This is a genomic window from Pseudomonas ulcerans, from assembly GCF_036324125.1.
GTDB lineage: Bacteria > Pseudomonadota > Gammaproteobacteria > Pseudomonadales > Pseudomonadaceae > Aquipseudomonas > Aquipseudomonas ulcerans.
Genome location: NZ_JAZDQN010000002.1, coordinates 55,291 through 112,961, shown reverse-complemented (window position 1 = coordinate 112,961; position 57,671 = coordinate 55,291). Strand labels below are relative to the sequence as shown.

Below are 57,671 nucleotides of genomic sequence, written 5' to 3'. Positions count from 1 at the left end.
GAACCGCAGCGATGACGTCGGTGAATTCACTAACGTAATCGCTGGCAAGCCAGCTCCCACAGGGTCCGCGTCGCTCTCTCGACCTCTGTTCTCTACTTCGCCGAGATGTGTAGATCCCCGTGCAGCAATGGGGCTTCCAGGCTCAAAGCACCAGGTTGCTCCGCTCCCCCTCGGTCAACCGGGCCCGCGCCTGCTCATCCAGCGCCCCGGTGCCCAGCACTTGCACCGAGCTCTGCCGGTCATCCAGCGGCGCGCGACCGGCCCCCGCCTCGCCACCCGGCAAACGCTCGTCGCCAAAGCCCAGCACTCGCACCGAGAAGATCGACGGCGCACGCTGGCGCGCCGCGTCCTGCTGCTGGCGACCGACCTGCTCGGCAGCCTGGGTCGCCGAGTTGGCGGCGGCACTGGCCGAGGCCATGGCATTGGTGTTGACCACCGCCGCCACCGGCAGGCCGGTGGACTTGCCCTGGGTCTGGATGTTGGCCGCGTTGACCACCTGCAAGGCGGCGATGTTGACGTTGCCCGACACACGGATCCCCGCCTCGCCGGCATCGATGGTGCCCTGTGGGGCAATCAGGTCGATGTCGCCCGGCGGCACCTCGGCGATCGGGTTGAGGGTGGCGATACCGGCACCGGTGGCCGGCACCTGCGGCGACAGGGTGACGTTGCCCCAAGTGTCGTAGACCCGCTTGGGCGGGGTGTACACCAGGGTGGTCTTGGTACCTCGGCCAGCGTTGATGTCGCCCTCCGCCGACCAGGCCTGGATCGACCCGCCGAAGGTGGTCATGATCCGGCTCTGGCCGAGCAGGATGCTGCCCTGGGAATAGGACTGGATATTGCCCGCGCCCAGGGTCACCACGCCCGCCGTGGAGGGCGGTGCCGCGCCCTCGACGCCGAACACCTGCTGCCCGCCCGGGCTGAGCAGCTGGATATCGCCACCGAAGTTGGTGTGGATGCCGGCCCCGCCGAACAGGACGATGTCACCCTCGTAGCTGATCGGGTTGCCGGCCACATCGCGGCTGGGGAACAGCGCGGCGATGGCATTGCGCCCGCGCAGGTAGCTGCCGGTGCGCGGCCCCGAGGCATCGGTGTACTCGCGACCGGCGGCCTTGAGTTCCTCGAAGTAGACCTGGCGGGCAAAGATCCGCTGCTGCTCGGCCGGCAATGCGGCGAACCAGGTCCGTGCCGCCTCGCTGTCGCCGCTGAAGCCGAAGCGCTCGCCGAGCCAGGCCACCAGGTCCTCGTCGTACAGGCGCACCACCTTGCCCGGCTGATCGGCCAGCGGTGTGCCGCTCGCGGCCAGGTTGAGCGGGTCCAGGTAGCGGGCGAGGAAGGCGTTGTAGTCGGCACCGGCAGCACCGGCCTGCAGCACCACGCTGGCCCCCGGACGGCTGTCGCCCGGCAGGATCGCACCGAGGCTGTTGATCACCGCACGGTCTTCCATCAGCACGTTGCGCCCGGCGCTGATTTCCAGGGTGCCGGGGCCGGCGACGTTGAAGCTGCTGTAGAGGATGTCGCGGCCGGCCTGGACCAGGGAGATGTCGTTGGCGTTGTAGTGGATGAAGAGGTTGCCGGTGGATTGGCTGGTGCGGGCCTGAGGCGTGTTACCCACCGCCTGCGGGAGATTCCGGACGGTTCCCAGTTGCGAACCGGAAGCGACGATATCGCGGCCGGCAATCATCCGCACGGCACCGGTGCCTTCGTACCAGGTCTGTCCGGCAAGGCTGCCGGCAGATGCAGCACTCGCCGAGAACTGAACCAGCTCGCCACTGGAGAGCCCCACGATATCGCCACTCAACGCGTAGAACCGCGAAGGCTGCAGTTCGCCCGGCAGAATTCCGGCAGTGTCGGCACCGAAGTAGAACAGCGGGTTGGCGTTGAGCGTAATACCACGTCCGCCGACGTTGCCGTTGCTGATCACCGGCGCGATGGTATTCAGCCCATAGCCGGCAAAGGCCGGTTTCAAGATCGAGGCCAGGCTTTGCGAATCGGTGCCCGAGCGCTGGATCGAATAGCCGCCTGCAAAGATCGAGTCCCCTGCAAGCAATTGCAGATCACCGTTGGCCGACGGTGCCAGTAACAACGAATAGGGGCTCAGTGCAGACAGCTGATTCGGATTGCCAGTGGCCGAGACACCGAGATACAGGCTGCCCTGTGCAGCGACGGCACGCAGGATGGAGGGGTAGATAAAGCGCCCGTCGGTGGTCGAGCTGTTGCTGTTTTCCAGCGGGTTGACCTTCGAACCGCTGACGAAATCGCTGACCTGCGTGCTGGGCGTCAGGTTGCCCCCCGCCGAGAACAGATCGATTGCCGTGTTGTTGGTCCACAGGCTGAACCAACTGCTACCACCACCGGCGTACTGGCGACCATCGGCCGCAGTGAATGGCGTGGTATTGGGCACGGTGATCCGCCCCGGATCCCCTGCGCCCCCCACCACCAGATCGCCCCGGGTAGCGAGGCGCATGCCGGCATCGCCGGGCACCAGGACAAGACCACCCGTCGCAGCCCCCAGGCTGGAACGATAGAGGTCGTAGGGGCGCGTTTCGGCAGGATCCTGTTGAGGCGCCGTCAAACCGTAGCGCAGGTCGATGCCGCCAATGCTGCCGGCCAGCACGGACGTACTGCCCCTGATATTGGCCAGGACACCCTGCAGATCCAGGCGACTGCTACCTGTAGTGGAAAGGGTGCGGGCGGCAAGGTCGGGGTTTACCACACCGCCAATGCGGATATCCATATCGCCGCCACCGGTCAGGCGCAACTCGCCATCGGCACCCACGCGGCCACTACCCCCGACAGTCACTACCAGCCCCTGGCTGCGCAGGTTGGAATCCTGCACACCGACATGGTCACCACCACGCGCCCACTGGTTGCCCGCCTGGCCGCCAACACGCAGGTTGACATCACCACCGCCGAGCGTGCCGTATCCGCTGAAACCGACCAGGTACGGCGTCCCCCCGGCCGAGTCGGCCACATAGGTACCGAAGTTGATCCACCAGGCCGTCGGCTGGTCATCCTCGGTCACTCCACCGTTGCCCTGGCGCCACAGCCAGTTGCCGACCTGGGCGCTGCCGTACTGGGCATTACCGGTCGTGGCGCTGGAATCAACCCATTGATCGCCGGTGAGATCGCCTGCCACGCGTATATCGAGATTACCCCCATGCTCTGGGAACCAGGCCCGGTATTGGGCCTGGGTCAGGCTTTCGTAGGAGCTGCCACCAGTGCCCAGAAGCGAACCGTTGCGCAGCCCGCGCGCCTGCTGGTAGGCCGCCGTGACATCCTGCGCCTGTGTACCGGCGGTGTAGACGCCATAGGGCGAGTTCTGCAACAGCGAGCCACCGGCCGCTACGTCAAGGTCGCCGGTACCGGTACGCAGGACACTGTAGAGCTGACGCTGGACTGTGGCCGTACTGGTGGTGATGTGCTCGACGCACATGGTCGGGTCATAGTCGCAGACCCACATGTCGGCCTCGGCGATCGGCGAGCCGACCGGATAGCCATCCAGGTTGTCCGGCCCCCAGGTCCACTGCGGTTGGTCCATGCACATGATCGCATCGTAGTCACAGAGCCAGCTGTTGGAGTCGTCGACCAGCGTCCATGGGACCTCACCCATGCCCTCCGCTTCTTCGGTGAGTATCCTGCCAGCAGCACCGGCAACGATATTCGCCGCATAGTGGGTATCGGCCAGACGCAAGGTGCCCTTGCCATCGACCCGTGTCAGGCGGCTGTCCGCTGCCTCCAGGTCGGCGCCAGCCACCAGGCGCAGGGACCAGGACTGGCTGCCGGCGGGGAGCATGCTGGCGAGTGCCCAGTTGCGACCCTCCCCGGCGCGCAAGCTGACGAAGGACGTACCCTCGGGCAGCTTCACATTGGTTTCCGAAGGAATCAGTGCGCCGCGCTTCAGTACCAGGTCGCCATTGAGTACCAGGGTGTTCGGCTGGGAAGCGTCATTTCGGGCGATGCTCGGCAACGGCACACCCGCCGGCCAGCGCAAGTTGCCGACACTGGCACTGCTCGACAGCAGCGTACCGGCACCCAGGCGGGTGCCCGACGGCAGGGTCACGGACTGTTCCAGCAGACTGCCGGCGGCATACAGCAAGGCTCCCCCGGCATCGCGGATATCTGCACCGAGCACACTGCCGGCCGCCAGGGTATAGGGCGCGGTCAACCTGGCTTCGGTCGCCAGGCGGGTACCGGCGGCCAGGGTAGCGCCCTTGATCGGCAGCTCATAGTTCAGGGTGACGCCACCCTGGAACACCGTGCCATCAGCCAGGGTCACGCCCGGCCCCGGCACCACCAGATCCGCAGCGAAGGGCTGCACCCCGGGAACCAGCAACCAGCCATCATCATCCGGCGTGGTCGACGGCGGTGCGAAGCCGTCGTTGATGCTGCCGTACAGGGTCAGGTCGCCACCCGCGCGCAGCACCAGGCCGCCCACCTCGCCAGAGCCGTAGGCCGAGGTACGTGGCGTATTCGGATTGAGGCTGGCATAGCGATAGCCGGACAGGTCGATATCGCCTTGCACCACCAGGTCGCCGTCAGCGCTGGCGCTGGCGATCTCGACGCCGGGACGCAGGTGCAGCACGTCGGCATAACGCTCGTTGTTCAGCCCGCCGAGCTTGCCTTGCAACAATGCGGTGTTGGCAAGCGCAGCATTGATGAACAGCGTGCTCTGAGCGTGCTTGCCGTCCAAATAGGCCTGATCGATGACTTGATAGGGCTTGCCGCTGGTGGCCGGGTCGCTGCCCAGCGGCGCGTCGGTATAGCGCTGCATGCCATACACGGCGATGGACGCCGCGCCCTGGATGTCGTAGTTGCCGCTGGCATCGATGGCGATATCGCCCGCCGTCGCGCCCCCCAGGCGTGGTGCCTTGAGTTCGAGGGTGCCGAGGGCAGCGAGGTCATCGCGGCCGCTCGCCGTGCCATGGCGCAGGTCAATACGTGCGCCGTCCGCCAGCACCAGCGTGCCATTGCCGCTGGACAGCTCGACGATGGCCCGGTTGGGGCTGTCGATGATCTGCCCGTAGCTGTCCACCCGCAGCAGGCTGCCATGGGCATCGAGCACGGACTGGCTGCCCAGGGTCAGGCCATCGCGGGCGGCCAGGCGGATGCTGCCGACCTGCTCGCCGCTGGCGTCGACCAGCCCGCTGACGGTGAGCGCGCCGCCGTCGAGCGACAGCTCGATGCTGCTGGCCTTGAGGCCATCGCCGATAGTCAGGTCGCCTTCCTTGAGCTGGAAGCGGCGTGCGCCGAATACCTGGCCGTCGTTCAGGCGCTGGTTGAGCGCGGCGAAGTCGTCACTCAGTTCGCCATCGCCAAGGTGGCGGGCGCGGACTTCGACTTCGGCGCCGGCATAGGGGACCAGGCTCCCGGAAGCCTGGTAGACGCCGCTGCTGGAACCGAGGATGGAGCCTTGCAGGCCCACCGTCCCGGCGCTTTCACCCAGGGCAATCGCGCTGAGGCTGCCGCCCTGGTTGTTGCGTGCGGAAAGGTCAATGGTCGAACCGGCCACCTGGTGGATATCGCCGTTGTCGCTGCGCAGCAGCAGGTCGCCGCCCCAGCTGTATTTCTCGACATCGTTGAAAGTCGCGGTACGCCCGGCCAGGTCGATGTACGAGGCCGCGCCCAGGCGCAGGTCGCCGCTGGCGGTCAGGCTGAGCTTGCCGCTGGGCAGCTCGACCCGGGTATCGACCAGCAGGTTGGACGCGCTCATCGACCATTCGGCGCCGAGGGCCTCGGTGCCCTTGCCGGCCGCAGCCGGCGCGCCACCGACCGGCGCTTCCAGGCGCAGGTCGCCGCCGACGCTCAGGCGCGTGACCGAACCGGCCGTACCGGTGAGCAACGGCGTGCGCATCAGCAGTTCGCCGCCGCTGTAGGCAAAGCCCTTGCCGCTGACGTACTCGCCCTGGCTCTGGTACACCGCCAGGCTGCCGCGGTGGTTGGCACCGATCTGCTTGCTGGCATTCAACTCCACGCTGGAGAAGCCCAGGGCCAGACGCGCCTCGTCGGTTTGCCCGGACGGCTGGGTATTGGCCGCATAGCCCAGCTCGATGGTCTCGGCTTCGATCAGCAGGCGTCCGCTGCCAGTGCCCGGTCCGCCTTCGATGGCGGCTGCCGGGGCCTGGGTGGCCCCGCTCCAGATCAGCGAAGCGGTACGGATGCTGGCGACATCGTCGGCGTCGCCATAGCCCTGGATCGCCGGGCTGCCCAGCACCAGGTTGGCCAGGCTGGAACGGCCGGTGGCCGGGTCCAGGGTGTCGAGGCTGACGCTGCCGAAGAAGTTGATCGAGTCGCGTGCCGTGAGGATCAGGCTTTCCAGGGCTGGAGCACCCTGACTGGTGTCGCCTTGCAGCAGCCGGGCAAGAACCGACTGGTTGAGGTTCAGCCCTGTCGGCAGTACATGATTCGCGGCTGCGGCTTGCAAGGCGTCCACCTCGCCGACGTTCACCGCGCTGACTGCCAGGCTGAGGTTGCGGGTGCCATAGCGCACGCCGTCGCCGATGCTCACGTTGCCGTTGCTGACGATGCCGATGGTGCCTTCGGAGTAAAGTTGCGACGCACCGCAGGCCTGCTCGGCGCAGACACCCAGGTTGATCGTTCCGTTGCTCTGCGTACCCGGTGCCTGCAGGTTGAGCCAGCCGTTGGAAACCGCCAGCAAGGCCCCGGTGCCCACCCGGTAGCTGTAGCCATCGCTGGAGTCGAAGGCCGTATCGCCCTTGCCCAGCGTATCGATGCGCGCGCCCTGCTCCAAGGTGATATTGCCCACCAGCATCACCTCGGGACCGCTCAGGACACTGCCTTCGCGCAAGACGATGTCGCTATTGCCACCACCCAGCAAGGCGACCTCGCTGCCTTGCTGGCCATAGATCACGGCAGGAATCGCGCCCAGCACCATGCGGCTGGCGCCGAAGCGGCCGAGATCGGAAGCATGCAGGCTGGCGCCACTGAAACCGTCGGTGGCGCTGGCGCCATCGGCCAGCACTTCGGTATTGCCAAGGACCAGCAGCGAACCGCCGTAGCCATCCTTCGCCGGGGTGAAGTCGACGGTGCCGGCGACACTCAACGAACTGCCGCTGAGCCCTCTCAACAACAGGGACCGGGCATCCGCCGGCAGCATCGCGCGGGGAATGCCCTGGCGAATCGCATCGGCCAGGATGAAATCGGCGTAGCTGGTTTCGTTGTACTGCGAGTAGCGCCGCAGCACATCGGCGGACGACAGGATGACCTGACTGGGCAGCGCATCGCGAATCGTCGTGCCAGCGACGGACAGGTAGCCGGAGGTGCTCCAGGAGCCATTGCGCAAGGCCTGGCTGGACAGGTCGGTGCCCGCTGCGGCGAGCCCGTTGAGCTCGACGCGGAAGGCGCCCGGCAACAGCGCGTAGGTGGACGGCAACAGGGTGTAGGTGCCCGCTGGCAGCCCCGGCACGCCCGCGCCAATGGTGATCTGCTGGCCGATCAACGGCTGTACCGCGCCGGCTTCGCCTCCCGTCGGCGCGGCGACCGCCTGCACGCCAGGGACAATGGCATAGACCGGGTTGTCAGCCAGCCCCGGCAACACGAAACGCCCTTGTGCATCGATCTGCACCAGCGGGTTGTAGCGCGCATCGGTGGAGCCGCCTCGACCGGAGACGAAGCCGGCCCCGGTCAACTCGCCGCCACCACTGAGGTCCACCACCGCGCCCGACTGGATGTCGAGTTGCGATGCCGCGAAGGTAACGCCGATCTCCAGGCTGGTACCGACGGTGTTGGCACCGCCCGCGCCCTGCAACGTGACCTTGTTGCCGGCGAAACTGTAGTTGATGCCATCGGTGGTACCGCCGTATGGCATGACCAGTCCGGCGCCGCTCACCGACGTGAGGCTGCCAGGCAGCAGATGGACCTCCCTGAGTCCGATCGAGGCAATGCCGCTGAAGCTGATCGCCCCCAAGGGTGCACGCAGGACCCCGCCCTGCTCGATCGATCCGGCGCCCAGGTCCAACTGGCCGAATGCCGAGTACGGCATCGCCGGCGTGGCGTTACCCACCCGTCCGATGCGCAGCACGGATTCGGGGTCGATTTGCGGTTGACCCTCCATACGGCGATAACCCGCCATGACCGTGGCAATGGCGCCCGTAGCCGGATAGATCTGTGTTGCCAGCAGGTCGAGGTCGCCAGGCACCCAGAGTTGGGTACGGGCAGCGTTGCCATAGTGCGACAGGAAACGCAGCTCGCCATCGCTGTGCAGTTCGGTGTCGGCGAAGCCCGTCAGCTCCAGGGTGGAAGCGAATGGGCTGTTGTTCAGCAGCGAGGCCTGTGCGCCCAGGTAAACGCCGCCCGCCACGTCCAGCAACTGGCCTGCGTGCACATTCAGCGTTCCAGCCGGTGTCAGGGCTGAGGGTTGAATAGAGGACGGTAGCGGGTTCAACCGTGTGGGGCCAGCGAAGTACTGGCCCGTTCCGGACAGCAACACATAAGGCGCCCGCAGTTCCACAGGCAGTGGCTCGGTGGACGAAGCCAGCGCCTCGAATGTGGAGCCGTACAAGCGAAGTGCCTGGTTGAGCGCAAGGCTGGTACCGGCTTCCAGCGCCAGCACGCCATGGCTGAACAGGGTCAGGTCAGAGAAGCCGCCTGTCTGGATGTCATCGGCAGAGACCCGGGCCCGGCCATACACCAGGCCAGCGCTGGTCTCACCGGGCAGGGCATCGGCCAGGGCGTCTTCCCCGTCATGCGACTGCCCCAGCACCAGACGGCGCACACCGAGGACTGCCGCATCGGTGGTGGTGTTGGTGTAGACAGGGGTTTCCAGGGCGATCTGCAAACTGCCACCAGCCGCCGTCGCGCCGCCCGCAGCGGCATGCAAGTCGCCGTCGAGCAGCAGGCCACGGTGGGAAGACAGGTAGATGCTGCCACCGTTGCTGGCAACTTCACGACTGCCAAGGCCACGGATATCCAGTACGGTGCCAGCCCCGGAAGCCTCCAGGCGCGAGCCGGGACGCAGGACGATAAAGGCATCCGAGGCGGTTGCCGTCGCCAGTTGGGTGTCCACGGTGCCACCGATGACGATGCTGCCGCCAGCATCGACCCGACCGTAGCGCCGCCCTTGCCAGTCCAGAGCCCGGTTGGCCTGGCCAGAGACGTCCAGCAGGGCCTGCTCGCCGATCCAGATCGACCGCCCGTTCACCTGGTTGTCGCCCAACGCCTCGTTCTCGGCGGAATCGATATCGCCGAACTGCTGCTGGCGGATATCGATGCTGCCGCCATGGGCCAGCAGGCTGCCGAGCACCGTGATCTGGCCAGGACCGCGCACGCGAATGGACTGGCCTGGATCGACCTGCAACAGACTGCCCTGGCCGATGATCAGGTTCTGACTGGCGGCGTCGACGAGGCTGGCGACATCGCCACCGACCTGGAGCGCCAGGCTGGCGCCCGCACGCTGGCTCAACACACCTGCCAGCGGATCTTCCTGGTACAGCGGCGGTGCCCAGGCCTCCAGCGCCTGGGTCACGACCGCGTTGCTTGAGACCGCACTGGCGCTTTCCGTCCAGCGCCAGACCGGGCGAGTGACTTGCACCTGGGCTCCCTCGACCACCTCCAGCCCTGCCTGCCCCTTGACTTCATAGCTGGCAAAGCCAAGAGAGAACAGCTCCGGCGCCAGGTAAAGTGTCTCGTCAGCCGCCTCAGTGGCACTGCCACCGATGTTGACCCGACCCGAACGCAGCGACAGCGTGCCCGCCCCCGTCATGCCCAGGCCACGCAGCTCGCCACCGAGCTGCAACGCACCGGTCGCGGCCAATGCCGTGCTGGCGCTGGCATGCAAGGTGATATCGCCGCCCTTGCCGCCACGGCGCTCGCCGTCGGCACCGATGCTTGCTCCCGACGACACATCCAGCAGCGAGCCATCGCCCAGTACTACATCGCCACCGTTGCGCAGGCTGATGCGACCGCCGTCGCGCCAGGCAGCCAGGGTACCGGCGTCGGCGTCGAGCAACTGGTTGCTCCAGCGCCCGCTGGCATCCAGATGCACGCCGTCCGCTACCCGCAGGCTACCCTGCTGGTCCAGCGGACTCAGGTAGACATCGATGGCCGCAGAACCCAGAGCAACCTGCTCGCGCACGTTACCGGCTTCGATCACACCGGAGCGTACGGTCAGGTCGGCGTTGATCTCGACGCGCTTGGCGAACAGCCCCAGCTCGCCGCCGTCGGCCAGTTGCAGCGCGTCATTGACCTCGACCGACTCCAGCGCCGAGATCTTCAGACCACCGAGGCCGAAGCTGTTGAGCAGATCGCTGTCCAGGCTCAGCGAGCCCTGGCGCGTGCCGTCGACGCTGTCGTCCAGGCCGATGGTGCCGGCATCGACACCGACGCCGGCCGCGATGTCGACCCGCTGCACGGTCTGCGCACTGGCACCGAGGGCGTACTGCAACAGCCCGCTGCTCTTCACGTAGTACGGGGTGTACTCGCCGACGATCAGCTGGGCACCGCGGGCCAGCGCCTTCTGCGACTGGTTGTAGCCGTCCAGCCCAGCCTGCGCCGCCTGGGTCTGGCTGTCGCCCTGGAACACCGTGCCGACGATATCGCCCTGCAGCACCGCATTGGCCGTGCCGACCACCAGGCTGCCGGCATCGCGGCCCACGGTGTAGCCGTTCTCGTAGCGCTGCGAGGCGCCGATCAGCGGGTTGTAGAAGGTGCGAGTCTGGTTCCAGCGTTCGCTGTAATCCTCGTAGCCGCGATAGATGCCGTCGTAGAGCAGGTCGCCCGGAGCCTTGGACAGCTCGTACAGGCGCCCGTCGCTGCCCTTGAGCCAGGTCTGCCTGATGTAGCCGCCCTGCACGTCGAGGGTGCCGCCGGACAGGTTGATCTGCGAGCCCTGCTGGGTCACCAGGTCGTTGCCGGTGAAGCGCACGCTGCCGCCCTGGGCCATCCACTCGCCCACCGAGTGGCCCTGGGTGCCGAGATAACCGGCGACTTCCAGCAGGCCACCCGCGGTGTACCAGCGGTCGCTGGCATAGCCGTTGGTGCCAGCGGCTACACGCACCAGATCGCGCACATCGACCCAGACGTCCTGGCTGTTGAGGGTGCCGCTCTCGCGGTTGACCGAGGCATCGCGCTGCTCGTTGCCCTGCACGTTGACCTTGATGCTGTTGGTTTCCATGGCGACCTTGACGCCGACCGCACCGGACACGTCGATGTTCGCACCATCGCGCACCAGGGCGCGCTGCCCGGCGTTGACCACCACCTGGCCGCCGGTGGCGAGGGTCACGGAGCCGCCCTGGAAATCGACGGTACCGTTGCTGGTGATCTCGATGCGCGACTGCTCGCGGCGGTCGAGGTCGGCCAGGCTGATCTCGCCGGTGGCGCCGCTCACGGGTACCAGGGCGGCGGCGCGCTGGGTGTCCAGCGCGGTACTGCCGCTGCTGTCGAGGAGGATGGCGCTGGTGCTGCCCTCGCCCAGGGTCACCGCTTCGCTGGCCTTCAGGTGCAGGGTGCCGCGGGTGTCCACCGAGGTGCTGGCCAGCAGCACGCCATCCTGCTGCACCGTGCGCCCGGCCAGGCTGATATCGCCGCTGGCAGCCTGGATGATGCCGCTGTTGCGCACCGCCCCGGAGCCGCCCGCCACCTGCAGCGCCTGCACCTCGTTGCCACGCGTGGTGGACGTGAGGTTGCCGTCGCTGCCCACGCCCTTGCGAATGACGAAGTTGTCGCCGGCCGCCAGCAGCGTCTGGCCACGGTTGGTGGAAATGCTGCCGGCGTTCTCCACCTCGTTGCCCAGCAACAGCACGTAGCCGCCGCCGGCGGTGCTGGTCGCCGGGTCGCGGGTGGTGATCTGCGCCCCGCGCTCCACCCGCACCGCACCGGCGGCATCGGTGAAGCTCGGTTGAGCGTTGTTGTTGGCGTACAGGCCGTTATCGCGGAACTGGCTGTCGCTCATGCTGGCGGCGGCGACCACCAGGTTGCGGGTGTTGACCTGGCTGGTGCCGTCGAAGATCACGCCGTTGCGGTTGAGCACCATCACCGTGCCGTCGGCCTCGATGCGGCCGAGGATCTGGCTCGGGCGCGCCTGCGGGTCGTTGACCCGGTTGAGCACCGCCCAGTCGCTCTGCTGCTGGAACTTCAGGGTGGTGTCGCGACCGACGTTGAAACTCTCCCAGTTGAGGATGGCCTTGTCGGCGGTCTGCTCCACCGTGACCTGGACCTTGCCGTCGTTGCGGGTTTCCACCGGGCCCTTGGCGTTCTGCCAGGCCTGGTCGAAGGACATCGAACTGTCCACCTGCAGGCCACCCGCGCCCAGCCCGTCGGGCACTACCGTGCCGCCCACCGGCGTGTTGCGTCCCGCGGCCTGCAGGGCCTGCTGCGCGGCGATGGCGGCGACCGTGTTGTTAAGGTTCTGCAGAGAGCGCTGCAACTGCTGGTTGGCCTTCTGCTGCTGGGCCAGGGGCGGCGGCGTCATGCTTGGCAACTGGGCGCCGGTGCGTCCCCCGCCGCTGCCCTGGGCCGCGCCCTTGGCCGCGAACCAGGCCCCGCCGAAGGGCTGGCCGGCGGCCTGGGCACCGCCGGCCACCATCAGCAGCGCAATGGCCTTGGCCAGCGGCTTGAGACGTGACAGCGGGTACACGGAGGAATCGGCAAGGGACGGCGAAGAGAACGGCATGACTCGGACTTCCTTGGCTTGTTCGTCGGGGCGCCACCCTGAGCGGCGCGCATTAATGGATAGACGGGGGCAAGCGCTCGGGGCCGAAGATTTGTCACGCAAAGTTCATGGACCATGGTGACGCTGGAAAAGAAAAAACCCGGCAGCGCAAGCGCTGCCGGGTTCTTTGCTACGGATAGCGTCTTATGGACGACCAACGCTGGCGTTGCAGACGTTGGCGTTGTTGATGTCCAGGTTCAGACCGCTGGTGTTGCTGACGAAGGTGTCGTGTACAGCGGTTTTCCAGCCCGAAGTCAGCGCGATGAAGCCATGATCGCGGACTGCGGTAGCGGTGGTGTTGCCACCCCAGTGCTTGGTGATGAAGGCACGTACGTCAGCAGCAACGTTGGCGTCCTTGTAGCACTGGCCGAAGATGAAGTTGGTGTAGCCAACGATCGGGTAGCCAGCCGCCGGGTTGGTGAACACCGGTACCCACTGGGCAGGGTTGTTCTTCACGGCGTCAGCCGGAACGGCGGACGAAGCCAGGGCCTGGGTCACCAGGGCGCGGGTTGGCAGCTTGCCGTTGACTTGGGCAACTTCGGCGTTGCTGTCGATGTTGACCATGTCAGGGCTGACATAACCGATGGAGCCGTCCACGGCGTTCACTTGACCAACGACATCTGCGGTCTCGGCTACACCGACCCAGTTGCTTGGCAGGGTGCCGCCAGCCAGGCGAGCGCTGGTGAAGGTCGAGCTGACGCCGAACTGCGACGAGCAGACGGAGTTCAGGTGACGGGTCAGCAGTTCGCTGGTGCCGCTGGAAACGTTGCGGTAGACGATGCGGATCGGGGTGCTATCGGTGGTGTTGAGCAGGGCGCCCCAGGTGGTCTTGGCACCGGAGAAGGCATCGCACAGTTGCTGCGAGGTCAGGTTCAGGGTGGTGTTGCCGGCTTTCTTGTACGGGATGGTGACCGAAGTGGCGACCGAAGGAACCTGGATCAGCGGACCGTACGAGGCGCTGAAGTTGTTGTTGTAGTTGGTCAGCTCGGTGCCACTCAGGATCGAGTCGCTACCAGCGAAGTGCACGGTGCCAGTGGTGCTGAACAGAGCGGAGTTGTTGGTCAGGAAAGCCGACTTGCCAGTGCCGCTGCCAGTCACTGCATAGCTGAAGTTGCTAGGCAGGATGCCATCCACGGTGCTTTTGTAGAGGTCGGCTGGCAGCGAGGCGCCGCCGCCGGTGACGGCCATGGCTTGGGCGGAAGCGAGGGCGGCGAGGCCCAGGGAGGCAGCGAGCAGAGTGCGCTTGAACATGAAGAAGCTCCTATTAGCGTTGGGGTGCATTGAGGGTGTCTTGCATCGTGTCGCGCCCCGCCCGACCAGGCTCCCTGCCGGGCTCGGGGCTGCGGAGTAAAGGTCGCAGCCGCCGGTGACAGCCCAAGGAAAAATGCTCGGGACTTTCACCGTGTTTTCTTCGGGTATTGGCGCTGTGCCGGAAGGTGCGGAACAGACGCGTGGAGCGGGCATTTTCGGGCCAGGTCAGAGGCGCCGCGGGCGCCAGGCCGTCATGCGCCTGACATGCACTCCCGTGTGCCTGCAAAGCGCCACACGGGAGCAAGGCCAGGGCCCGAAAAAAGTTTCTACTTCACCAGCTGGTTCATCTCGATGATCGGCATCAGCACGGCCAGGACGATGGTCAGTACCACCCCGCCCATGATCACGATCATCAGTGGCTCCAGCAGCGCGGTGAGGCCCATGGCGCGCCGTTCGATATCCCGCGACAGGGTCTGCGCGGCGCGGTCGAGCATGGGTGGCAGGGCCCCGGTCTTCTCGCCGCTGGCGACCAGGTGCACGAGGATCGGCGGGAACAGGCCCTGGGTCTTCAGGGCCAGGGCCAGCGAGCGGCCTTCGCGAACCTGCGCGGTGGCCTCGGCCACGGCACCGGCCAGGGCTTCGTTGCCGAGGGTCTGGCGCGCCGCGTCGAGGCCGCGCAGCAGCGGCACGCCGGCACTGCCGAGGATGGCCAGGGTCGAGGCGAAGCGCGCGGTATTCACCCCCAGCACGAAGCGTCCGAACATCGGCAGGCGCAACACCAGGCGGTGCCAGGCCAGGCGTGCCTCGGGCTTGCGCAGGTACAGGCGCCAGCCCCAGAAGGTGCCGCCCAGGCCCATCGCGCAGGTGAAGCCCCAGGCCCGCAGGAAGTCGCTGGCGGTGAGCATGGCCAGGGTCAGCCCCGGCAGGTCCTGGCGCGCCTGGGTAAAGGCGCTGACCACCTGGGGCACCACGTAGCCCAGCAGGAACGCGACGATGCCCAGCGAGGTCAGCCCCACCACGCCGGGGTAGATGAAGGCGGTGGTGATCTTGCCGCGCAGGGCGTTGCGCTCCTCGATGTAATCGGCAAGGCGCTCCATGACCCGGGCGAGGTCGCCGGACTCTTCTCCCGCCGCCACCAGCGCCCGGTAGATCTCGGGAAAGTCCCGTGGTCGCTCGGCCAGGGCTTCGGCCAGGCGCATGCCGCTGCGCACGTCGTTGCGCACCGCGCCGAGGGTGGCGGCGATATGCTTGCGCTCGGCCTGGTCCTGGGTCGCGCCCAGCGCGGCCTCCAGCGGCAGGCTGGCGGCGAGCAGGCTGGCGAGCTGGCGGGTGGCCCAGGCCAGCTCGCTGTCGGACAAGCGTGGAGCGAACAGCGCGGCGCTGGTACGGCTTTGTTCTTCCAGCGCCACCGGGGTCAGGCCGCGCTGGCGCAACTGGCCGAGGGCAGCGCGCTGGCCCTCGGCTTCGAGGGTGCCGCGTTCGAGACGGCCCTGGCCGTCGGCGGCTTCGTAGAGAAAAGTCGGCATCAGTTTTCCCGCGTGACCCGCAGGACCTCCTCCAGGGTAGTGGCGCCACTCTCGATCCAGCGCCCGGCGTCATCGCGCAGGCTGGCCATGCCGGCGGCACGGGCCGCCTCGCGCAGGTCTTGCTCGGAGTCGCCCAGGTGAATGCGGCGGCGGATGGCGTCATCGACGCAGAACAGTTCGTGGATGCCGGTGCGCCCGGCGTAGCCGGTATTGGCGCAGGCCGGGCAGCCCACCGGACGCCACACCCCGCCTTCCTCGACCTTGCAGTGCGGACACAGCCGGCGCACCAGGCGCTGGGCCAATACGCCGAGCAGCGAGGACGCCAGCAAGAAAGGCTCGACGCCCATGTCCACCAGGCGAGTCACCGCCGCCACCGCGTCGTTGGTGTGCAGGGTGGCGAGCACCAGGTGCCCGGTGAGGGAGGCCTGCACGGCGATCTGCGCGGTTTCCAGGTCGCGGATCTCGCCGATCATGATCACGTCCGGGTCCTGCCGGAGGATGGCGCGCAGGGCCACGGCGAAGGTCATGTCGATGCGCGCGTTGACCTGGATCTGGCCGATGCCGGACAGGTCGTATTCCACCGGGTCTTCCACGGTGAGGATATTGCTGGTGCTGGCATCCAGCCGGGCCAGCGCCGCGTACAGGGTGGTGGTCTTGCCGCTGCCGGTGGGGCCGGTGACCAGCACGATGCCATGGGGCTGGCGGATCATGCCGTCGAGCTGGGCCAGCAGGCGCGGGTTCATGCCCAGGGTTTCCAGGCGCAGGCGCCCGGCCTGCTTGTCCAGCAGGCGCATCACCACCCGTTCGCCATGCCCGGTGGGCACGGTGGACACGCGGATATCGATCGGCCGCCCGGCCACCCGCAGGGCGATGCGTCCGTCCTGGGGCAGGCGTTTCTCGGCGATGTCCAGTTGCGCCATGATCTTGATCCGCGAGACCAGCGCGGCATGCAGCGCCTTGCGCGGCGCGACCACGTCGCGCAGGCCGCCATCGACGCGAAAGCGCACCACCGAATGGCTTTCGAACGGCTCGATATGCACGTCGCTGGCTTCATCGCCGGCAGCCTGGGTGAGCAGTGCGTTGATCATGCGGATCACCGGCGCGCCGTCCTCGGCTTCCAGCAGGTCGGTGACCTCGGGCATGTCCTGCACCAGGCGTTCCAGGTCCGCCTCGCTGCTCGCCGCATCCACCGCCGCCGCCGCGCCGCCGGTATCGGCGTAGGCGGCGGTGAGGCTGCTGTCCAGTTCCTCTTCGCTGACCTGGCGCAACAGCACGTCGGGGTAGCGCGCACGGGCTTCGGCCAGGGCCCAGCCCGGCGTGCGCGGGCTGAACAACAGGACCGTGCCCGCCTCGCCAGCACTCAACACCACCCGCTGCGCCTTGGCCCAGCCGTAGGGGATGGCGCTCACCGGGTTTCACCTTCCATCGGCACCGCGCGCATCGGCCGCACCTGCGCCGGTGGCGGCAACGGCACGGCGCTGCCCACCGGCGGCAGCACCGGTGCCTGCATGTCGCTCAGGGCCCAGTCGTGCTGCGGCTGCACGCGCTGCTGGGCACGGCGGATGAAGTCGTAGCGGTTGAGGGTGACGCTGCGCCCGGTATCGGCATCGCGGACGATGTACGGACGCAGGAACACCATCAGGTTGGTCTTGGTGCGCTGGCGCTTCTGGTAGCGGAACAGCGAGCCGATCCCCGGCAGGCTGGACAGCCCCGGGATGCCTTCGTTGAGGTCAGTGACGTTGTCCTGCAGCAGGCCGCCGAGGACCATGATCTGCCCGTCGTCGAGCAGGATGCTGGTGTCGATCGCGCGCTTGTTGGTGATCAGCCCGGCCGGCGACACGGTGCGCGTGTCGATGCTGCTGACTTCCTGGTAGACGTCGAGCTTTACCGTGCCGCCTTCGGAAATCTGCGGGCGGATGTTCAGCTTCAGGCCGATGTCCTCGCGCTGGATGGTCTGGAACGGGTTGTTGCTGGTGCCGCCGCCGTCGGTGACGTACTGGCCGCTGACGAAGGGGATGGTCTGGCCGACCATGATGCTCGCCGGCTCGTTGTCCAGGGTCAGCAGGTTGGGCGTCGACAGCACGTTGCTGCCGCCACGGCTTTTCAGGGCGCGAGCCAGGACCTTGAGGTCGAGCACCTCGCCGATCCCGGGAATGTTCACCGTGCCGTCCACCAGGCCGACGCTGAGACCGCTGGGCAAGACATCGAGCGAGTTCTTCGCCGCGGTGTTCAAACCGCTGCCACCCAGGTTGGCGCCGCCGAACACACCGTTGCCACCGAGGTTGCCGGCCTGCCATTGCACGCCCAGCTCGCTGGCTTCGTCCTCGCCGACCTCGACGATCAGGCCTTCGATCACCACCTGGGCGCGACGCTGGTCGAGCAGGTCGATGACTTCCCGCAGGTTACGGTACAGCGGCTCCGGCGCGGAAATCAGCAGGGTGTTGGTGGTGGCATCGGCCTGCACCGTGACGCCACCGGCGGAGAACCCGGAGGCGGATTCGCCATTCTGGGTCGAGCCGCTCATGCCGTTGTTCGCAGGCACGCCGGAGGGCGCCGAACTCAGGTTGTTGCCCATGCTGCTGGTGGAGGTGCCGGTACTGTTGCTGCCATTGCTGGAACTGCTGCCGACCTTGGCGCCCGCGCCACTGAGGCGACTGCGGCCATCGTCGCTTTCGCCGGTTGTGCCGGAGTCGCCGGTGAGCATGCCGCGCAGGGCCTGGGCCAGCTTGGTCGCCTGGGCATTGCGCAGGTACACCACGTGCAGGTTGCCGGGGTTGCTTTGCACGCTGTCGAGCTTGGCGATCAGGTCGCGTGCCAGTTGCGTGCGCTCGGGGCTCGGGGCGCGGATCACCAGGCTGTTGGAGCGCGGGTCGGCGATCACCACGGTCTTCTGCGCGCTGTCGCCGCCCTGGTTCTCCAGCAGGTCGGTAATGGTCGCGGCGATATCGCTGGCGATGCCGTTCTGCACCGGCACCACGTCCATGTCGGCGGCGGCCGGTGTGTCGACGCTGGCGATGACCTGGGCGACCCGCTCCAAGTTCTCGGCGTAGTCGGTGACCACCACGGTGTTGTTGCCGGGGTAGGCGTTGATCGGGTTGTTCTGCGCGACGATCGGGCGCAGCACCGGGATCAGGTTGACGGCGTTCTCGTAGCGCAGGCGGAAGGTCCGCGTGACCATGCCGCCGGCCGCCGGCTGGTCGGCGTTGTACATCGGCCCGCCAATCACCCGGGCATCGGCTTCCGGTACCACTTGGCTGACGCCGTCGCTGTCGACCACGCTGAAGCCTTGCAGGCGCAGGCTGGAGAGCAGCATCTGGTAGGCGCGGCGAGCCGGCACCTCGCCTTCGGACACCAGGGTCAGCTTGCCCTTGACCCGTGGATCGACGATGAACTGCCGGCCAGTGGCGCGGGACAGCGCACGGACCACCGCGTCGATATCGGCATCGACGAAGTTCAGGTTCACCGGCTGCTCGCCGAGCCCTGGCGATGTCGGGGCGGCGCTGGCGCTGCTGCGTGGCGCCGCCGCCCGGCTGCCGCTCAGGGCCCGGCGTGCCTGCGCCGCCTGGGGGCGCTCCTGCACATCGACATTGCGGATCGGCGCGGCCGGGCGGACCAGGGTCAGCGGCTTGCCGATCTCCTCGTCGGGCGGCAGTGGCCGGGTATCCTGCGCGGTGCTGGCGCAGGCGCTCATCAGCAGCGCGACACTGGCCGCTCCCAGCAGGCGCAGGCCGGGAAGTCCTGGAATGAGGGTCATGGGGAATCCTTGTTCACAGCGTGGGATAACAGAACGACCTGGGCACTCACCGCATCCGTGGGGAGGCTCGCGGGGTCGTCGGCGAGTCGCTCGATACGCACCGAGGCCACCTCGAAACCGATCTCGGCGGGCGCCTGGCCCAGCCAGTCAAGTAATGCCGGACCAGACGCCTGCGGCACGTCGAGGTGCCATTCGCCCGGCGTCCCGTCGTCCACCCGGGCCTTCAGCCCGGCCGCCTCCAGGCTGCGTTGCAGGCTGGCGCTGTCGGCGGCGACACGGGGCGTGGCGGCGCCCAGCAGGCGATCCAGTTCGCGTGTCTGCTGCTGCAACGCCGGCAGGCGCTCACGCCAATGATCGATACGGGCCAGCGGGGGCTCGACGAAAACCTGCCAGACCAGCAGCAAGCCAACGGCCAGGCCACCCAGCGACAGGGTGCGGCGCTCGCGCGGCGCGAGTTTCGCCCAGCGCTGGCGCAGCGGTGCGAGTTGTAGTGCCAGGCGCTTATTCATGATTGTCTTCCGTCGCCGCGACGACGCTGGCGCGTGCCAGGTGCCAGCCCTTGTCCCGCGCTTCGGCCTGGATGCCGAGGCCGGCCAGGCCGCTCTGCCAGGACGCCAGGTCGACCGCATTGCGTCCAGGCAGCACGTGCAGTTGCAGCGCGCCCTCGGCGTACTGCAGGCGCTCCAGGCGACCGTCGAGGAATGCCCCGCCCTCGCCCGCCGCCCGCAGCAATCCGCTGAAGCTCTCGGCATTGCCGCTGCTGCGGGCGGTGAGGCGTTCTCGCGCTTGCTGCAAGGGATTGAGCACGACCGGCAGTTCCGGGAACGCCGCCTGCACGCGCTGGCGCAACTGGGTTTCGAGGCGCTGGCCCTCGTGGCTGAGCTCGCCGCTGTACCAGTGCAGACCGCCAATCCACACCAGCAGCGCTGCCGCCCAGATCGCCGCAGCCCGGCCCAGGCCTTCACCACTGGCGCCACCCGCTGCCGCCAGGCGCAAGCCCCAGCCGGGCACCTCACCGGTCCAGCAGCGCGGGTCGTCGCGCCCGCCGAGGTGTTGCCAGCCCTCTTCGGCGGGCGCCGCTTCCGCCACGGGATAGACCAGCGCCCGCTGGCGATCCAGGCGCAGCAGCAGGCAGCCATCCCAGATGCACGCCGTCGGTGCCTCCCCTGCCGGCAACAGGAACGGCGTCGGCAATACATCCCGGGCCGTCAGTCGGCACTCGCCCAGCACCCGGCGGATGCGCCCCAGTTGCGAAGTGTCGAGCCAGGCAACGGGCACTTCGCCGTCCGCGCTGCGTGCGCCCCAGGCCGTGCTGACACTGCCGGGATCGCCCAGTTGCAGGGGCTGGATCGCCAGTTCCACGGCAGTCGCCAGACGCGCGGCGGGCAGCGCCGGCAGTTGCAGGCTGGTCAGCCGGCAATCCAGCGGATGCAGGTAGACGGACAGCGGATGCCGGCCAATGCTCGCCGCCACCTCGTCCAGCCGCAGTTGGCCATAGACCTTGACCTCGCCAGCAGCCGACAGCCAGCTCAGCCGCAGCAGCGACTTGCTGTCGAGCTGTTCCAGGGGCGGCAGCACGCCGCGCCAATGCGCCTTCATGATTCACTCCAGAGTGTTTGCGTGCTGCCGTCATCCTGGCGGCGCACCAGCGCCTGCTGGGTCACTGTCCGGCCCTGGGCCTGGGTACGGCCATGGACGAGGAAGAAACCGCTGGTGATGCCGACGCGGATATTGGAGCCCTGCAAGCCAGGCAGGCCCAGCCGGCTGACGAAGTCGCCGCGATTGAGAAAGTGCACGCCGCGATCGCGCTCGGCCAGGAGCGACTGCATGCGCGACAGCGGGTAGCCCGGCACCATCGCGGCAAGGACCACGGCCGGGGCGGTATTGGCATTCACCCAGGTGTTGCCCGGCAGCACGGTGACGTAGTCGCGCAGGCGCTCCAGGGTGCGAGCGTCGATCCCTGGCGTTGCGGCCAGGTCGGCGAAGTGGCGCAGCGCGGGCAGGCGCGCCGGCTGGTAGCGCAACGCGGCGTTGGGCGAGGTATCGCGACCGCTGTCGAAGGCTTCCTGCGCACCGCGCGCGGCCAGCGCGGCGGCAGCGCCGGCCGGTGCATGGCCGATGCCGGCAAGCACCCGCTCGATGATGCGCCGGGCCTGCACGTCCGGCACTTGCAGCGAGGTGGCCAGGCGCAGGAATTCCTCTTCCGCACGCGGGTCCGCTTCGTTGCCCAGCACCAGATTGCGCAGGTTCAACTTGCCCTGCTCGTCGTCGACCCGGGCTTCGTACGCCGCCTGCCCCGGCGCCAGCAGCAGACGCAGGGTCGGCGCGGCCCAAGGCTGTTGCAGATGGGTCAGCGGTTCGGCACGGCGCTGTTCCTCCAGGCCCTGGCGCACCCACAGCAACCCGCCTTGCAGTGCCCAGTACGCCTGCAGGCGCTGTTGCTCGTCGTCGACCTGGTCGAGGCGGGCCGACTCGCGGGCGATCAGCCCGGTGACGATCACCGCGACCGCAGTGACCACCAGCAGCGCACTGATGATCGCCACGCCGTCCTGGCGTCTGCTCCAAGGGTGCACGGCAACCTCACAACTGCCAGGAGCCGATGTCGGCGTTCACGCCTTCGCCGCCGGGCTGGTTGTCCGCACCCAGGGAGAACACGTCGATTTCGCCATTGGCGCCGGGGTTGAGGTACTGGTACGGATGGCCCCAGGGATCGTTCGGCAGGCGTTCGAGGTAGCCACGTCCGCTGTCCTGTCCGCCGGACGCGGGCTTTTCCACCAGCGCCTTGAGCCCCTGGTTCTGGTTCGGGTAGCGGCCCTGGTCGAGACGATAGAGCTTGAGCGCCTGCATCAGGCCGGCGATGTCCTGGCGTGCGGCCGTGGCCCGGGCCTGGTCCGGCCGGTCGAGGACCTTGGGCACCACCATGGCGGCGAGGATGCCGAGGATCACCACCACCACCATGATCTCGATCAGGGTGAAGCCCGCTTGCCGCTTTCCTTGACGGCGGTACTGCCCGATATCCATGTCGACGCTCCTTGGCTGACTGCGATGTGCGGCGGATTGTTTCAAGGTGATGTGTCAGGGACGTGCCAAATCCTCGGGTGCGTTGTCCTGGCTGAAGCGGCGGCACGGCTCTGCGTCGCGCTTTCGCGCACAGCGGGCGACAGGAAAGCTCCCGAGCTTCGGTCAAGCAGCGGTCACCTGCCGCGGCTAGCCTGCCGACTCCCGCCTGGCGAGACCCTGACGATGCGCAGACCGTCGCAACGTGGCTTCACCCTGATCGAGGTGCTGGTGGCCCTGGCCATAGTCGCGGTGGCCCTGGCGGCCGCCAGTCGCGCCACCGCGCAGATGATCGACAGCAACGCGCGCCTGCGCGACAAGACCCTGGCCCTGGCCGCGGCGGACAGTCGCCTGGCCGAGTTGCGCCTGCAGGTCGAGCCGTCCGCCGGCAACAGCGACTGCACCCAGGGCGCCCTGCGCCTGCGCTGCGAGGTCCGCTTGCAACCGCTGCCGCAGGCACGCCTGTGGCGGGTCTGGGTGGAGGTCCGCGCCAGCGGCGAGTCCGACCCGCCGCTGGCGCGTCTGTTCACCGTCCTGGAGCGCCGCCGATGACTTCAGCGCGCCTTCAGTTCCGCCAGCGCCGGTGGTGCGACCAATGCCGGCACCACCACCCGTTGCTCGCGTCCGTGGCGCTCGATGACCAGGGTGTCGCCGCTGATCTGCTTGATCCGCGCGCCGCCGGGCAGCGTTTCGCCTTCACGGAAGGCCTGGGGTGCCTTGCCATCCAGGCTCAGCAGCACCACGGGGCGGGCCCCGGCGAGAATGCCGAGCAGGCGTGCGTCGAGGTCGCCGGACGGTGCGGCGAACCAGCGCGCAGCGGCCAGCGGTGCCTGTTCGACGGGCGCTTCCAGGGTGGTGAGCGCGCCGGCTTCGAGCTGCGGGCTGGCGCCGTTGACCGCCCAGAACAGCACGCCGCCGGCCAGGGCCAGCCAGCCGCAGGCCTGTGCTGCGTGGGTCAGGTCGGGACGCAAGGTGAAGTGCATGACGGGGCCTCCTCTGCCAGGGTCGTCGGTGGGCGCAGGGTAGCCAGCAAACTTCACGGTTTTGTGTCACCGACTCGGGAGCAATCCGGTTTTACCCTGATCGAGGTGATGGTGGTGCTGGTGATCATCGGCATCGCCAGCGCCGCCATCGGCCTGTCGAGCCGCCCGGACCCCGCCCGGCTGCTGCGCGAAGATGCCCAGCGCCTGGCCCTGCAACTGCCGCTGGCCCAGGCCGAGGCACGCTTGCGTGGAATACCGGTGCGCTGGCAACCGGACCGGCGGGGCTATCGTTTCGTGGTGGTGGGCAGCGGCGAGGTGCTGCGCGGCGACACCCTGTTGCGCCCGGCCGAATGGCGGGCAGGGGCCGTGGAGGTCCAGGTGCAGCCGCGTCGGGTGGTGCAACTGGAGGCCGAATGGATAGCGCCGGCGCTGCGCATCCGCCTGTCGGACGGGCAGAACAGCGTGCTGGTGGAACGGGAGGCGGATGGTCATGTGCAGGTGCGCTGAGGCAAGGAAACGGCAGTCGGGTTTCACTCTGATCGAGGTCATGGTGGCGATCTTGCTGATGGCCCTGGTCAGCCTGATTGCCTGGCGTGGCCTGGACAGCATCGGCGACGGATCGCAGCGCATGCAGCGCGCCAGCGAGCAGTCTGCGGCGCTGGACCGGGCGTTGAAGCAGTTGCAGCGGGATCTGGAGCTTCGGGCCGAGGATCGCCTGGGCAACCTGGAACCGCCGGTTGCCGCGCTGCGGCGCAGCGATGACGGGATCGAGGTGATTCGCCTGGTGACGCAACCACCGGGGGCGCTACAACGGGTGCGCTGGTTGAAGCGTGGCGACCAGTTGTATCGCGCCACCGGCAAGGCGAGCGTCGACTGGCCGCTGGCGGCGCCGCGGGACGAGGTGAAGGTGCTGGATCAGGTCAGGCGGTTCGCGGTGCGAGGGTGGTCGGCGGACAAGGGCTGGGGAGCCTTGGGCGATGGGCAGCCAACCGGCGTCGAGGTTGTCGTCGAGCGCAGTGGCGGCGAGCGCTATCGGCGGGTGCTGGGTTCCCCCTGATTTCGTCCCGAACTGAATACCGAAACCGCCCAGGCAACGCGGCCCCTGTGGGAGCTGGCTTGTCGGGACGCCGAACCGCAGCGATGACGTCGGTGAATTCACTACCGCTATCGCTGGCAAGCCAGCTCCCACAGAGTCCGCGCTTCACTTGACCAGGATGTGTAGATATCCATCCCCCTACCCCAGCAACACCACCCCACCCGGCAACTGCCGCACACGCACGCCAAAGGTATTGCGGATCAGCGCCGCGACATCGTTCAACTGTGCCACGCTGAAGCGCGCCTGCACCACGCGCCGCGCCAGGGCGTCGTCGACCAGCAGGATCAGCCCCGGGCGATAGCGGTTGATCTCCTCCACCACCTGGGCCATCGGTGCATCGTTGAACACCAGCATGCCCTGGCGCCAAGCGCTGGTTTCGCTGCGGTCGAAAGCCTCCGGGGCACCGCCGCTGGTGTCGTCGTAGCTCATGCGCTGGCCGCTGGCGAGACTGAAGCGCCGCCCCAGATGATCGATTTCCAGCTGCCCGCCGAGGCAGGCCACGCTGGTCCGCCCTTCGATCATGCGCACATTGAACTGCGCTTCACGCACCACCACGCAACCATTGCCCGCAGCCACCCGCAGCACTTCGCCCGCCGCAGCACGGCGCGTATCGATCTCCGCCTCGCCCCCCAGCAATTCGATCAGCGAGTCGGCACGCTCACGGTGCACGTTGAGGCGGGTCGCGGTGTTCATCTCGATCACCGTGCTGGCATCCAGGCGCACCTGGCGCTGCTCGCCCACCTCGGTGCGATAGTCGCCCGCCGCGCCGCCGGAGAGCGTCATCCGCCCGGAAGAAAGCATCAAGGCGCCCACACCGGCAGCCAGCGCGCCGCCGAGGAACGCCCGGCGGGCGAGCACCCGCGGTCGCCCGGCCGCCAACAGCCCGGCAGGCAACGGACGGGTTTCGCCGTCCTGCAGGCTGGCCGCCTGGCCGAGCAGTTGCCACATCTGGCGGGCTTCGACAAAGGCCCGGACATGCTCCGGGCTGAGCTCGCACCAACGCCGGAAAGCATTGGCATCGCCCTGGGTCGCACTGCCGGACGTCAAACGCACCAACCAGGCCTGGGCCTGGTCGCGCAAGGAGGGTGCAGAAGCAAGTTCGGGATCGTTGGCGGTCATCGATATGGGCTACGGGGCACGGTTTTCCGGAGGTTCATCAAGTAGACGGTTTTCCCGCGCCGGGACCGAACCTCTGTATGACTTTTCTTTGCAGGCGCTCGGCGCAAAAGCCCAGTGCCGACTTCAATTCCTTCTCCACGGTGCGCGTGGAGATGCCGAAACGCTTGGAAATCTCCAGGTGCGGCGCTTCTTCCAGGCGCGCCGCGACGAGGATCTGCCGACGCCGGCGAGGCAGCTCGTGCAGGGCGGAAACCAGCAGCGCCAGGTCGTTGTGCCCGCCGACGATACGCTCGGGGCCCAGTTGCTCCTCGGCGCCATGCAGCAGTGATTCCACCTCTTCGCCGGTGAGCAGGCGGGCATCGCTTTCGCGCAGGTCGGCGGCAATGTTCAGGGCGATGCGGAACAGGTAGGCCTGGGGCCGCTTGACCTCGCCGATATCGCCCAGGCGGTCGACGCGCAGGTAGGTTTCGTGAAGCACGTCCGCGGCCAGGTCCTCGGAACCCAGGCGACGCTTGAGCCGGGTCCGGAAATCGCCATACGAGGCCAGCAGCAGCTTGACCATCGCATTCTGCCCCGACTCATCCTTCATCCCCCCGCCTCCCCTTGGCTGTGTTCGCACTCGATGCTCTTCCCTGACTCCTTGCGTTCCAGCAACAACGTCACCGGCAACGCGGGGGCCGCACGCCCCAGTTGCATTCCCTGCAAGGCCCCGGGCAGGGCCTCGTCCACTTCCCTGTCGCCCGTGGGACCGAGCAGGGTCACCCGCTGCAACACGCCTCCACGGTCGAACCACATTTGCAATGCCGCACGAAAAGTACCCGGATAAAGCTCCGGGTATTGGCACAGGCGCCTGGTCACCGCTCGCTGCAAGGCGACCACGAACGGTTTTTCCGCACGGGCCTGCACCTGGGCGGCGCGCGCCAGCGGCACCAGGGTAAAGGCGTGCTCGCCGGTATAGCGCGCGCCCAGTCCGGTACCGTCGAGTAGCCGGGTCAGGCCATCAGCGGCGCTGAAACTCCCCATCACCGCCGCCGAGCGGCGCCCCTTGAGCAGCGCGCCGTCCACCAGCACGGCCATCCCGGTCAGTTCGCCATAGGCCTGCAAGGCCTTGCCCAGCGGTTGGCCCGGCAGCTGGAAATCCAGCATCGCCAGGCGCGAGGGTCTGTCGGGTGCAGGATCGGCGTGGGACACCGCGACACTGGCCGCCCACATGGCGAACAACGCCAGCAGCGTCGCGATGAACCGTGCTCGCTCATGCACCATGGGGGGGTTCCTGTCCGGGCCGTTATCCCGGCACTCCATCCGGATACAACCCGGCTATCGTGATGGCACTTTGTGACTGTGGTGTGACGCCGTGGATACAAACAGCGAGGTGGCAAGCCGGCGCGATGCAGGCGTATAAGCGACCGATCAGTCATCGGGAGACTTCACCATGCCCTGCCGCCACCTGATCACCCTGGCCGCCCTGCTGTTCGCCACGCCGCTGCTGGCCGACACGCCAAGGGCGCAACCCAGTTGCATGAATGCCGAGGTCAACGGCTACCGCAGCCAGTCCTACGAATGCCTGGGCCAACTCATGGCCGCTCCGGAAGATCCGCGACACAAGGCCGGTGGCAGCCTTTCGTCGGAACGCATCGTCCAGCGCCAGCCCAACCAGCTGGGCCTGTTCAACCAGGCCGCGACCCGCCTGCGCATGGGCAGCAACTTCGGCCATGCGGTGACACCACAGCGCCCGGCCACACCCTGAGGCGAGCGTTATATAGGAAACGATACAAGGCTCTTACGCCGTCGCTATATAGTTTTGTATATTCTGGATTCCGATGGCGCCGCGACATCTGCGTCGCCATCCGGTAACAACAAGGAATTCGCGATGTACATCATGCCTTTCGACCCGCGCCTCGATGCGCCGCGGACTGCCAACCCGTCCCCGGCCGACGACTCCGTGCGCCGGACCATCCTCGACGCCGCCAGCGAAGCCTTCGCCGACAAGGGCTACGCCGCGACGAAGATCGCCACCATCGCCGAGCTGGCCGGCCTGCCGAAGTCCAACGTGCACTACTACTTCAAGTCGAAGGAGAACATCTACGCCAAGGTGCTGGAGGACATCGCGCCCTCGTACCTGAGCGCCTGCATGCCGGTGCTGGAGGATGACGAGACGCCGATCGAGGCCCTGACCCACACGCTGGTCCGCATGATCCGCCTGTTCGAGCGCCAGCCATTCGCCTCCAAGGTGTTCATGGCCGAACTGCGTGAAGGCGCGCGGCGCCTGCCGGGCGAATTCTTCGCACGCTGGACGGCGCAGACCCAGAAGAGCCTGGCCGGCATCCGGCAGTGGATCGACCGCGGCCTGCTGGCACCGGTGGACCCGGAGCACGCGCTGCTGACCATCTGGGCCATGGCCCAGTCCTGCGTCAGCCGCGGCTGGCAGATGCCCGGGCTGCCCGCCGAGGCTATGGACTACGACGTCGCCGCGCGCAATGCCGCGCGCCTGTTGCTGGGCGGGTTGATCCCGGGCGGCTCAGTTCCGCGCTGAAGGCTCCGGCGGCAACAGTTCCAGCACCCGATTGCGTCCACCCTCGGCCACCAGGTAAGTGCCGCGGGCCGTGGCGACGATCGACTGCGGCGCCTTGAGGAACGACAGCACGGTGCGCTGCCGCCCCTGCGCATCCACCAGCAGCAAGCGTGCGCGATGGGTCGAGTCCTCGCTGATCCACAGGCCGCGCGGGTCGCACATGAGGAAGGTCGGCTGGTTGAGTCCGTCCAGCACCACCGGGTCGCTGCCATCGTCCTTGAGTTCGCGGACCACGCCCTGCTTCTTCTGCGTGTAGAGCAGGCGGCCATCGCTGCAGCGAGTGATGGACTCCGCTTCGTCGAGACGATCGCGCAGCACGCTCAACGAGCCATCGCTCCAGCGATAGCGCAGCAGGCGACCGTTGTCCTTGCGGTCCTCAATGGCGTACAGGTCTTCGCCGTCATTCCACAAGCCCTGGACGTTCTCGCCCTGGAACAGGTCGGTGACCTTGCCGTCCTTGAGCAGGCTCACCGGCGCGCCACCGGTCTCCTGGCTGAACACCCAGCCGCCCTGGGCCGCGGTCATGCCGTCGGGCTTGGACAGGCCGCCGACCACCACTTCGCGGGCACCGTCCGGGAGGATGCGCATGATGCTGCCCTTGCCGTCCTTCAGTTCCTGGCTGACCATCAGCGAGCCGTCCGCCAGCGGGGCCAGCGACGCGGCCTTCGGCACGCTGCGCCAGGCCACCTCGTAGCGCCAGTCACCGGAGGCCTGCACCGGATAGAAACCCTGCCAGGCGAAGAAGCCGAGCGCCGCCGTCACCACGGCCGCGCAGCCCAGTGCCAGCGTACGCATCAATCGGAATGTGCTCGTCATCGATCAGGCTGCCCCCATCAGGTGTTCGTAGAGAATGGTCGCGCCCACCAGCATCAGCACGATGCCGCCGACGATCTCGGCGCGCTTGCCGACCACCGCGCCCAATACCCGGCCAAGCATCACGCCGAGCGTGACCATGACCAGCGTGGCCAGGCCGATGGCCGCCGCTGCAACCAGGATGTTGACGTTGACGAAGGCCAGGCCGACGCCCACGGCCATGGCGTCGATGCTGGTGGCGAAGGCGGTCACGGCGAGAATGAAGAAGGAGTGCTGGCTGGCCTTTTCCTCGACTTCGTCGTCGTGCCGGAGGCCGTTCCAGATCATGTGCAGGCCAAGGGCGAGCAACAGGCCGAAGGCGATCCAGTGGTCCCAGTTCTTGACGAACTGCAGGGCCACCTGGCCGATACCCCAGCCGATGATCGGGGTCATGGCCTCGATGACACCGAATATCAGGCCGGTGCGCAGGGCTTCGAGGAAACGCGGCTTGTGCAGGCTGGAGCCTTTGCCGATGGCCACCGCGAAGGCGTCGGTGGACATGGCCAGGGCGAGGAAGAAGAGTGAAATCGGGCTCACGAGGGCTATCCAGTCGGGCAGTGAGTCAACGACGCAACCACACGCCCGACTCCAGGCATGGATGCATCGTTGGTCTCGCCAATCCCGAAGGTGTCCACGCCACGGCTGCTGCCGAGAATGTTGACGCGGACGCTCGTGACCGAAGGTCAGGAGCAGGCTACTCCCCAACAAGGGTGGCCACTATATTGGCCGTGATGTGAAAAAAACATCAACCGAAATCTGCTGTCACAGTCGCCCAAAAAAACAGGCCTGCGGGTGCAAGCACCACGACAGGCCTCAGTCTAGGGAAAACAGTCGCCGGCGAACCAGCCAGCATTCGGCTCAGAGATTCTCGTCGAGGAAGGTCACCACCGTGCCCATGCACGCCACACGCTCTTCGACATGGGGCATGTGGCTGGAGTTCTCGAACAGTGCCCAGGTGATCCCGGGGATGAGATCCAGGAAGGGTTTGACCACCGCCGGAGTGGCCTCGTCATAGCGCCCGGAAATCAGCAGGCAAGGCACGTTGATCTTGCCCACGCTGTCGATGATGTTCAGGTCCTTGGTGTTGCCGATGATGTGGAATTCGTTCGGACCGACCATGGCGTGGTACACGGTCGGGTCGGCGTCCACCTGCTCGAAGGTCCGCGTCACTTCATCCGGCCAAGGGTCCAGGCGGCATACATGGCGCTCGTAGAACACCCGGGAGGCCGCGATGTATTCAGGGGCGCTGTAGTCGCCGGTGGCTTCGTGGCGCAGCAGGGTTTCCTGCACCTCGGGTGGCAGCTCGGAGCGCAGCCGGTTGGCTTCCACGACCCAGAAATGCATGTCCACCGGCGAGTTGGCGATCACGAAGCAACGCAGGCCGGCAGGGCGCCGTGCCGCATGCAGGGTGCCGAGCATGCCGCCCCACGACTGGCCGAGGATCGCGTAGCGGTCCTGGATGCCCAGGTGTGCGAGCAGGTTGTCGAGTTCGTCGAGGAACAGTTGCGGGTTCCAGAACGATTCCGGCTTGTCCGGCAGGTGGGTCGAACGGCCGTTACCCAGCTGGTCGTAGTGGATGACCGGGTAGCCTCCCGCAGCGACGTCCTTGTAGGAATCGACATAGTCATGGGTGCAGCCCGGACCACCATGCAGGACGACCAGCGGAGTGCGCCCGCACTCAAGGTCACCGGTGATGCGGTACCAGGTCTGGTAACTGCCAAAGGGGGCAAAGCCTTCAATCGATTTGATGATTTCCATTTCATCCAGCTCCGTGCGAGTCGTAGCACACACGATAGCCGTCGGTACGCATGCGCATAACTAGAGAATTCTCTAGGTTTTCGCGATTTTTCCGTCGTCAGTCGTCGAGCAGCCGGTAATGCACGGCACGGGCTACCGCTTGCACGCGATTTTTCGCCCCAAGCTTGTGCATGGCCGAGGTCAGGTGCAGGGAGATCGTCGCCAGCGAGCGGTGCAGGTGTTCGGCGATCTGTCCTGCCGTCAGGCCCTCGGCAGCCCAGCGCAGGCATTCCAGTTCACGACGGGTGAGATGGATGGCCTTGTTCGCGCTTTCCTTTAATAGCAACGGATAAGCCGCCTCCTGCAGGGTATGGGCGAGCAGGCTGAAATCAGCGAGCACATGATGGACCTCGGCCATGTCCGGTTCGCGGGTGTGCGAGCGCAGGCCGGTCAGGGTCGCAACCCCACCGCGGGGCAGATGGATGGGAATGGTGGCGCCGTGGGCCAGCTGGGCATCCTGGAGATAGCTGCTGACAGGCGCATGGCGACGATCGAGGTGACGTTGCAGGACCGTCTCGTCCTGCGGTCGATAGGACCACACGAACGGCGAAATCGAGGATATCGCCAGATGCTGCACCGGATCGAGCTGGTAATACCCCTCGGAACACCAGAGTTCTTCCCAGTCGCCGGGGGTATTGCGCAGACTCACCACCGGGGGGGTGAGCACCGTACCCACGTGGTCCAGCGGGACGGCCGCATAGTCATAGGCCAGGGCGTCGAAGCCCAGTTCCGCCGCCAGTTCCGCAACGATGTCCATCTGTTCGTCGAGGCTCCTGCCAGACAACAGACGATCCTTGAAGTCAGCCATCTTGGCCCGCATTCCTTGCACTCCCTGTGTGTATACCCCTGCTGGATTTCCATCTTGAAGTCCGCCAAGTAGAATGCCACGGCTCGGCGCAGGACTGCCAGACGAAACCTATAGGAAATACTAGCTTGTAGGCGAAGCAATCTCCTGCGCAGGGTATAGCCGAATACCATTGCCGACAGGAGAGTAGCGATGTGGCGTGAGATCCAACCTGACCAGCAGTTCGACGTTTCGGTCGATGGCCATAATCTCGTGGCCTACAGCTACGGCGAGGGCGACGAGGTGCTGCTGCTCCTCAACGGCGGCCCCGGCCTGCCCTGCGACTACCTGCGCGACGCGCATGCCTGGCTCAAGGACAAGGGCTACCGGGTGGTCACCTTCGACCAGCTTGGCACCGGCGCCTCCGACCGGCCCGACGACACCTCGCTGTGGAACATCAGCCGCTACGTCGCCGAGGTGGAAACCCTGCGCCAGGCCCTCGACCTCGGCCGTGTCCACTTGCTCGGACACTCCTGGGGCGGCTGGCTGGCCATCGAGTACGCCATCCATCACCCGCAGGCGCTGAAGAGCCTGATCTTGGAAAACACCGCCGCCGACATCCCCCACCTGTCGTCCGAGCTGGACCGCCTGCGCGGCGCCCTCGGCAGCGAGACCGTGGCGATGATGCAGCGCTTCGAAGCCCTGGGCCGGCTCGACCACCCGCAGTACCAGGCCGCCATCACCCTGCTCAACTACCGCCATGTCTGCCGCCTCGACGAGTGGCCGGCGCCGGTCCAGCGCTCCCTGGGGGACTGGAACATGGGCCCGTACTGCGCCATGCAGGGCCCCAACGAGTTCCTCTATACCGGCAACCTCAAGGACTGGAACCGCTTGAAGGAAATGGCCGACTTCCACATGCCGGTGCTGATCACCACCGGCCAGCACGACGAACTCACCCCGGCCTGCGCCATGCGCATGAAGCTGGCCGTGCAGGACGCCGAGCTGCACGTGTTCGCCAACAGCAGCCACATGCCGTTCTACGAGGAACCCACCGCCTACTTCCCGGTGTTGCTGGATTTCCTGCAGCGCAACCGGGGTTGATCGATGAACCTGGCGCGCTACCGTTTCGTCCTCACCCGTCCGCTGCAACTGTTACCGGTCCTGTTCGGCATCAGCCTGGTCACCTTCGTCCTGGTCCGCTCGATTCCCGGCGACCCGGCGCGGGTGCTGCTCGGCTCGCGCAGCACCCCGGACGCGATCCAGAAGATCCGCGCCCAGTTCGGTCTCGACGAGCCGATCTGGATGCAATACCTGTATTTCCTCAAGAACCTGCTCAACGGCGACCTCGGCCAGTCCCTGCTGTACCGCATCGACGCGTTGAAGCTGATTTCCACGCGGATCGAACCGACGCTGATGCTGGTGGCCGGCAGCGTGCTCCTGGCCCTGTTGATCGCCGTGCCCCTGGCCACCCTCGCCGCGCGCAACAAGGGCGGCTGGGCCGACAACCTGATCCGCCTGTTCACCACCGCCGGCCTCGGCCTGCCGGCGTTCTGGCTGGGGCTGATGCTGATCCTGCTGTTCAGCGTGCACTGGGGGCTGTTCCCGGTTTCCGGCTACGGCCGTGAATGGCCGGACAAGCTGCACCACCTGGTGCTGCCCTGCCTGACCATCGCCCTGGCCCTGTCGGCGGTGCTGGTGCGCAACCTGCGGGCCAGCATGCTGCTGGAGCTGCAGGCCGACCACGTCACCGCCGCCCGCGCCCGCGGCCTCTCGGAAAACGCAGTGTTCCGCCGCCACGTGCTGCCCAACTCGATGGTGCCGACGGTCAACCTGCTGGCGGTGAACATCGGCTGGCTGATCAGCGGCACGGTGGTGATCGAGAGCCTGTTTTCCCTGCCCGGCGTCGGCCAGTTGCTGGTCCGCGGGATCTTCACCCGCGACTACATGGTGGTCCAGGGCGTGGCCATGGTCCTGGCCTGCGCCACGGTGGCGGTGAACTTCATCGCCGACGTGGTCACCACCGCCATCGACCCGCGGGTGAAGATCCAATGAGCAGCCCGAGCGTCGCCCTGCCCGTCCGCTGGCGCCTGCGCTGGAACCTCGGCGATGGCCGCCTGACCCTGTATTGCGGCCTCGCCATCGTCCTCGGCTGGGGCTTGCTGGCGCTGCTCGCGCCATGGATCGCCCCCTACGACCCGCTGCAACAGGACGGCGACCTGCGCCTGGTCGCGCCGAGCCTGGCGCACCCCTTCGGCACCGACAACTTCGGCCGCGACATCCTCTCGCGGGTGATCTGGGGCGCCCGTGTCGACCTGCAGATGGCCCTGGTCGGGGTGATCTTCCCGTTCCTCCTCGGCACCTGCATCGGCGCAATCTCCGGCTACGTCGGCGGGCGCCTGGACACGCTGTGCATGCGCCTGATCGACATCGTCCTGGCCTTCCCCTTCCTGGTGCTGATGCTGGCGATCATGGCCATCCTCGGCCCCGGCCTGGGCAGCTTCTACATCGCCATGGCCCTGGTCGGCTGGGTGTCCTACGCGCGGCTGATCCGCTCGCAGATCCTGGTGCTCAAGGAAAGCGACTTCGCCCTGGCGGCGAAGAGCCTCGGCTTCAGCCACCGGCGCATTCTGTTCCGCCACCTGATGCCCAACGCGCTGTTCAGCTCGGTGGTGTTCTGCATGTCCGACGCCGTGCTGGTGCTGCTCAACGGCGCGGCGGTGAGCTATCTCGGCCTCGGTGTGCAGCCGCCCACCGCCGAGTGGGGCACGATGGTTGCAGAAGGCCAGAGCTTCATCACCAGCGCCTGGTGGATCTGCACCTTCCCCGGCCTGGCCGTGGTAACCCTGGCGATGGGCTTCAGCCTGCTCGCCGACGGCGTCGCCGAACGCCTGGGAGACCGTACATGAGCACGCCACTGTTGCAGGTCGAAGACCTCAGCGTGATCGCCCGCCTCGACCAGCGCGATGTCGCCGTGGTCGACCGCCTGTCGTTCAGCCTCGGCGAAGGCGAGATCCTAGGCCTGGTGGGCGAGTCCGGCTCGGGCAAGACCATGGCCTGCCGCGCCCTGATGCGCCTGCTGCCGTCGCCGAAGCTGCGCCTGGAAGGCAAGGCGGTGCGCCTCGCCGGCACCGACCTGCTGCAACTGGACGACGCCGGCATGCGGCGCATGCGCGGGCGCGAGCTGGGGATGATCTTCCAGAACCCCAGCAGCCACCTCGACCCGCTGATGCGCATCGGCGAGCAGATCGCCGAGGGCATCCGCCTGCACCAGGGCGCCTCGCGCCGGGAAGCGCGGGCCGAGGCCATCGAGGTGCTGCGCCAGGTAGGGATCCCCGATCCACAGTCACGGGTCGACAACTACCCCCATGAGTTTTCCGGCGGCATGCGCCAGCGGGCGATGATCGCCGTGGCCCTGGGTTGCAGTCCCAGGGTGCTGATCGCCGACGAGCCGACCACCGCGCTGGACGTCACCGTGCAGGCGCAGATCCTGCGCCTGCTCCTGGAGCTGCGCGACCGCCGCGGCCTGTCGATGATCCTGATCAGCCACGACCTCGGCGTGGTCGCGCAGACCTGCGACAGCATCGCCGTGATGTACGCCGGACGCCTGTGCGAACACGGCAGCAAGGCGCAGGTGCTGGCCCGCCCGCAACACCCCTACAGCGCCGGCCTGCTCGCCTGCCACCCCGCGGCCGAAAGCACGCAGCGGCTGATGAACACCATCGGCGGGCAGCCGCCGCTGCTTGGCGACATGCCCCCCGGCTGCCGCTTCGGCCCGCGCTGCGCCAAGGCCTCGACGGTCTGCCACGAGCGTCTGCCGGAACTGCAGGAAACCGAGCCCGGCCATCGCCTGGCCTGCCATATGCCGCTACTCGCCGGAGGTGTGTCATGACCCCGTTGTTGCAGGTCAACGACCTGCGGGTGCAGTTCTCCGCCGCCGGCGAAGGCCTGTTCGGCCTGCGTTCGCGCAAGGTCAACGCGGTCAATGGTGCCTCGCTGCAACTGCACGCCGGGGAAACCCTGGGCCTGGTGGGCGAATCCGGCTGCGGCAAGAGCACCCTGGCCCGTGCCGTCCTGCACCTGGCCCCGGTAGCCGGCGGGCAGATCCTCTTCGACGGCATCGACATGGCCCACGGCAGCCCGACGGATATCGCCCGCCTGCGCCATGAAACCGCAATGATCTTCCAGGACCCGTACAGCGCCCTGAACCCGCGCCAGCGCATCGGCGACATCCTCGCCGAAGTGCTGCGGGTGCAGCGCAAGGTGCCGGAATCACAGGTCGCGGCGCGGGTCGCGGAGCTGCTCGACCTGGTCGGCCTGCATCCGGAGCTGGCCACCCGCAAGCCGCGCTCCCTCAGCGGCGGCCAGTGCCAGCGGGTCGGCATCGCCCGGGCCCTGGCCATCGAGCCGCGACTGATCATCGCCGACGAATGCGTCGCCGCCCTCGACGTGTCGATCCAGGGCCAGATCATCAACCTGCTGCTGGAACTGCGCGAACGCATGGACCTCGCGCTGCTGTTCATCACCCATGACCTCACCGTGGTGCGCCGCCTGTGCGATCGCGTGGCGGTGATGTACCTGGGACGGATCGTCGAGGAAGGCCCGGTACGCGAGGTGTTCGAGTCGCCGCGCCATCCGTACACCGCGGCGCTGCTGCAATCGGTCGCCGACATCGACCCGGCCCGCCGCCTGCCCGAGCAACCGCTGCCGGGCGAACCACCAAGCCCGCTGCAACTGCCCACCGGTTGCGCCTTCCACCCGCGCTGTCGGCACGCCCTGCCGGCCTGCCGGGAAAGCGCGCCACCTACCCGTTCGCTGGGCGCCAGGCAGTACGCCTGCGTCCATTCGCAAGAGCTGTGCTGATCCAAACAACATCATCAAATGGAGCTTGAGCATGAAACCCGGAGCATTGAAGTTACTCACCGCCGCACTGCTGGCCGCCAGCGCCCTGACCGCAGGCGTGGCCCAGGCCGCAGGCGTGCTGACCATCGGTTGCCGTGAGGAAAGCACTACCTTCGACCCGATCAAGACGGCGCAGAACCGCGACGCCTGGGTGTACGGCAACGTCTACGACGTGCTGGTCCGGGTCGACAACAGCGGCACCAAGCTGGTGCCGGGCCTGGCGGAAAGCTGGACGGTCTCCGACGACGGCCTGACCTACACCTTCAAGATGCGCAACGCCAAGTTCTCCGACGGCTCGCCGATCACCGCCGAAGATGGCGCCTTCACCCTGCTGCGGATCCGCGACAACCCGGGTTCTCTGTGGTCCGACGCCTACAAGGGGATCGCCGACGCCAAGGCTGTCGACCCCCACACCCTGGTGGTGACCCTGAAGAGCAAGTCGGTGCCGTTCCTCGCCCAGTTGAGTACCGCCAACCTGTCGGTGGTGTCGAAGAAGGCCATGGAAAGCATGGGCGAAGAGGCCTACGCCCAGGAGCCGGTGACCTCGGGCGCCTTCCGGGTCAAGGAATGGGTGCGTGGCGACCGGGTGATCCTGGAGAAGGACCCGAACTTCTGGGAAGCCGACAAGGTCAGCCTGGATGGCGTCGAGTGGATCTCCATTCCCGACGACAACACGCGCATGCTCAAGGTCCGCGCCGGCGAGCTGGACACCGCGATCTTCGTGCCGTTCTCCCGGGCCGACGAACTGAAGAAAGACCCGAGCCTGACCATCCACAGCGACCCGTCGACCCGCGAAGACCACCTGCTGATCAACCACTCCAAGGGCCTGCTGGGCAAGCAGGAAGTGCGCGAGGCAATCGACCTGGCGATCGACAAGAAGGCGCTGGTCGACACCGTCACCTTCGGTCACGGCGAAGTCGCCTACTCGTACATTCCGAAGGGCTCGATGTACCACAACCTCGACAACCTGCAGCGTCCGTTCGACCCGGCCAAGGCCCGCGAACTGCTGAAGAAGGCCGGCGCCGAGGGGCTCAAGCTCAACTACGTGGTCAACGCCGGCAACGAGGCCGACGAACAGATCGCCGTGCTGGTGCAAAAGCAGCTGAAGGACGTCGGCATCACCGCCAACCTGCAGAAGGTCGACCCGACCCAGAGCTGGCAGATGCTGGTGGACGGCGACTACGACCTGTCGGTGATGTACTGGACCAACGACATCCTCGACCCGGACCAGAAGACCACCTTCGTGCTCGGGCATGACGCCAACGAGAACTACATGACCCGCTACAAGAACGACAAGGTCAAGGACCTGGTCGCCGCGGCGCGCCTGGAAAGCGATCCGGTCAAGCGTGGCCAGATGTACGTGGAACTGCAGAAGCTGGCGAAGCAGGATGTGCACTGGATCGACCTGTACTACAGCCCGTACATCAATATCTCGCGCAGCAATATCCAGAACTTCACGCAGAACCCGCTGGGGCGCTTCACCCTGGAAGAGACGGTGAAGCTGGAGCCTGGCGTTAAAACCGCGAAGAACTGATTCGTACCCGGGGCCGGGTACACCACGAACCTTGTGGGAGCGGGTTTACCCGCGATTACGATAGTGAATTCAATTACGTAATCGCGGGTGAACCCGCTCCCACAAGTCCGTGCAAGCTCAATAGGGTCTAACGCAGCCCCAGTTGCTTCTTCAAGAACCCGTACAACCCACCCGCACTCCTGCGATACCCCTCCGCCGTCAGGTGAATCAGATCTCCCTGGGCCAGCCCGCCCGTCTGCCACTGCTCGATCGAGCACGGCCCGCCCATGAACCCCTGCCAATCCCAGAACAGCGCGCCGTTCGCCTTCGCCACCTCGCGCTGCGCGTCGACGATATCCGTCAACACCGCCGGCACCCGCGCCGCGCAGCCCTGGGCATGGCGTTGCCTGATCGAATCCGGCGGCCCGGCCAGGACGATCACCGCCCGTGGCAGTTGGCGACGCAGGCCAGCCACGATACGCCCCAGGTGCTCGCGGTACAGCGCCAGGTCAAAACCCGGGTCGAATGCTTCGTTGGTGCCGTAGGCAAGGATCAGCAGGTCCGGCCGCAACGACTTCAAGGTCTCCTGCCAGCCCGCCTGCCACTTGTCCGTCACCGTCAGTTGCGCGCCGTTGATGCCCAGCGCAGACAGGGTCACCCCGGCATTCTTCTGGCCCTGGACAAACCAGCCACCCAGCGCCAGCCCTTGCCCGCCCTCCACCGTCAGTTCCAGCGGCAACCGCACATTGTTCAGCAGCGGACTGAAGCGCCACTGCCCGGCGGTAGCGGCCAGCAGCAGGCGGCGATCCGGATTCTGTCCGTCGCGGGCATCCAGGCTGGCGTTCTGCTGCGTCTGGTACAGCGCGGACACCCGATAGCGCTGCTCGTCCGCCTGGCGCGCCTCGATGCGCACGCCAGCCTTCTCCACCTGTGGCAACGCCAGGTAACCCCCGAGCGGGAACTGCCCGCTCTGCTGGTTGCGCGCCGACACCAGCTTCCACTGCGCCTCGGCCGCCTTGAGCAGCACCTGCTCGTAGCGCGTGCCCGGCACCGGTGCAGCCGTGACCAGGCCGATGCCACCGTCGCCATAGTCCTTCTGCAACAGCCGGCGCAGCTCGCCGGTGAACAGGTCCGCAGCGGTATGCGAGTCGCCCAGCTGAACCACATTCACCGGCGCCCGCGCCGCCGTGCGCAGCTTGCTGGCGAGCAGGCCGAGGTTGCCGTCGCGGCTCTGCGCCTGGGCGCCGTCCGCCAGCAACAGGCCAAGGATCAACAAGAAAAACCATCGACGCATCTCAATGCCCCGTCACGGTAGGGCCGGGAAAGGCGATCAAGGCCAACACCTGGTTGGCGATCAGCTTCTGCCCGGGAATGGTGAAATGGATGCCATCGTCGGCCCGGGTGCGCAGTTGCCCGCCCTGGCCGTTCTGAACGGTAGAAGAAAACTCGTCGGCCTTGTAGCCGAGCACGACGTTGGCCGACACGTAGTGCTGGCCATGTTGCTGCGCCTGCTGGCGATACAGCTCGCTGAGGTAGGTCATGGCCGTCGACAGCCGCGGTTGCTGCATGTTCGGCGGGCCGACCCAGATCACCTGCACCCCGCGCTCGCGGGCCGGGTCGAGGATGGCGTCGATGCGCTGGCGGTAGCTCAGCTCCCAGGCCGGGGTCTTGAAACGCAGGAACGGCTTGCCCTTGCCTTGCGGCATGTCCCAGGGATCGTTGGGGCCGAGGAACACCACCATCAGGCGGATCCGCGGATGCTCGCGCAGGGTCCTGGCCACGGTCCGCGGCCAGTCGAAGAAGCCCGGGTAGGACAGCCCCGTGCTCTGCCGGCTGAGATTGACGCTGCGGATGCCATGGCGCTTGAGCAGGGTGTTGGACAGGTGCGGCGCCACACCCTGCATCATCGAGTCGCCGACCAGGAAGACTTCGTCATTGGCATTCAGGGTGACCCGCGGCGAATAGGCGACGGGCGGCGGCGGGACCGGGGCCGGTTTGGCCACCGGGACTGGTGCAGGCTTCGGCGTCGGCTTGGGCGCAACGGGCCTGGCCGCCGGGACATCGAGCCTGACCGTCACCACCGGGATGTTCGGCGGCAACTCCACCACCGGCGCTACCACGGGGGGCTGGGGCATGGGCGGCGGGGTTTCGATGCGCTGCGCGGTCAGGCTGTCGAAGAAACGCTCCCGCGCGTCGACAAAAGCCTGGTTGAGGTTCCCGCCCAGGCGCCAGGCCGCACTTTCGCCGAGCAGCGGCAACTCGCAGCGCTGGTGGTATTTCTGCTGGCAGTACAGGGCCAGGGACTGCTGGTTCAGCCAGGCCAGCAGCACGCCGACCACCAGCAGCGCATACACCACACGCGCCGCGCCCAGCTGGCTGCGCAACAGCTGATGGTTGTCAGAAGCCGGCATAGATGAACCCCGGTACGCCGGACGGCGCGGCGAAGATGACCAGGGCCAGGAACAGCGCCAACGGTAATGGGTAGAACGGCCAGGGCAGCCGCGTACTGGCGGCGAAGCCGGCACGCAGCAAGGCCAGGGCCTGTGGATAGATCAGCAGGAGCACCGCGCAGGCCAGCACCAGCAGGCCGCTGTCGCCGAACAGATCGGTGGCGGACAGCCCCGCGAACATGTCGAGCGCGCCTTCCAGGCTGGTGCTGCGGAAGAACACCCAGGCGAAGGCCACGTAGTGGAAGGTCAGCACCCGCCCCAACCAGGCCGGCAGCGGCCAGCGCAGCCGGGCATACAGCTTGTACAGCCCCAGGCCCACGCCATGCAGCGCGCCCCAGGCGAGGAAATTCACGCTGGCACCATGCCAGAGCCCGGACACCAGCATCGCCAGCAGCATGTTCAGCATCGCCCGCCAGGGGCCATGGCGATTGCCGCCCAGCGGGATGTACACGTAGTCGCGGATGAAGGTGGACAGGCTGATATGCCAGCGCATCCAGAATTCACGCAGGTTGCGCGCCACGTAGGGCGCATCGAAGTTGGCCGGCAGGCGATAGCCCAGCAGCAAGGCGATGCCGGTGACGAGGTGGGTGTAGCCGCTGAAATTGAAATAGATCTGCAGGGTGTAGCCGTACACCGCCAGGAGGATCTGCTCCGGGCCGAAGTTGCCCGGCGTCTCGAACACCGGGTCGACCCACTCGCTGGCCAGCCAGCCGCTGAGCAGGAACACCTTGACCAGCGCCAGGGCGATCAGTCCCAGCGCGCGCTGTGGCTCCAGCACCTGGCGCAGCCCTTGGCCGCGGATCTGCGGCAGCAGGTGGGTAGCGCGGTTGACCGGGCCGGCGATCAGGCTGGGGAAGAACGCCAGGTACAGGGCCAGGTCCAGCGGCGGCACCGGCGCCAGCTCGCCGCGATTGATCGACACCACGTAGCTGACCGAATGGAAGGCATAGAAGGAAAAGCCGATCGGCACCAGCACCTGCAACACCGGCAGGGACACCGTCAGCCCCAGACCGGCCAGCGCCGCCTGGGCACCACCGACCAGCAGTTCCTGGTACTTGAAGAAGTAGAAGCCGCCCAGCACCAGAACCAGCAGCGCCAGGTAGCTGAACCACCGCCCGGGGTAGCGCGCCGCGAGCAAGCCGAGCCCGTGCACCGCCAGGGTGTAGCCGAACAACACGAACAGGGCGAAGGGACTGAAGCTTGCCGCCAGCCCGTAGCTGCCGGCCAGCAGCAGGATGTTCTGCAGCCGGGGGCTCCAGCACAGGCTCCAGTACAGGACGAAGAACAGCAGGAAGCACAGCGCGGATTCGATCGAGAGAAGGCTCACAACGTGGTCCATCACGCAAAGGCGGATAAGAATGCTCTGGACGCTGAGCGGGCGCGATTATGGCAGAGAGCCATGAACCCCCACAACGCAGCCCCGGAATGCGACCATCGAGACCTTCGCTGATTTGCCCCGGATGCCCTGCTCTGCTAGTGTCGCGCCGTTCCGACCGCCACCGAGACAGACGCCATGGCCCGAAAAAAAGCCGCCATCGATTTCGAGCAATCCCTCGCCGACCTGCAAGCCCTGGTCGAGCGCCTGGAGAACGGCGAGCTGTCGCTGGAAGACTCGCTGACCGCCTTCGAGCAAGGCATCCGCCTGACCCGTGACTGCCAGGGCGCCCTGACCCAGGCCGAGCAGAAGGTGCAGATCCTCCTGGAGCGTGACGGCGAACTGGCCGCCGAGCCGTTCGACGCGGACCCCGATCAATGATCGGCGCCTACCAGGCCCAGTGCCAGGCGCGGGTCGACGCCGCGCTGGAACCGCTGTTCCAGGCGCCTTCGGTGGAGCTCACCCGCCTTTACGAAGCCATGCGCTACAGCGTGATGAACGGCGGCAAGCGCGTACGTCCACTGCTCGCCTACGCGGCCTGCGAGGCGCTGGGCGGCAAGGCCGAACAGGCCAATGGCGCGGCCTGTGCGGTGGAGCTGATCCACGCCTATTCCCTGGTGCACGACGACCTGCCGGCGATGGACGACGACGACCTGCGTCGCGGCCAGCCGACCACCCACAAGGCCTTCGACGAAGCCTGCGCGATCCTTGCCGGTGACGGCCTGCAGAGCCTGGCCTTCGACGCCCTGCTCGACCCGCGCCTGAGTGCGCAAAGCGACGCCACGCGCCTGGCCATGGTGCGCACCCTGGCCAAGGCCGCAGGCCCGGCCGGCATGGTCGGCGGCCAGGCCATCGACCTCGGTTCGGTGGGCCTCAAGCTCGACCAGGCTGCCCTGGAATTCATGCACCGGCACAAGACCGGCGCACTGATCGAAGCCAGCGTGCGCCTGGGCGCCCTGGCCAGCGAGCGCGCCGGCGAAGCAGAACTCGACGCCCTGCAGCAGTACGCCCAGGCGATCGGCCTGGCGTTCCAGGTGCAGGACGACATCCTCGACGTGGAAAGCGACACCGCGACCCTGGGCAAGCGCCAGGGCGCCGATATCGCCCGCGACAAGCCCACCTACCCGGCTCTGCTGGGCCTCGACGCGGCCAAGGCCTACGCCCTGGAACTGCGCGACCAGGCCATCGAGGCCGTGCGGCCGTTTGACGCAGCCGCCGAACCGCTGCGGGCGCTGGCCCGGTACATCGTCGAACGACGCAATTAAAAGCGCCGCGAATCCTGTAGGAGCGGGTTCACCCGCGATTGCGATGGTGAATCCACTACCGTCATCGCGGGTGAACCCGCTCCTACAGGGTCCGCGGTGCTTGCCCGGCCTTCGGCCTGCTGAATGGGCAGTCTCTCCCCAATGGGGTAAACTGCCGCGTCTTCAAACCTATAACGACTCGCCTGATGCCCACGACGTTTCAAGAGATCCCCCGCGAACGCCCGGTCACGCCGCTGCTCGACCGTGCCGATACGCCAGCCGGCCTGCGTCGTCTGGCCGAAGCCGACCTGGAGAACCTGGCTGACGAACTGCGCCAGGAACTGCTCTACACCGTCGGCCAGACCGGCGGGCACTTCGGTGCCGGCCTGGGCGTCATCGAGCTGACGATCGCCCTGCACTACGTCTTCGACACCCCGGACGACCGTCTGGTGTGGGACGTCGGGCACCAGGCCTATCCGCACAAGATCCTCACCGGTCGCCGCCAGCGCATGGACACCCTGCGCCAGAAGGACGGCATCGCCGCCTTCCCGCGGCGCAGCGAGAGCGAATACGACACCTTCGGCGTCGGTCACTCCAGCACCTCGATCAGCGCTGCGCTGGGCATGGCCATCGCCGCCCGCCTGCGCAACGAGGCGCGCAAGTCCATCGCGGTGATCGGCGACGGCGCCCTGACCGCGGGCATGGCCTTCGAGGCGTTGAACCACGCCCAGGAAGTCAACGCCGACATGCTGGTGATCCTCAACGACAACGACATGTCGATCTCGCGCAACGTCGGCGGCCTGTCCAACTACCTGGCCAAGATCCTCTCCAGCCGCACCTACGCGAGCATGCGCGAGGGCAGCAAGAAAGTCCTGTCGCGCCTGCCCGGCGCCTGGGAAATCGCCCGCCGCACCGAGGAATACGCCAAGGGCATGCTGGTCCCCGGCACCCTGTTCGAGGAACTGGGCTGGAACTACATCGGCCCCATCGACGGCCACGACCTGCCGACCCTGATCGCCACCCTGCGCAACATGCGCGACCTCAAGGGCCCGCAGTTCCTGCACGTGGTGACCAAGAAGGGCAAGGGCTTCGCCCCGGCCGAGGTCGACCCGATCGGCTACCACGCGATCACCAAGCTGGAGCCGGTGGACAAGCCTGCCGCCGCGCCGAAGAAGGCCGGCGGGCCGAAGTACTCCGCGGTGTTCGGCCAGTGGCTGTGCGACATGGCTGCCGCCGACCCGCGCCTGGTGGGCATCACCCCGGCGATGAAGGAAGGCTCCGACCTGGTGGCCTTCAGCGAACGTTATCCACAGCGCTACTTCGACGTGGCGATCGCCGAGCAGCACGCGGTGACCCTGGCCGCCGGCATGGCCTGCGAGGGCTCCAAGCCGGTGGTGGCGATCTACTCGACCTTCCTCCAGCGCGCCTACGACCAGTTGATCCATGACGTCGCGGTGCAGAACCTCGACGTGCTGTTCGCCATCGACCGCGCCGGTCTGGTGGGCGAAGACGGCCCGACCCATGCCGGCAGCTTCGACCTCTCCTACCTGCGCTGCATCCCCGGCATGCTGGTGATGACCCCGAGCGACGAGAACGAACTGCGCCGCATGCTCAGCACCGGCCATCTGTACGACGGCCCGGCGGCGGTGCGCTACCCGCGCGGCAGCGGCCCGAACGCAAGCATCGAGAACACCCTGGAACCGCTGGAAATCGGCAAGGGCGTGGTGCGTCGCCAGGGCAGCAAGGTCGCCCTGCTGGTGTTCGGCGTGCAACTGGCCGAAGCGCTGAAGGTCGCCGAGACCCTCGACGCCACCGTGGTCGACATGCGCTTCGTCAAGCCGCTGGACGAAGCCCTGGTGCTGGAACTGGCCGGCAGCCACGAACTGCTGGTGACCATCGAAGAGAACGCCATCATGGGCGGTGCCGGGGCGGCGGTGAGCGAGTTCCTGGCTCGCGAGGCCGTGCTCAAGCCGGTGCTGCACCTGGGCCTGCCGGATATCTATGTCGAGCACGCAAAGCCTGCGCAGATGCTGGCCGAGTGCGGGCTGGACGAGGCCGGCATCGAGGCTTCGGTGCGCCAGCGCATGGAATTGCTGGGCCTGTAAGGGCCTCATCGCGGGTAAACCCGCTCCCACAAGGTTTTGCCGCCCCTGTGGGAGCGGGTTTACCCGCGATTTCGACGGAACGGCCAATGAAGATCCTCCGCCTTGCTCCATTTCTGCTCTCTCTCCCGACACCTCTGCTCGCCGCCCCCATCGACCGCGACACCGCCCTCAAGCTCCCCGACGTAGTCATCAGCGCCAACCGCCAGGTCGAGGACCGCAACCAGTCCAGCGCCGCCACCACGGTCTTCACCCGCGACGATATCGAGCGCCTGCAACCGGGCAACGTCACCGACCTGCTGACCCGCGTACCCGGCGTGCAAGTGGCGCGCACCGGCGGCCGCGGCAGCCTGCCGGGGATCTTTGTCCGCGGCACCAAGGCTGCGCAGACCCTGGTGCTGGTGGACGGCCAGCGCATCGCCAACACCTCGTCCGGCGACAGCGCCCTGCAGTACCTGGACGTGGAGCAGATCGAACGGGTGGAAGTGCTGCGCGGCTCGCGTTCGGCGATCTACGGCAGCGATGCCATGGGCGGGGTGATCCAGATCTTCACCCGGCGCGGCGCTGAACAGGGCCTGCAGGGTCGCCTGCGCCTGGCCGCCGGCAGCCAGCAGACCTTCCAGCGCAGCCTCGGCCTGTCCGGCGGCGACGGACGCACCCGCTTCAGCCTCGGCGCCAGCCTGGATGAAAGCGCGGGCATCGATGACACCCGCCAGTCCTTCCCCAGCGACAAGGACCACGACACCTATCGCAACCGCTCGCTGAGCCTGAGCCTGTCCCACCAGCTGAGCGATGACGTAGAGATGGGTATCAACGTGCTGGACAACCACGGCAAGCGGGAATTCGACAGCCCCTTCGGTTCGGAACTGAAGCCGTGGGATGAGTTTTCGCTGAGCAGCATCAGCGGCTATCTTGGCGCCCAGCTCAGCGATCAATGGCATTCGCGCCTGGAACTGGGCCACAGCGAAAACCGCGGGGAAACGCGCGACAAACTCGACCTCTCCAGCACCTTCACCACCTACCGCGACTCGCTCGCATGGCAGAACACGTTCGACCTCAACGATGCGCACAGCCTGCTGCTGGGCGGCGACGCCTGGGTCGATCGCCTGAACGCCGACGGCCTGTACGCCAATGCCAGGTTCGAAGAGGACAGTCGCTGGAACCGCGCCGTCCTTATCCAGCACCGGTTCCAGGGCGAGCACTTCTCCACCGAGCTGGGCCTGCGTCGCGACCGCAACCAGCAGTTTGGCGGGCAGAACACCTGGAGCGGCAGCCTGACCGTGCCGCTGAATGTGGATAACGACCTGCTGCTGTCCTACAGCGAAGGCTTCCGTGCGCCAACGTTCAACGATCTCTATTACCCGGCCTTCGGCAATCCGGATCTCAAGCCGGAACACTCGAAGAGCTACGAGCTTCAATGGCGCAGCCAGCTGGGTGACAGCAGCCGCCTGGAAACCTCGCTCTATCGCACCGACTTGCGGGATGCCATCGCCTTTGCCGTGGACGCGCCGTACAACGTCGACAAGGCACGCATCATCGGTTTCGAAACCACGCTGAAACAGGACTGGTTCGGCTGGCAGAGCCAATTGGGAGTGGCGCTGCTCGATCCTCGCGACCAGGGCAGCGGCCATACGCTGGAGCGCCGCGCACGCCGTACCCTGAGCCTGGATCTGGACCGGCAGTTCGATCGCCTGGGTGTCGGTGCTTCATGGCAGGCGGTGAGCAGCAGCTACGCCGACGTCGACAATCAGCGCCAACTGGGCGGCTATGGTCTGGTCGGCGCCCGCGCCAGCTGGGCCCTCACCCCTGAGATCCGCCTCGACCTGAAAGCCGACAACCTGCTGAACAAGGACTACAGCCGCTCCCAGTATTCCTACGCAGGCAGCTTCCATGGCTACCGCGAAGAAGGCCGCACCTGGATGCTCGCCATCAACTGGACGCCGGAACTGTAGCCAGCGCCTCGCATAACTTCGCGGTGGCCTCGATCATCTGCCCGCTGGGCCGCTCCAGGCCTTTGTCCGGCACCACCAGCAAACGGCGGTCGCGCACCGCGCTGACCGCCGGCCAGCGCGCCCAGGCCTCCAGTTGCGCCTGGGCACCCGCCACGATCACCTGCGGATCACGCAGCAGCACGCTTTCGACACTGACCTGCGGCGCCGGCAGCTTCAGGTCGTCGAACAGGTTGCGCGCGCCACAGGCCTTCAATGCATCGCTGATGATCTGCCCGCCGCCGACGGTGTACAGCGGCTTGTCCCACACCTGGTAGAACACCCGCAACGGCTGCTCACGGTGATAGCGCTGGCGCAGCTCGTCCAGTCGCGCGCGCAGCTCGGCGGCATGCTGTCGCGCGGCGTCGGCACGGCCAAGCCGCTCACCAATGCTGGCGATCTGCGCGACCAGGCTGTCGAGGTCATGGGGTTCGGCGTTGTACAGCGGGATGCCGAGGCGCTGCAGTTGCGCACGCTGGGCCGGCGGTACGCTGGCGGGCCAGAGCAGGATCAGGTCGGGTTTCAGGCTGAGCAGGCGCTCCAGGTCGATCTGGCCGTAGCGCCCCACAGAAGGCACCTGGGCCAGCGCCGGCGGCCGCTCGCCGGCATCGAGCACGCCCACCAGCAGATCGCCCGCTTGCAGCTCGACCACGATTTCCGTCAACGAAGGCGCCAGGCTGACCACCCGCGGCGCCGCCGCCAGTGAGCCGGCGACGGCCAGCAGCACCAGCAGGAGCAACCCGCGCATCAAGCCAGCTGACGAGGGATGCGATAGAGGTAGAGGATCACCACGCTGGAGATCGCCAGGAGAATCTGCGGCACCGCCTCCAGCCCGACGAACACCGACAGCGCGGCGACCCAGGCCGGCAGGCAGGCGAACAACATGCCCAGGCGGCGCACCCGCGCCAGCTCGATCCAGGCTGCTGGCTCGGCATCACTGTCGAGGGCCTTGCCGGTGGCGATCAGGGCGTGCTTGTACGCACCGAAGCGCGGGAGGGTGAGGAACATCGAGGCCACGCCGGCGATGAACATCGGCATGGCCAGGACGGGAATGACCGGCTCACCGCCGCCGAAAGCCCAGGAAAACACCAGCAAGGGCGCCAGCGCCACGGCCAGGTACTGCCACCAGGCGAGGGTCAGGCGTGCGCGAACCTGGCTGCGGGTCACGCCCGGCCGGCCTCGCCCTGGTGCTCGTTGCCCATCATGTGGCCGAGCTTGCCGGCCTTGGTGGCCAGGTAGTGCTTGTTGTGCGGGTTGTGCCCGGTGTGCAGCGGCACGCGCTCGGCGACGACGATGCCCATGTCGGTCAGTGCCTTGACCTTGCGCGGGTTGTTGGTCATCAGGCGCAGTGCGCTGACGCCCAGGTGCTCCAGCATCGGCCGGCACATGGCGTAGTCACGCTGGTCGGCGGCAAAGCCCAGGCGTTCGTTGGCCTCGACCGTGTCGGCACCGCCATCCTGCAGCTCGTAGGCGCGGATCTTGTTCAGCAGGCCAATGCCACGGCCTTCCTGGCGCAGGTAGAGCAGAACGCCACGCCCCTCCCGGGCGATGGCTTGCAGGGCGGCTTCGAGCTGCGAACCACAATCGCACCGCTGGCTGAACAGGGCGTCGCCCGTCAGGCACTCGGAATGCAGGCGACCCAGCACCGGCTGGCCATCGGCAACGTCGCCGAGGCTGAGCACGACATGCTCGCGGCCGGTGGCTTCATCGAGAAAACCGTGCATGGTGAAAGTCGCGAAAGGAGTAGGCAGCTTGGAAGCAGCAACGAAAACGACGGGCACCTTGTGCTCCTGATATGCATGAAAATTGACGTGGGCCGATTGTAACAGCAGCGTGCAGGCGCTGCTTATGCTGAATTTGCGGGGAAAAAGATCGAAAAGTTCGATCTTGGTCGCCCTACTTGCCGGCCGGATTGAACGGATACGGCTGCTTCCAGCGTTCGAAAATCGGCTTCAGCGCGCCACTCGGCACCAGTTCGTCCATGCGCTTGTCGAACAGATCGCGCAATGCCTTGCCCTGCGGTGTGTTGCCGAACGCCAGGTACAACGGCAGTTCAGCGACATGGGTACTCCGGAACAGCTCCGGATGATCGGCCTGGGCGTGGACGTACTTCACTTCGGTCAGGGCGTCGATATAGAAGTCCACCCGTTCGCGCTCCAGCATCGGCAAGATGCCGTCGCGGCGCTGTACCTCGCGGTAGTAACCAACATTCGGCAGGTAGTTCTGGTAGTCGTAGCCACGCACCCAGGACAGGCGGAACTGGCCGATGCTGTCCTTGGTCGGCAGCGGCTTGCTGGCCAGGCCCAAGGCGTAGATATGATCGGAGTCGAAGTTCCAGCGCGGATAGAGGTTGTCGGAATTCTCCTCGTGGTAGGAACCGACCCAGGCATCCGCCTCGCCGCGCTTCACCAGGCCGATGGCTCGGGTATAGGGCGCGCTGAGCACCCGCACCTTGACCCCGGCCGGCTCGAAGACCTTGCGCAGTACGTCCCAGGCTACACCGGTACCGTCGGCGTTGGTGTAGTCCAGCCAGTTCTCACTGGCCAGGCGGACCTCCGACGGCAAGCCTTCGGCCCGAGCGATTCCCAGCATCCCAGCCAGCATGGCCACCAACAGCAGCCATTGTCGCCACTTGCGCATGACGCGACTCCCTTTAGATCAGACTCCATACCAGCACTTGCATGGCCAGCCAGGCGAATACGCCGGCCAGCACGTCATCGAGCATGATGCCCACCCCGCCATGCACATGCCGGTCGACCCAGCGGATCGGCCATGGCTTGAGAATGTCGAAGAAGCGGAACATCAGGAACCCGGCGAGCAACCACAACCAGCCCTCGGGCACCAGCCAGAGGGTGATCCACATGCCGACCATCTCGTCCCAGACGATGCCTTCGTGGTCATGCACGCCGAGGTCGTTGGCGACCTTGCCGCACAGCCAGAAGCCGAACAGCATGGTCAGCCCGAGCATCAGCCAGTAGCCCCAGTCGGGCAGCATCTGCCACAGCGGCACGAACGGCAGGGCCACCAGCGAGCCCCAGGTACCCGGGGCCTTTGGCAGGGTGCCGGAGCCGAAGCCGAAGGCGAGAAAGTGCCAGGGGTTGCGCCAGACCGAAGGCGGAACGTTTTCCGCTGGCACCTGGTTGGGGTGGTCGGTCACGGTGTCTCCCTGAAATGTTGATAGCCGCGCACGGCGGGGGTGATGTCATGGCCAGCCGCGTCGTGCAGGCTGACGCCACTGCCCGCCTCGACCCGGCCGACCACCTGCACCGGCCAGCCGGCGGCGCGCAGGCCATCCAGTTCGGCGGGCGGCAGGGTGAAGGCGATGACGTAGTCGTCGCCGCCCGCCAGCGCTGCCTGGCGCGCTGCGTCCAGGCCAAGGAAGGCGGTCAGCGCCGCACCCAGCGGCAAGCGTTCCAGCTCCAGGCGCAAGGCCACGGCGGACGCCCTGGCGATATGCCCGCAGTCGGCCAGCAGACCATCGGAAATATCCAGCGCCGCCGTGGCCTTGCCGCGCAGGGCCTGGCCCAACGCAATCTGTGGCGGCGGCGACCAATAGTGGGACAGCAGCGGCGCGGCCAGGGTTGCATCCGCTTCACGCTCGCCCAGCACCAGCGGCAAGGCGCCGGCGGCATTGCCCAGCTCACCACCGACACAGACCAGGTCGCCCGGCCGCGCGCCACCACGGGTCAGCGCCTGCCCGACGGGCACGCGACCGAACACGGTCATGGTCAGGCTCAGCGGGCCACGGGTGGTATCGCCGCCAATCAGGCTCAGGCCGCACTGGCGGGCCATCTGGCTCAGGCCGCGGGCATAGTCGCGCAACCAGTCCGGATCGGTATCGGCGAGGGTCAGGGCAAGGGTGAAGGCAAGGGGCGTGGCGCCCATGGCGGCCAGGTCGCTGGCCGCTACCGCCAGCGAACGCTGGCCGAGCAGGAAAGGATCGCTGATGGCGGGGAAATGCACCCCGGCCACCAGCGTATCGGTGGAGATCGCCAACTGCTCGCCGGGTGTCGGCGCCAGCAGCGCGCAATCGTCACCGATGCCGAGGGCGATGCCTTCGCCGCCCTGCGCACAAGGCGCGGCGGCGAAGAACTGGCGGATCAGCTCGAACTCACCCATGGACAGGCAGCGCCGCGATCAGCGCTTGTGCGCCTTCACTTCGGCTTCGCGAAGCACGGGTGCGAGCTTGTCGAGAACACCGTTGACGAACTTGTGGCCGTCGGTGGCACCGAAGACCTTGGCCAGCTCGATGCCCTCGTTGATCACCACGCGATACGGCACGTCGACACGGACCAGCAGCTCCCAGGCCGACAGGCGCAGGACGGACAGCTCGACCGGGTCGAGCTCTTCCAGGGCCAGCTCCAGGCACGGCTTGAGGGCGTTGTCGATCTCGGTCTTCTTCGCCGGGACCCCGTGGAGGATCTCGCGGAAGTAGGCGCCGTCGATATCGCTGAAATCGTTGTCGACCCGGAACTGCGCTTCGATCTCGTTCAGCGAATGCTGAGCCATGTGCCATTGATACAGGGCCTGGGTCGCGAGCTTGCGGGCTTCGCGACGCTTGGCGCTCTTCGATGGCTTGCCCGCATCGACGGGTTTCGGATCGCGCGGGTTGAAACGATCGCTTTCGTCGCTAATCACTTGGCCTCCAACTGCGCCAGCAGGCTGACCATTTCCAGGGCGGACAAGGCGGCTTCGGCGCCCTTGTTGCCGGCCTTGGTGCCGGAACGCTCGATGGCCTGTTCGATCGAATCGACGGTCAGGACACCGAAGGCCACCGGAATGCCGAACTCCATGGACACCTGGGCCAGGCCCTTGGTGCACTCGCCCGCAACGTATTCGAAGTGTGGGGTACCGCCACGAATCACCGCGCCCAGGGCGATGATCGCGGAGTATTCACCCTGTTGGGCGACCTTCTGCGTGACCAGCGGAATTTCGAACGCGCCAGGCGCACGGATGATGGTGATGTCGCTTTCGCTCACGCCATGACGAACCAGGGCGTCAACGGCACCGCTCACCAGGCTTTCGACGACGAAGCTGTTGAAGCGGCCAACCACCAAAGCATAGCGACCTTTGGGGGCAATGAAGGTACCTTCGATGGTCTTCAGGGACATTGCGGGATTCTCATCTTAAAGAGCCAGGCCGCAAGAACGCGGCCTGTGGGAGTTTTGGTCACGAATGGACGGCGGTCAAACACCGTCGGGTCATTCGGAGGGCACGTATTCTACAACTTCCAGATCGAATCCGGATATCGCGTTGAACTTCATCGGCGAACTCATCAGGCGCATCTTGCGCACGCCGAGGTCACGAAGGATCTGCGAACCGGCACCGACGGTGCTGTAGGTGGTCGGTGCCTTGGTCGGCGCATCGCCCGCGCTTTCGCGGATGTGCGCCAGCAGCACGTCGCCGTCCAGCGGGTGACCGAGGAGCAGGACCACGCCGCTGCCGGCGTCGGCCACCGCGCTCATCGCCGCGCGCAGGCTCCAGCGGCCCGGTTGCTTGACCAGCAGCAGGTCGCGCAGCGGGTCCATGTTGTGCACGCGCACCAGGGTCGGCTCTTCGGCGCAGATCTTGCCGAGGGTCAGGGCCATGTGCACGTCGCCTTCCACCGAGTCGCGGTAGGTGACCAGGTTGAAGTGGCCCAGCTCGCTGTCCAGCGGCTGTTCGGCGATGCGCTGGATGGTGCGCTCGTGGATCATGCGGTAGTGGATCAGGTCGGCGATGGTGCCGATCTTGATGCCGTGCTCGGCGGCGAACACTTCCAGCTCGGCGCGACGGGACATGGTGCCGTCGTCGTTCATCACTTCGCAGATCACCCCGCTCGGCTCGAAGCCGGCCATGCGCGCCAGGTCGCAGGCCGCCTCGGTGTGGCCGGCACGGGCCAGGGTACCGCCGGGCTGGGCCATCAGCGGGAAGATGTGGCCGGGGCTGACGATATCGTCGGCCTTGGCGTCCTTGGCCGCAGCAGCCTGCACGGTGCGGGCGCGGTCGGCGGCGGAGATGCCGGTGGTGACGCCTTCGGCGGCCTCGATCGACACGGTGAACTTGGTGCCGAAGCCGGAACCGTTGCGCGGCGCCATCAGCGGCAGCTTCAGGGTCTCGCAGCGCTCGCGGGTCATCGGCATGCAGATCAGGCCGCGGGCGTGCTTGGCCATGAAGTTGATGTGCTCGGCCTGGCAGCACTCGGCCGCCATGATGATGTCGCCTTCGTTCTCGCGGTCTTCGTCATCCATCAGGATGACCATTTTGCCCTGGCGGATGTCTTCGACCAGTTCTTCGATGGTGTTGAGCGCCACGCGGCACCCCCTTCTCAATTCAGGATTTCAGGTAGCCGTTGGCGGCCAGGAAGCTTTCGGTGATGCCGCTGCCTTTGCTCGGCTCGGCGGCCTTGTCGCCCAGAAGCAGGCGCTCCAGGTAACGGGCCAGCAGGTCGACCTCAAGGTTGATCCGACGCCCGGGGCGGTAGTCGGCCATGATGGTTTCGGCCAGGGTGTGCGGGACGATGGTCAGCTCGAATTCGGCGCCATCGACGTCATTGACCGTCAGGCTGGTGCCGTCGACGGTGATCGAGCCCTTGTGGGCGATGTACTTGGCCAGTTCTTTCGGCGCGCGCACGCGGAACTGGATGGCACGGGCGTTATCGGCACGGGAGACGATCTCGCCGACGCCGTCGACGTGGCCGCTGACCAGGTGGCCGCCCAGGCGGGTGGTCGGGGTCAGGGCCTTTTCCAGGTTGACCCGGCTGCCGCTCTTCAGGTCGGAGAAGGCCGTGCAGTCCAGGGTTTCCCGGCTGACGTCGGCCCAGAAGCCATCGCCCGGCAGTTCCACGGCGGTCAGGCAGACGCCGTTGACCGCGATGCTGTCGCCCAGCTTGACGTCGCCCAGGTCGAGCTTGCCGGTTTCGACATGCACGCGAACGTCGCCGCCTTTGGGGGTGATGCTGCGGATGCTGCCGATGGATTCGATGATGCCGGTGAACATGGGGGTGCTCCTCGAGAACAAGCCGCGAATTATACGCCTGGCGCGGGCGCGGGGATTGCGGTGACTCGCCAGTCATCGCCAACCGCGCGCATTTCGGTGATTTTCAGGACCGGCGCCTCGCTCATCCGCGCCAACGGCCAGTCCAGCAGCGGACGGGCGGTGGAGCCGAGGAACTTGCCGGCGATGAACAGCTGGTATTCGTCCACCAGGCCGAGCCGGGCGAAGGCGCCCGCGAGACCAGGGCCGGCTTCCACCAGTACTTCGTTGATGTCGCGACGGGCCAGCTCGGCCAGCAGCTGGCGCAGGTCGACCCGACCGTCTGCGCCCGGGATGCTGAGCAGGGTGTGGCCGGCGGCGGCATAGCGCGGATCGTCAGCGGCGGCGGTGACCACCAGGGCCGGACCGGCCTGGAAAAACGGCGCGTCCAGCGGCAGGCGCAGGCGGCCATCGATCAGCAGGCGCAGTGGCGGGCGGGCCAGGGCCAATGCCGTGGTCTCGGGCTCCAGGCCCAGCTCTTCGCCGCGCACGGTCATCCGCGCGTTGTCGGCGAGCACGCTGGCGGCGCTGGTCAGGACCACGCTGGAGCGGGCGCGCAGGCGCTGTACCGCGGAGCGCGCGGCCGGGCCGGTAATCCACTGGCTTTCGCCGCTGGCCATGGCGGTGCGCCCATCAAGGCTCATCGCCAGCTTGACCCGCACGAATGGCAGGCCGTGCTCCATGCGTTTCAGGAACCCGGGATTGAGCGCCCGGGCCTCGGTCTCGAGCACGCCGCTGGCAACTTCGATACCGGCCTCGGCCAGGCGCTTGAGGCCATTGCCGGCGACCTGCGGGTTAGGGTCCTGCATCGCCGCGACCACCCGCCCGACCCCGGCCTTGACCAGCGCATCGGCGCAGGGCGGCGTGCGCCCGTGATGGCTGCAGGGTTCCAGGGTGACGTAGGCGCAGGCGCCGCGGGCCAGCTCGCCGGCCTCGCGCAGGGCATGCACCTCGGCGTGGGGCTCGCCGGCGCGCACGTGCCAGCCTTCACCGACGATGCGCCCGTCACGCACGATGACGCAGCCCACCCGCGGGTTCGGGTGCGTGGAGTACAGGCCCTTGCGCGCCAGTTCCAGGGCGCGGGCCATGTAGTGGGCATCGAGCACGGCGCGTTCTGTGGACATGTTCACTCTTTGGCAGGCTCGCGGGCCAGGCGGTCGATCTCTTCGCGGAACTCGTCGAGGTCCTGGAAGCGCCGGTACACGGAGGCGAAACGGATATAGGCGACTTCGTCGAGCTTCTGCAGCTCGGCCATCACCAGTTCACCGACCACCAGCGACTTGACCTCGCGCTCGCCCTTGGCCCGCAGCTTGTGCTTGATATGCGCCAGCGCCGCTTCCAGGCGCTCGACGCTGACCGGGCGTTTTTCCAGGGCGCGCTGCATGCCGGCGCGCAGTTTCTCTTCGTCGAAGGGCTGACGGGTGCCGTCCTGCTTGATCAGGCGCGGGAGGACCAGTTCGGCGGTCTCGAAGGTGGTGAAACGCTCACCGCAGGCCACGCATTCGCGGCGACGGCGGACTTGCTCGCCTTCGGCGACCAGTCGCGAGTCGATGACTTTGGTGTCGTTGGCACCGCAGAAGGGACAGTGCATGGTGGCAGGCAACAAAAAAGGCGGGTGGGATCAGGCCATTGCTGGCCCAATCCCCCCTAAGAACCGTACGTGCACTTTTCAGCGCATACGGCTCAAGCCGTCATTAAGCCCCTGAGTGGGACCGGTTTATCCACGTGCAGACCACGACTGTGGAGCTGGTGGTGGCAGTTGGGGTGCAAGAGTACCCGATTACCGAGGGAGTCACTACCGCCCTGTGCGCGGAAGATGATGTGGTGGTCGTGCCACCCAGTTTCCTTGGTGATCGGTTGACTACACAGCAGACACAACCCTTTCTGGTTGGCGAACAGGCTGCCGATTTGTTTCCGGTACGTCAGCTTTTTCAGCATCCGGTCCATCCGCAGTTTTTCGCCAACGGCCTCCATGGTCGGGTCGTAGGGGTTGTAATCCCCCGGGACCTTTTTGTGTCGCTCGATCGGTGTATCCGCGAGGGAATACAGCCTGACCTCCCTTTTCTTACCGTTTTCCTCCAGTACCGTGGTGGCGAATACCCAGCTTTTCCCTGCGATTGTTTGGAAATACTTCTTCCGAATCCATTCGAGGGATTTGTTGGGGTGTCGCCTCTTAGCCCAACGCCAGAGTTTTACGAATACCCTGTGTTCCATCCAGCTGTAGATCTGCTTTGCTACCACAGGTTGATGGTATTGCGCCCAACCCCGCAACATTGGATTCAGCACTCGGATCAGATCCTCCTGCTTGCACGTCCTGCGGGAGTCGATTGCCGTCTTGATCTTGCCGTAGAACGCCTTGACGTTCTTCTTGCTTGGCTTGATCAGCATCGTTCCTTCGTATTTCCGGAAATTCCATCCGAGGAAGTCGAAACCTTCGTCGATATGGGAGATTCGCGTTTTCTTGAGGGACAGCTGCAGACCTCGCATTGCGAGGAACTGCTCCACCCAAGGTTTGACCTCGTTTTCGAGTACTTCCGGGGAGGCCCCGGTGATAACGAAGTCATCCGCGTATCGCACCACATTCACCTTCAGCTTTTTCGCCCTCGTCACTCCTAGGTGTTGCTTCAGGAGTGTTTCCAGACCATCAAGTGCCAGATTTGCCAGCGAGGGGGAGATGATTCCCCCCTGTGGCGTACCGGCGTCCGTAGCATGTAGCTGCCCCTTGTGAACAACTCCAGCTTTTAGCCATTGCCGGAGGATTCGCGAGTCCATAGGGACGTTCTCTAGCAGCCATTCGTGGTTGATATTGTCGAAGAATCCTTCGATATCCGCATCCAGCACCCATTGAGCCGAGGCTTTCTGGGACAGGCATACGAATAACTGCGCCATCGCGTCGGCCGTACAACGTTCGATCCTAAAGCCGTAGCTATTCGGGTCGCCTCGGGTTTCCGCGATGGGAGACAGGGCCAGCATGTACAACGCCTGCATGGCTCTGTCTGTCATGGTTGGGATGCCCAAAGGGCGCTCCCGACCATCCGACTTCGGGATGTAGACCCGCCGTAATGGCCGCGCCTTGTATCCCCGCACTTTCAGCAAACCAACCGCGTTCCATTTTGCGCTGGGTGTATCCCAGAGTTGCTTGTCGACTCCCGTCGTGCGGCTCCCCTGATTTTCCGTGACTCTCCGTACAGCCAAGTATCTGGCTGACTTTGAGCGAGTCAGCAGCCTTTGCAAGGCCTTGACCTTACGCCACCTACCTTCTCGACAAGCCTTCGCAATTCTCAACTGCATTTCCCGAACGTTCCGCTGTACACGCTGCCAATCGACGTCGTGCCACTGTTGCGGAGCGCTGGAAAGCGCAGACTCGTCGCATTGCTGCCTGAGCTCTAACATGCTGCTTTCCTCTCATTTGAATCCACCCATGCGAGAGGTACACATACGCCATCCCTGGAAGGGATGAGTGCACCCCGCCAGGCGGTAAAGGTTGGGTCATATTGCCGACCCAGTGTTAATGAGACAGTTGTCCTGTCAGTGTCATTGCGGCGGACGACCACGCAGAAGTCTGCCCGGTTTCCCGTGAGGTGATGTTCCAACCTCTATCCAGATTATTACCGTCTGGCGTTCGCTTTCT

Annotated in this window: 48 protein-coding genes and 1 riboswitch; of the genes, 15 read left to right on the top strand and 33 right to left on the bottom strand. The window is 66.7% G+C overall.

Going from position 1 to position 57,671, the window contains the following annotated elements; all coding sequences use genetic code 11:
* Positions 1–142: 142 nt before the first annotated feature.
* From V0R59_RS02440 to gspG, 9 genes are all read right to left on the bottom strand, one after another.
* Positions 143–12,625: a filamentous haemagglutinin family protein gene (locus V0R59_RS02440; RefSeq protein WP_330073227.1), complete on the bottom strand. Its 12,483-nt coding sequence runs from the start codon at positions 12,623–12,625 to the stop codon at positions 143–145.
* 183 nt (positions 12,626–12,808) lie between these two features.
* The gene (locus V0R59_RS02435) at positions 12,809–13,915 is read right to left on the bottom strand and encodes a substrate-binding domain-containing protein (RefSeq protein WP_330073228.1); all 1,107 of its coding nucleotides are present in this window, start codon (positions 13,913–13,915) and stop codon (positions 12,809–12,811) included.
* 326 nt (positions 13,916–14,241) lie between these two features.
* Entirely contained in the window at positions 14,242–15,441 is a 1,200-nt protein-coding gene (gspF, locus tag V0R59_RS02430; RefSeq protein ID WP_330073229.1) for a type II secretion system inner membrane protein GspF, read from the bottom strand.
* Positions 15,441–16,850 (bottom strand): type II secretion system ATPase GspE, encoded by a 1,410-nt coding sequence (gene gspE, locus V0R59_RS02425; protein ID WP_330073230.1) that lies wholly within the window; start codon positions 16,848–16,850, stop codon positions 15,441–15,443. Before gspE ends, gspF begins: the two co-directional genes overlap by 1 nt.
* The gene (gene gspD / locus V0R59_RS02420; protein ID WP_330073231.1) at positions 16,847–19,195 is read right to left on the bottom strand and encodes a type II secretion system secretin GspD; all 2,349 of its coding nucleotides are present in this window, start codon (positions 19,193–19,195) and stop codon (positions 16,847–16,849) included. Before gspD ends, gspE begins: the two co-directional genes overlap by 4 nt.
* Positions 19,192–19,704, bottom strand: a complete 513-nt coding sequence (gene gspM / locus V0R59_RS02415) for a type II secretion system protein GspM (RefSeq protein WP_330073232.1) — start codon at positions 19,702–19,704, stop codon at positions 19,192–19,194. Before gspM ends, gspD begins: the two co-directional genes overlap by 4 nt.
* Entirely contained in the window at positions 19,697–20,794 is a 1,098-nt protein-coding gene (gspL, locus tag V0R59_RS02410) for a type II secretion system protein GspL (RefSeq protein ID WP_330073233.1), read from the bottom strand. Before gspL ends, gspM begins: the two co-directional genes overlap by 8 nt.
* The gene (gspK, locus tag V0R59_RS02405) at positions 20,791–21,768 is read right to left on the bottom strand and encodes a type II secretion system minor pseudopilin GspK (RefSeq protein WP_330073234.1); all 978 of its coding nucleotides are present in this window, start codon (positions 21,766–21,768) and stop codon (positions 20,791–20,793) included. The genes gspL and gspK overlap by 4 nt, the downstream gene beginning before the upstream one ends.
* A 7-nt stretch (positions 21,769–21,775) precedes the next feature.
* A complete protein-coding gene (gene gspG, locus V0R59_RS02400) occupies positions 21,776–22,216 on the bottom strand; it encodes a type II secretion system major pseudopilin GspG (protein WP_330073235.1) in 441 nt (146 codons plus the stop codon).
* 222 nt (positions 22,217–22,438) lie between these two features.
* Here gspG and gspI point away from each other — a divergent pair, with 222 nt between their 5' ends.
* Positions 22,439–22,804: a type II secretion system minor pseudopilin GspI gene (gspI, locus tag V0R59_RS02395; RefSeq protein ID WP_330073236.1), complete on the top strand. Its 366-nt coding sequence runs from the start codon at positions 22,439–22,441 to the stop codon at positions 22,802–22,804.
* 2 nt (positions 22,805–22,806) lie between these two features.
* Here gspI and V0R59_RS02390 read toward each other — a convergent pair whose 3' ends face one another.
* On the bottom strand, positions 22,807–23,235 hold the full coding sequence (locus V0R59_RS02390; protein WP_330073237.1) for a type II secretion system protein N: 429 nt from the start codon (positions 23,233–23,235) through the stop codon (positions 22,807–22,809).
* Positions 23,236–23,298: 63 nt separating this feature from the next.
* On the opposite strand from V0R59_RS02390, the gene gspH reads away from it, so the two are divergent.
* Both gspH and V0R59_RS02380 read left to right on the top strand, forming a co-directional pair.
* Positions 23,299–23,742, top strand: coding sequence for a type II secretion system minor pseudopilin GspH (gene gspH, locus V0R59_RS02385; protein WP_330073238.1), 444 nt, complete (start codon positions 23,299–23,301; stop codon positions 23,740–23,742).
* The gene (locus V0R59_RS02380; RefSeq protein ID WP_330073239.1) at positions 23,726–24,292 is read left to right on the top strand and encodes a prepilin-type N-terminal cleavage/methylation domain-containing protein; all 567 of its coding nucleotides are present in this window, start codon (positions 23,726–23,728) and stop codon (positions 24,290–24,292) included. Before gspH ends, V0R59_RS02380 begins: the two co-directional genes overlap by 17 nt.
* A 177-nt stretch (positions 24,293–24,469) precedes the next feature.
* Here V0R59_RS02380 and V0R59_RS02375 read toward each other — a convergent pair whose 3' ends face one another.
* Genes V0R59_RS02375 through V0R59_RS02365 form a run of 3 tightly spaced genes read right to left on the bottom strand, consistent with a single transcriptional unit; the run spans position 24,470 to position 26,713 of the window.
* Complete coding sequence (locus V0R59_RS02375; protein ID WP_330073240.1) at positions 24,470–25,450, bottom strand: FecR family protein; 981 nt, start codon at positions 25,448–25,450, stop codon at positions 24,470–24,472.
* A 37-nt stretch (positions 25,451–25,487) separates the two neighbouring features.
* Positions 25,488–26,039: an RNA polymerase sigma factor gene (locus tag V0R59_RS02370; RefSeq protein ID WP_330073241.1), complete on the bottom strand. Its 552-nt coding sequence runs from the start codon at positions 26,037–26,039 to the stop codon at positions 25,488–25,490.
* Entirely contained in the window at positions 26,036–26,713 is a 678-nt protein-coding gene (locus V0R59_RS02365; RefSeq protein WP_330073242.1) for an STN domain-containing protein, read from the bottom strand. Before V0R59_RS02365 ends, V0R59_RS02370 begins: the two co-directional genes overlap by 4 nt.
* Positions 26,714–26,882: 169 nt before the next feature.
* Here V0R59_RS02365 and V0R59_RS02360 point away from each other — a divergent pair, with 169 nt between their 5' ends.
* Together V0R59_RS02360 and V0R59_RS02355 are read left to right on the top strand one after the other, a co-directional pair.
* Positions 26,883–27,197, top strand: coding sequence for a hypothetical protein (locus tag V0R59_RS02360; RefSeq protein WP_330073243.1), 315 nt, complete (start codon positions 26,883–26,885; stop codon positions 27,195–27,197).
* A 123-nt stretch (positions 27,198–27,320) separates the two neighbouring features.
* Entirely contained in the window at positions 27,321–27,983 is a 663-nt protein-coding gene (locus V0R59_RS02355; protein ID WP_330073244.1) for a TetR/AcrR family transcriptional regulator, read from the top strand.
* Here the strand turns inward: V0R59_RS02355 and V0R59_RS02350 are convergent.
* The 4 genes from V0R59_RS02350 to V0R59_RS02335 form a co-directional block, all read right to left on the bottom strand.
* Entirely contained in the window at positions 27,969–28,817 is an 849-nt protein-coding gene (locus V0R59_RS02350; protein WP_330073245.1) for an SMP-30/gluconolactonase/LRE family protein, read from the bottom strand. The two genes, V0R59_RS02355 and V0R59_RS02350, sit on opposite strands and share 15 nt — an antisense overlap.
* 24 nt (positions 28,818–28,841) lie before the next feature.
* A complete protein-coding gene (gene mntP, locus V0R59_RS02345; RefSeq protein WP_330073246.1) occupies positions 28,842–29,411 on the bottom strand; it encodes a manganese efflux pump MntP in 570 nt (189 codons plus the stop codon).
* Between the two features lie 12 nt (positions 29,412–29,423).
* Positions 29,424–29,584, bottom strand: a riboswitch (yybP-ykoY riboswitch).
* A 148-nt stretch (positions 29,585–29,732) separates the two neighbouring features.
* Entirely contained in the window at positions 29,733–30,632 is a 900-nt protein-coding gene (locus tag V0R59_RS02340) for a proline iminopeptidase-family hydrolase (protein ID WP_330073247.1), read from the bottom strand.
* A gap of 97 nt (positions 30,633–30,729) precedes the next feature.
* Complete coding sequence (locus V0R59_RS02335) at positions 30,730–31,491, bottom strand: LuxR family transcriptional regulator (RefSeq protein WP_330073248.1); 762 nt, start codon at positions 31,489–31,491, stop codon at positions 30,730–30,732.
* 177 nt (positions 31,492–31,668) lie between these two features.
* Between V0R59_RS02335 and V0R59_RS02330 the strand changes: the two genes are divergently transcribed.
* From V0R59_RS02330 to V0R59_RS02305, 6 genes are read left to right on the top strand one after another with little or no spacing between them, the layout of a single operon-like run.
* On the top strand, positions 31,669–32,556 hold the full coding sequence (locus V0R59_RS02330; RefSeq protein WP_330073249.1) for a proline iminopeptidase-family hydrolase: 888 nt from the start codon (positions 31,669–31,671) through the stop codon (positions 32,554–32,556).
* A gap of 3 nt (positions 32,557–32,559) precedes the next feature.
* The gene (locus V0R59_RS02325; RefSeq protein WP_330073250.1) at positions 32,560–33,507 is read left to right on the top strand and encodes an ABC transporter permease; all 948 of its coding nucleotides are present in this window, start codon (positions 32,560–32,562) and stop codon (positions 33,505–33,507) included.
* Positions 33,504–34,361 (top strand): ABC transporter permease, encoded by an 858-nt coding sequence (locus tag V0R59_RS02320; RefSeq protein ID WP_330073251.1) that lies wholly within the window; start codon positions 33,504–33,506, stop codon positions 34,359–34,361. Before V0R59_RS02325 ends, V0R59_RS02320 begins: the two co-directional genes overlap by 4 nt.
* On the top strand, positions 34,358–35,344 hold the full coding sequence (locus V0R59_RS02315; RefSeq protein ID WP_330073252.1) for an ABC transporter ATP-binding protein: 987 nt from the start codon (positions 34,358–34,360) through the stop codon (positions 35,342–35,344). The genes V0R59_RS02320 and V0R59_RS02315 overlap by 4 nt, the downstream gene beginning before the upstream one ends.
* Positions 35,341–36,315, top strand: coding sequence for an ABC transporter ATP-binding protein (locus V0R59_RS02310; RefSeq protein WP_330073253.1), 975 nt, complete (start codon positions 35,341–35,343; stop codon positions 36,313–36,315). The genes V0R59_RS02315 and V0R59_RS02310 overlap by 4 nt, the downstream gene beginning before the upstream one ends.
* 31 nt (positions 36,316–36,346) lie before the next feature.
* On the top strand, positions 36,347–37,888 hold the full coding sequence (locus V0R59_RS02305; RefSeq protein WP_330073254.1) for an ABC transporter substrate-binding protein: 1,542 nt from the start codon (positions 36,347–36,349) through the stop codon (positions 37,886–37,888).
* Between the two features lie 127 nt (positions 37,889–38,015).
* On the opposite strand, the gene V0R59_RS02300 is transcribed toward V0R59_RS02305, so the two are convergent.
* From V0R59_RS02300 to V0R59_RS02290, 3 genes are read right to left on the bottom strand one after another with little or no spacing between them, the layout of a single operon-like run.
* Complete coding sequence (locus V0R59_RS02300; protein ID WP_330073255.1) at positions 38,016–39,161, bottom strand: SGNH/GDSL hydrolase family protein; 1,146 nt, start codon at positions 39,159–39,161, stop codon at positions 38,016–38,018.
* A 1-nt stretch (position 39,162) separates the two neighbouring features.
* Positions 39,163–40,278: an SGNH/GDSL hydrolase family protein gene (locus tag V0R59_RS02295; RefSeq protein ID WP_330073256.1), complete on the bottom strand. Its 1,116-nt coding sequence runs from the start codon at positions 40,276–40,278 to the stop codon at positions 39,163–39,165.
* On the bottom strand, positions 40,265–41,644 hold the full coding sequence (locus V0R59_RS02290) for an MBOAT family O-acyltransferase (RefSeq protein WP_330073257.1): 1,380 nt from the start codon (positions 41,642–41,644) through the stop codon (positions 40,265–40,267). Before V0R59_RS02290 ends, V0R59_RS02295 begins: the two co-directional genes overlap by 14 nt.
* A gap of 186 nt (positions 41,645–41,830) precedes the next feature.
* Between V0R59_RS02290 and V0R59_RS02285 the strand changes: the two genes are divergently transcribed.
* The 4 genes from V0R59_RS02285 (at position 41,831) to V0R59_RS02270 (ending at position 46,990) form a co-directional block, all read left to right on the top strand.
* Positions 41,831–42,073, top strand: coding sequence for an exodeoxyribonuclease VII small subunit (locus V0R59_RS02285; RefSeq protein WP_330073258.1), 243 nt, complete (start codon positions 41,831–41,833; stop codon positions 42,071–42,073).
* On the top strand, positions 42,070–42,957 hold the full coding sequence (ispA, locus tag V0R59_RS02280) for a (2E,6E)-farnesyl diphosphate synthase (protein WP_330073259.1): 888 nt from the start codon (positions 42,070–42,072) through the stop codon (positions 42,955–42,957). Before V0R59_RS02285 ends, ispA begins: the two co-directional genes overlap by 4 nt.
* Positions 42,958–43,142: 185 nt before the next feature.
* Positions 43,143–45,041, top strand: coding sequence for a 1-deoxy-D-xylulose-5-phosphate synthase (dxs, locus tag V0R59_RS02275; protein ID WP_330073260.1), 1,899 nt, complete (start codon positions 43,143–43,145; stop codon positions 45,039–45,041).
* Positions 45,042–45,127: 86 nt separating this feature from the next.
* Positions 45,128–46,990, top strand: a complete 1,863-nt coding sequence (locus V0R59_RS02270; RefSeq protein ID WP_330073261.1) for a TonB-dependent receptor domain-containing protein — start codon at positions 45,128–45,130, stop codon at positions 46,988–46,990.
* Here V0R59_RS02270 and V0R59_RS02265 read toward each other — a convergent pair.
* The 13 genes from V0R59_RS02265 to ltrA all read right to left on the bottom strand — a co-directional run bounded on the left by V0R59_RS02265 (position 46,968) and on the right by ltrA (position 57,433).
* The gene (locus V0R59_RS02265) at positions 46,968–47,774 is read right to left on the bottom strand and encodes a cobalamin-binding protein (protein ID WP_330073262.1); all 807 of its coding nucleotides are present in this window, start codon (positions 47,772–47,774) and stop codon (positions 46,968–46,970) included. The two genes, V0R59_RS02270 and V0R59_RS02265, sit on opposite strands and share 23 nt — an antisense overlap.
* Positions 47,774–48,193, bottom strand: a complete 420-nt coding sequence (locus V0R59_RS02260; RefSeq protein ID WP_330073263.1) for an MFS transporter — start codon at positions 48,191–48,193, stop codon at positions 47,774–47,776. Before V0R59_RS02260 ends, V0R59_RS02265 begins: the two co-directional genes overlap by 1 nt.
* A complete protein-coding gene (ribA, locus tag V0R59_RS02255; RefSeq protein ID WP_330073264.1) occupies positions 48,190–48,807 on the bottom strand; it encodes a GTP cyclohydrolase II in 618 nt (205 codons plus the stop codon). The genes V0R59_RS02260 and ribA overlap by 4 nt, the downstream gene beginning before the upstream one ends.
* Before the next feature lie 115 nt (positions 48,808–48,922).
* The gene (locus tag V0R59_RS02250; RefSeq protein WP_330073265.1) at positions 48,923–49,666 is read right to left on the bottom strand and encodes a substrate-binding periplasmic protein; all 744 of its coding nucleotides are present in this window, start codon (positions 49,664–49,666) and stop codon (positions 48,923–48,925) included.
* 13 nt (positions 49,667–49,679) lie between these two features.
* Complete coding sequence (locus tag V0R59_RS02245; RefSeq protein WP_330073266.1) at positions 49,680–50,183, bottom strand: phosphatidylglycerophosphatase A family protein; 504 nt, start codon at positions 50,181–50,183, stop codon at positions 49,680–49,682.
* Positions 50,180–51,145 carry a thiamine-phosphate kinase gene (gene thiL / locus V0R59_RS02240; protein WP_330073267.1) on the bottom strand — a complete coding sequence of 322 codons (966 nt, stop codon included), beginning with the start codon at positions 51,143–51,145 and terminating at the stop codon, positions 50,180–50,182. Before thiL ends, V0R59_RS02245 begins: the two co-directional genes overlap by 4 nt.
* Before the next feature lie 18 nt (positions 51,146–51,163).
* Positions 51,164–51,664: a transcription antitermination factor NusB gene (nusB, locus tag V0R59_RS02235; protein ID WP_330073268.1), complete on the bottom strand. Its 501-nt coding sequence runs from the start codon at positions 51,662–51,664 to the stop codon at positions 51,164–51,166.
* Positions 51,661–52,137, bottom strand: coding sequence for a 6,7-dimethyl-8-ribityllumazine synthase (ribH, locus tag V0R59_RS02230; RefSeq protein WP_009397441.1), 477 nt, complete (start codon positions 52,135–52,137; stop codon positions 51,661–51,663). Before ribH ends, nusB begins: the two co-directional genes overlap by 4 nt.
* Positions 52,138–52,227: 90 nt before the next feature.
* Positions 52,228–53,319: a bifunctional 3,4-dihydroxy-2-butanone-4-phosphate synthase/GTP cyclohydrolase II gene (gene ribBA / locus V0R59_RS02225; protein WP_330073269.1), complete on the bottom strand. Its 1,092-nt coding sequence runs from the start codon at positions 53,317–53,319 to the stop codon at positions 52,228–52,230.
* Between the two features lie 19 nt (positions 53,320–53,338).
* Complete coding sequence (locus tag V0R59_RS02220; RefSeq protein WP_330073270.1) at positions 53,339–54,004, bottom strand: riboflavin synthase; 666 nt, start codon at positions 54,002–54,004, stop codon at positions 53,339–53,341.
* 29 nt (positions 54,005–54,033) lie between these two features.
* Positions 54,034–55,164, bottom strand: a complete 1,131-nt coding sequence (gene ribD, locus V0R59_RS02215) for a bifunctional diaminohydroxyphosphoribosylaminopyrimidine deaminase/5-amino-6-(5-phosphoribosylamino)uracil reductase RibD (RefSeq protein WP_330073271.1) — start codon at positions 55,162–55,164, stop codon at positions 54,034–54,036.
* Between the two features lie 2 nt (positions 55,165–55,166).
* The gene (nrdR, locus tag V0R59_RS02210) at positions 55,167–55,631 is read right to left on the bottom strand and encodes a transcriptional regulator NrdR (protein WP_330073272.1); all 465 of its coding nucleotides are present in this window, start codon (positions 55,629–55,631) and stop codon (positions 55,167–55,169) included.
* Positions 55,632–55,723: 92 nt separating this feature from the next.
* Positions 55,724–57,433, bottom strand: a complete 1,710-nt coding sequence (gene ltrA / locus V0R59_RS02205; RefSeq protein WP_060546301.1) for a group II intron reverse transcriptase/maturase — start codon at positions 57,431–57,433, stop codon at positions 55,724–55,726.
* Positions 57,434–57,671: the final 238 nt, after the last annotated feature.

Excerpts from the sequence above, each read along its gene's own strand:
- V0R59_RS02390 (WP_330073237.1), bottom strand. The coding sequence starts at position 23,235 with ATGCACTTCACCTTGCGTCCCGACCTGACCCACGCAGCACAGGCCTGC.
- V0R59_RS02300 (WP_330073255.1), bottom strand. The coding sequence starts at position 39,161 with ATGCGTCGATGGTTTTTCTTGTTGATCCTTGGCCTGTTGCTGGCGGAC.
- V0R59_RS02330 (WP_330073249.1), top strand. The coding sequence starts at position 31,669 with ATGTGGCGTGAGATCCAACCTGACCAGCAGTTCGACGTTTCGGTCGAT.
- V0R59_RS02295 (WP_330073256.1), bottom strand. The coding sequence starts at position 40,278 with ATGCCGGCTTCTGACAACCATCAGCTGTTGCGCAGCCAGCTGGGCGCG.
- V0R59_RS02340 (WP_330073247.1), bottom strand. The coding sequence starts at position 30,632 with ATGGAAATCATCAAATCGATTGAAGGCTTTGCCCCCTTTGGCAGTTAC.
- ltrA (WP_060546301.1), bottom strand. The coding sequence starts at position 57,433 with ATGTTAGAGCTCAGGCAGCAATGCGACGAGTCTGCGCTTTCCAGCGCT.
- V0R59_RS02325 (WP_330073250.1), top strand. The coding sequence starts at position 32,560 with ATGAACCTGGCGCGCTACCGTTTCGTCCTCACCCGTCCGCTGCAACTG.
- V0R59_RS02320 (WP_330073251.1), top strand. The coding sequence starts at position 33,504 with ATGAGCAGCCCGAGCGTCGCCCTGCCCGTCCGCTGGCGCCTGCGCTGG.
- gspI (WP_330073236.1), top strand. The coding sequence starts at position 22,439 with ATGCGCAGACCGTCGCAACGTGGCTTCACCCTGATCGAGGTGCTGGTG.
- V0R59_RS02270 (WP_330073261.1), top strand. The coding sequence starts at position 45,128 with ATGAAGATCCTCCGCCTTGCTCCATTTCTGCTCTCTCTCCCGACACCT.
- V0R59_RS02315 (WP_330073252.1), top strand. The coding sequence starts at position 34,358 with ATGAGCACGCCACTGTTGCAGGTCGAAGACCTCAGCGTGATCGCCCGC.
- V0R59_RS02380 (WP_330073239.1), top strand. The coding sequence starts at position 23,726 with ATGTGCAGGTGCGCTGAGGCAAGGAAACGGCAGTCGGGTTTCACTCTG.
- V0R59_RS02305 (WP_330073254.1), top strand. The coding sequence starts at position 36,347 with ATGAAACCCGGAGCATTGAAGTTACTCACCGCCGCACTGCTGGCCGCC.
- V0R59_RS02335 (WP_330073248.1), bottom strand. The coding sequence starts at position 31,491 with ATGCGGGCCAAGATGGCTGACTTCAAGGATCGTCTGTTGTCTGGCAGG.
- V0R59_RS02440 (WP_330073227.1), bottom strand. The coding sequence starts at position 12,625 with ATGCCGTTCTCTTCGCCGTCCCTTGCCGATTCCTCCGTGTACCCGCTG.
- V0R59_RS02265 (WP_330073262.1), bottom strand. The coding sequence starts at position 47,774 with ATGCGCGGGTTGCTCCTGCTGGTGCTGCTGGCCGTCGCCGGCTCACTG.
- gspF (WP_330073229.1), bottom strand. The coding sequence starts at position 15,441 with ATGCCGACTTTTCTCTACGAAGCCGCCGACGGCCAGGGCCGTCTCGAA.
- V0R59_RS02220 (WP_330073270.1), bottom strand. The coding sequence starts at position 54,004 with ATGTTCACCGGCATCATCGAATCCATCGGCAGCATCCGCAGCATCACC.
- nrdR (WP_330073272.1), bottom strand. The coding sequence starts at position 55,631 with ATGCACTGTCCCTTCTGCGGTGCCAACGACACCAAAGTCATCGACTCG.
- V0R59_RS02435 (WP_330073228.1), bottom strand. The coding sequence starts at position 13,915 with ATGTTCAAGCGCACTCTGCTCGCTGCCTCCCTGGGCCTCGCCGCCCTC.
- V0R59_RS02375 (WP_330073240.1), bottom strand. The coding sequence starts at position 25,450 with ATGACCGCCAACGATCCCGAACTTGCTTCTGCACCCTCCTTGCGCGAC.
- ribD (WP_330073271.1), bottom strand. The coding sequence starts at position 55,164 with ATGTCCACAGAACGCGCCGTGCTCGATGCCCACTACATGGCCCGCGCC.
- gspD (WP_330073231.1), bottom strand. The coding sequence starts at position 19,195 with ATGACCCTCATTCCAGGACTTCCCGGCCTGCGCCTGCTGGGAGCGGCC.
- ispA (WP_330073259.1), top strand. The coding sequence starts at position 42,070 with ATGATCGGCGCCTACCAGGCCCAGTGCCAGGCGCGGGTCGACGCCGCG.
- V0R59_RS02310 (WP_330073253.1), top strand. The coding sequence starts at position 35,341 with ATGACCCCGTTGTTGCAGGTCAACGACCTGCGGGTGCAGTTCTCCGCC.
- gspG (WP_330073235.1), bottom strand. The coding sequence starts at position 22,216 with ATGGATATCGGGCAGTACCGCCGTCAAGGAAAGCGGCAAGCGGGCTTC.
- gspM (WP_330073232.1), bottom strand. The coding sequence starts at position 19,704 with ATGAATAAGCGCCTGGCACTACAACTCGCACCGCTGCGCCAGCGCTGG.
- V0R59_RS02370 (WP_330073241.1), bottom strand. The coding sequence starts at position 26,039 with ATGAAGGATGAGTCGGGGCAGAATGCGATGGTCAAGCTGCTGCTGGCC.
- dxs (WP_330073260.1), top strand. The coding sequence starts at position 43,143 with ATGCCCACGACGTTTCAAGAGATCCCCCGCGAACGCCCGGTCACGCCG.
- V0R59_RS02355 (WP_330073244.1), top strand. The coding sequence starts at position 27,321 with ATGTACATCATGCCTTTCGACCCGCGCCTCGATGCGCCGCGGACTGCC.
- V0R59_RS02285 (WP_330073258.1), top strand. The coding sequence starts at position 41,831 with ATGGCCCGAAAAAAAGCCGCCATCGATTTCGAGCAATCCCTCGCCGAC.
- V0R59_RS02350 (WP_330073245.1), bottom strand. The coding sequence starts at position 28,817 with ATGCGTACGCTGGCACTGGGCTGCGCGGCCGTGGTGACGGCGGCGCTC.
- V0R59_RS02250 (WP_330073265.1), bottom strand. The coding sequence starts at position 49,666 with ATGCGCAAGTGGCGACAATGGCTGCTGTTGGTGGCCATGCTGGCTGGG.
- ribH (WP_009397441.1), bottom strand. The coding sequence starts at position 52,137 with ATGTCCCTGAAGACCATCGAAGGTACCTTCATTGCCCCCAAAGGTCGC.
- V0R59_RS02365 (WP_330073242.1), bottom strand. The coding sequence starts at position 26,713 with ATGGTGCATGAGCGAGCACGGTTCATCGCGACGCTGCTGGCGTTGTTC.
- gspL (WP_330073233.1), bottom strand. The coding sequence starts at position 20,794 with ATGAAGGCGCATTGGCGCGGCGTGCTGCCGCCCCTGGAACAGCTCGAC.
- V0R59_RS02360 (WP_330073243.1), top strand. The coding sequence starts at position 26,883 with ATGCCCTGCCGCCACCTGATCACCCTGGCCGCCCTGCTGTTCGCCACG.
- thiL (WP_330073267.1), bottom strand. The coding sequence starts at position 51,145 with ATGGGTGAGTTCGAGCTGATCCGCCAGTTCTTCGCCGCCGCGCCTTGT.